General features: G+C 57.8%; 59 protein-coding genes and 1 pseudogene (1 of these 60 running past the window's edge). 16 read left to right on the top strand and 44 right to left on the bottom strand.

Annotated elements, in window-relative coordinates; all coding sequences use genetic code 11:
* Nucleotides 1-770, top strand: partial view of an SDR family NAD(P)-dependent oxidoreductase gene (locus tag ACYSMN_RS10480; protein ID WP_488923825.1) — the 3' portion only. It extends 229 nt beyond the left edge of the window; the window shows 770 of its 999 coding nt (coding positions 230-999); its start codon lies off the left edge, out of view; it ends in the stop codon at nt 768-770.
* Between the two features lie 414 nt (nt 771-1,184).
* Here ACYSMN_RS10480 and ACYSMN_RS10475 read toward each other — a convergent pair whose 3' ends face one another.
* Nucleotides 1,185-2,063, bottom strand: coding sequence for an SDR family oxidoreductase (locus tag ACYSMN_RS10475; RefSeq protein ID WP_488923824.1), 879 nt, complete (start codon nt 2,061-2,063; stop codon nt 1,185-1,187).
* Between the two features lie 194 nt (nt 2,064-2,257).
* Here ACYSMN_RS10475 and ACYSMN_RS10470 point away from each other — a divergent pair, with 194 nt between their 5' ends.
* Nucleotides 2,258-2,620 carry a winged helix-turn-helix transcriptional regulator gene (locus tag ACYSMN_RS10470; protein ID WP_488923823.1) on the top strand — a complete coding sequence of 121 codons (363 nt, stop codon included), beginning with the start codon at nt 2,258-2,260 and terminating at the stop codon, nt 2,618-2,620.
* Between the two features lie 404 nt (nt 2,621-3,024).
* On the opposite strand, the gene ACYSMN_RS10465 is transcribed toward ACYSMN_RS10470, so the two are convergent.
* From ACYSMN_RS10465 to ACYSMN_RS10455, 3 genes are all read right to left on the bottom strand, one after another.
* Nucleotides 3,025-3,228 (bottom strand): DoxX family membrane protein, encoded by a 204-nt coding sequence (locus ACYSMN_RS10465; protein WP_488923822.1) that lies wholly within the window; start codon nt 3,226-3,228, stop codon nt 3,025-3,027.
* A gap of 165 nt (nt 3,229-3,393) precedes the next feature.
* Entirely contained in the window at nt 3,394-3,888 is a 495-nt protein-coding gene (locus ACYSMN_RS10460; RefSeq protein ID WP_488923821.1) for an IS5 family transposase, read from the bottom strand.
* Complete coding sequence (locus ACYSMN_RS10455) at nt 3,804-4,139, bottom strand: transposase (protein ID WP_488923820.1); 336 nt, start codon at nt 4,137-4,139, stop codon at nt 3,804-3,806. The genes ACYSMN_RS10460 and ACYSMN_RS10455 overlap by 85 nt, the downstream gene beginning before the upstream one ends.
* A gap of 411 nt (nt 4,140-4,550) precedes the next feature.
* On the opposite strand from ACYSMN_RS10455, the gene ACYSMN_RS10450 reads away from it, so the two are divergent.
* Both ACYSMN_RS10450 and ACYSMN_RS10445 read left to right on the top strand, forming a co-directional pair.
* Complete coding sequence (locus ACYSMN_RS10450) at nt 4,551-5,555, top strand: serine hydrolase domain-containing protein (protein WP_488923819.1); 1,005 nt, start codon at nt 4,551-4,553, stop codon at nt 5,553-5,555.
* A 57-nt stretch (nt 5,556-5,612) separates the two neighbouring features.
* On the top strand, nt 5,613-5,987 hold the full coding sequence (locus ACYSMN_RS10445) for a hypothetical protein (RefSeq protein WP_488923818.1): 375 nt from the start codon (nt 5,613-5,615) through the stop codon (nt 5,985-5,987).
* Nucleotides 5,988-6,412: 425 nt separating this feature from the next.
* Here the strand turns inward: ACYSMN_RS10445 and ACYSMN_RS10440 are convergent, their stop codons facing one another.
* From ACYSMN_RS10440 to ACYSMN_RS10380, 13 genes are all read right to left on the bottom strand, one after another.
* A complete protein-coding gene (locus tag ACYSMN_RS10440) occupies nt 6,413-7,531 on the bottom strand; it encodes an ABC transporter permease (RefSeq protein ID WP_488923817.1) in 1,119 nt (372 codons plus the stop codon).
* A gap of 99 nt (nt 7,532-7,630) precedes the next feature.
* On the bottom strand, nt 7,631-8,740 hold the full coding sequence (locus ACYSMN_RS10435) for an ABC transporter permease (protein WP_488923816.1): 1,110 nt from the start codon (nt 8,738-8,740) through the stop codon (nt 7,631-7,633).
* 153 nt (nt 8,741-8,893) lie between these two features.
* On the bottom strand, nt 8,894-9,676 hold the full coding sequence (locus ACYSMN_RS10430; protein ID WP_488923815.1) for an ABC transporter ATP-binding protein: 783 nt from the start codon (nt 9,674-9,676) through the stop codon (nt 8,894-8,896).
* Nucleotides 9,657-10,610 (bottom strand): ABC transporter ATP-binding protein, encoded by a 954-nt coding sequence (locus ACYSMN_RS10425; RefSeq protein WP_488923814.1) that lies wholly within the window; start codon nt 10,608-10,610, stop codon nt 9,657-9,659. Before ACYSMN_RS10425 ends, ACYSMN_RS10430 begins: the two co-directional genes overlap by 20 nt.
* A gap of 13 nt (nt 10,611-10,623) precedes the next feature.
* The gene (locus tag ACYSMN_RS10420; protein ID WP_488923813.1) at nt 10,624-11,529 is read right to left on the bottom strand and encodes an HlyD family secretion protein; all 906 of its coding nucleotides are present in this window, start codon (nt 11,527-11,529) and stop codon (nt 10,624-10,626) included.
* A gap of 16 nt (nt 11,530-11,545) precedes the next feature.
* The gene (locus ACYSMN_RS10415) at nt 11,546-12,853 is read right to left on the bottom strand and encodes a TolC family protein (RefSeq protein WP_488923812.1); all 1,308 of its coding nucleotides are present in this window, start codon (nt 12,851-12,853) and stop codon (nt 11,546-11,548) included.
* Between the two features lie 38 nt (nt 12,854-12,891).
* A complete protein-coding gene (locus ACYSMN_RS10410) occupies nt 12,892-13,500 on the bottom strand; it encodes a TetR/AcrR family transcriptional regulator (RefSeq protein WP_488923811.1) in 609 nt (202 codons plus the stop codon).
* A 412-nt stretch (nt 13,501-13,912) separates the two neighbouring features.
* Complete coding sequence (locus ACYSMN_RS10405; protein ID WP_488923810.1) at nt 13,913-14,842, bottom strand: alpha/beta fold hydrolase; 930 nt, start codon at nt 14,840-14,842, stop codon at nt 13,913-13,915.
* Between the two features lie 67 nt (nt 14,843-14,909).
* Nucleotides 14,910-16,394 carry an alpha/beta fold hydrolase gene (locus ACYSMN_RS10400; protein WP_488923809.1) on the bottom strand — a complete coding sequence of 495 codons (1,485 nt, stop codon included), beginning with the start codon at nt 16,392-16,394 and terminating at the stop codon, nt 14,910-14,912.
* An 85-nt stretch (nt 16,395-16,479) separates the two neighbouring features.
* Nucleotides 16,480-17,034 carry a TetR/AcrR family transcriptional regulator gene (locus ACYSMN_RS10395; protein ID WP_488923808.1) on the bottom strand — a complete coding sequence of 185 codons (555 nt, stop codon included), beginning with the start codon at nt 17,032-17,034 and terminating at the stop codon, nt 16,480-16,482.
* Between the two features lie 262 nt (nt 17,035-17,296).
* Nucleotides 17,297-17,893, bottom strand: a complete 597-nt coding sequence (locus ACYSMN_RS10390; protein WP_488923807.1) for an isochorismatase family protein — start codon at nt 17,891-17,893, stop codon at nt 17,297-17,299.
* Nucleotides 17,894-17,979: 86 nt separating this feature from the next.
* On the bottom strand, nt 17,980-18,582 hold the full coding sequence (locus tag ACYSMN_RS10385) for a pirin family protein (RefSeq protein WP_488923806.1): 603 nt from the start codon (nt 18,580-18,582) through the stop codon (nt 17,980-17,982).
* 140 nt (nt 18,583-18,722) lie between these two features.
* Nucleotides 18,723-19,445, bottom strand: coding sequence for a pirin family protein (locus ACYSMN_RS10380; RefSeq protein ID WP_488923805.1), 723 nt, complete (start codon nt 19,443-19,445; stop codon nt 18,723-18,725).
* Nucleotides 19,446-19,545: 100 nt separating this feature from the next.
* Here ACYSMN_RS10380 and ACYSMN_RS10375 point away from each other — a divergent pair, with 100 nt between their 5' ends.
* Together ACYSMN_RS10375 and ACYSMN_RS10370 are read left to right on the top strand one after the other, a co-directional pair.
* Complete coding sequence (locus tag ACYSMN_RS10375) at nt 19,546-19,911, top strand: winged helix-turn-helix transcriptional regulator (protein WP_488923804.1); 366 nt, start codon at nt 19,546-19,548, stop codon at nt 19,909-19,911.
* Nucleotides 19,912-20,070: 159 nt separating this feature from the next.
* Nucleotides 20,071-20,250, top strand: coding sequence for a hypothetical protein (locus ACYSMN_RS10370; RefSeq protein ID WP_488923803.1), 180 nt, complete (start codon nt 20,071-20,073; stop codon nt 20,248-20,250).
* A gap of 16 nt (nt 20,251-20,266) precedes the next feature.
* On the opposite strand, the gene ACYSMN_RS10365 is transcribed toward ACYSMN_RS10370, so the two are convergent.
* The 19 genes and pseudogenes from ACYSMN_RS10365 to ACYSMN_RS10275 form a co-directional block, all read right to left on the bottom strand.
* Nucleotides 20,267-20,539: an acyl carrier protein gene (locus ACYSMN_RS10365; protein ID WP_488923802.1), complete on the bottom strand. Its 273-nt coding sequence runs from the start codon at nt 20,537-20,539 to the stop codon at nt 20,267-20,269.
* 66 nt (nt 20,540-20,605) lie between these two features.
* Entirely contained in the window at nt 20,606-21,895 is a 1,290-nt protein-coding gene (locus ACYSMN_RS10360; protein WP_488923801.1) for a TolC family protein, read from the bottom strand.
* An 80-nt stretch (nt 21,896-21,975) separates the two neighbouring features.
* Entirely contained in the window at nt 21,976-25,119 is a 3,144-nt protein-coding gene (locus ACYSMN_RS10355) for an efflux RND transporter permease subunit (RefSeq protein WP_488923800.1), read from the bottom strand.
* Between the two features lie 21 nt (nt 25,120-25,140).
* The gene (locus tag ACYSMN_RS10350) at nt 25,141-26,199 is read right to left on the bottom strand and encodes an efflux RND transporter periplasmic adaptor subunit (protein ID WP_488923799.1); all 1,059 of its coding nucleotides are present in this window, start codon (nt 26,197-26,199) and stop codon (nt 25,141-25,143) included.
* A 184-nt stretch (nt 26,200-26,383) separates the two neighbouring features.
* The gene (locus tag ACYSMN_RS10345; RefSeq protein ID WP_488923798.1) at nt 26,384-27,022 is read right to left on the bottom strand and encodes a TetR/AcrR family transcriptional regulator; all 639 of its coding nucleotides are present in this window, start codon (nt 27,020-27,022) and stop codon (nt 26,384-26,386) included.
* 83 nt (nt 27,023-27,105) lie between these two features.
* A complete protein-coding gene (locus ACYSMN_RS10340) occupies nt 27,106-28,215 on the bottom strand; it encodes an NAD(P)H-dependent flavin oxidoreductase (protein ID WP_488923797.1) in 1,110 nt (369 codons plus the stop codon).
* A gap of 264 nt (nt 28,216-28,479) precedes the next feature.
* Nucleotides 28,480-28,641 carry a hypothetical protein gene (locus tag ACYSMN_RS10335; protein WP_488923796.1) on the bottom strand — a complete coding sequence of 54 codons (162 nt, stop codon included), beginning with the start codon at nt 28,639-28,641 and terminating at the stop codon, nt 28,480-28,482.
* Nucleotides 28,641-29,699: an epoxide hydrolase family protein gene (locus ACYSMN_RS10330; protein ID WP_488923795.1), complete on the bottom strand. Its 1,059-nt coding sequence runs from the start codon at nt 29,697-29,699 to the stop codon at nt 28,641-28,643. The genes ACYSMN_RS10335 and ACYSMN_RS10330 overlap by 1 nt, the downstream gene beginning before the upstream one ends.
* An 8-nt stretch (nt 29,700-29,707) precedes the next feature.
* On the bottom strand, nt 29,708-29,881 hold the full coding sequence (locus tag ACYSMN_RS10325) for a cupin domain-containing protein (protein WP_488923794.1): 174 nt from the start codon (nt 29,879-29,881) through the stop codon (nt 29,708-29,710).
* 12 nt (nt 29,882-29,893) lie between these two features.
* Nucleotides 29,894-30,115 carry a cupin domain-containing protein gene (locus ACYSMN_RS10320; RefSeq protein ID WP_488923793.1) on the bottom strand — a complete coding sequence of 74 codons (222 nt, stop codon included), beginning with the start codon at nt 30,113-30,115 and terminating at the stop codon, nt 29,894-29,896.
* Between the two features lie 96 nt (nt 30,116-30,211).
* Nucleotides 30,212-30,661, bottom strand: a pseudogene (locus ACYSMN_RS10315) (Tn3 family transposase); the annotation flags it as partial.
* Entirely contained in the window at nt 30,631-31,560 is a 930-nt protein-coding gene (locus tag ACYSMN_RS10310; protein WP_488923792.1) for a helix-turn-helix domain-containing protein, read from the bottom strand. The gene ACYSMN_RS10310 and the pseudogene ACYSMN_RS10315, both read right to left, overlap by 31 nt.
* 376 nt (nt 31,561-31,936) lie before the next feature.
* Nucleotides 31,937-32,824, bottom strand: a complete 888-nt coding sequence (locus ACYSMN_RS10305; protein WP_488923791.1) for an SDR family NAD(P)-dependent oxidoreductase — start codon at nt 32,822-32,824, stop codon at nt 31,937-31,939.
* A gap of 369 nt (nt 32,825-33,193) precedes the next feature.
* Nucleotides 33,194-33,319, bottom strand: a complete 126-nt coding sequence (locus ACYSMN_RS10300; RefSeq protein WP_488923790.1) for a hypothetical protein — start codon at nt 33,317-33,319, stop codon at nt 33,194-33,196.
* On the bottom strand, nt 33,319-33,864 hold the full coding sequence (locus ACYSMN_RS10295; protein ID WP_488923789.1) for a Rossmann-fold NAD(P)-binding domain-containing protein: 546 nt from the start codon (nt 33,862-33,864) through the stop codon (nt 33,319-33,321). The genes ACYSMN_RS10300 and ACYSMN_RS10295 overlap by 1 nt, the downstream gene beginning before the upstream one ends.
* Nucleotides 33,865-34,262: 398 nt before the next feature.
* The gene (locus ACYSMN_RS10290; protein ID WP_488923788.1) at nt 34,263-35,021 is read right to left on the bottom strand and encodes a LytR/AlgR family response regulator transcription factor; all 759 of its coding nucleotides are present in this window, start codon (nt 35,019-35,021) and stop codon (nt 34,263-34,265) included.
* Nucleotides 35,018-35,320 (bottom strand): hypothetical protein, encoded by a 303-nt coding sequence (locus ACYSMN_RS10285; protein WP_488923787.1) that lies wholly within the window; start codon nt 35,318-35,320, stop codon nt 35,018-35,020. Before ACYSMN_RS10285 ends, ACYSMN_RS10290 begins: the two co-directional genes overlap by 4 nt.
* A 45-nt stretch (nt 35,321-35,365) precedes the next feature.
* Nucleotides 35,366-35,614 carry a histidine kinase gene (locus ACYSMN_RS10280; protein ID WP_488923786.1) on the bottom strand — a complete coding sequence of 83 codons (249 nt, stop codon included), beginning with the start codon at nt 35,612-35,614 and terminating at the stop codon, nt 35,366-35,368.
* A 93-nt stretch (nt 35,615-35,707) separates the two neighbouring features.
* Nucleotides 35,708-36,145 (bottom strand): hypothetical protein, encoded by a 438-nt coding sequence (locus tag ACYSMN_RS10275; protein WP_488923785.1) that lies wholly within the window; start codon nt 36,143-36,145, stop codon nt 35,708-35,710.
* 379 nt (nt 36,146-36,524) lie between these two features.
* On the opposite strand from ACYSMN_RS10275, the gene ACYSMN_RS10270 reads away from it, so the two are divergent.
* Together ACYSMN_RS10270 and ACYSMN_RS10265 are read left to right on the top strand one after the other, a co-directional pair.
* Nucleotides 36,525-38,159, top strand: coding sequence for a sensor histidine kinase (locus ACYSMN_RS10270; protein WP_488923784.1), 1,635 nt, complete (start codon nt 36,525-36,527; stop codon nt 38,157-38,159).
* A 44-nt stretch (nt 38,160-38,203) separates the two neighbouring features.
* Nucleotides 38,204-38,611, top strand: coding sequence for a response regulator (locus ACYSMN_RS10265; protein WP_488923783.1), 408 nt, complete (start codon nt 38,204-38,206; stop codon nt 38,609-38,611).
* Nucleotides 38,612-38,690: 79 nt separating this feature from the next.
* Here ACYSMN_RS10265 and ACYSMN_RS10260 read toward each other — a convergent pair whose 3' ends face one another.
* The 4 genes from ACYSMN_RS10260 to ACYSMN_RS10245 form a co-directional block, all read right to left on the bottom strand.
* A complete protein-coding gene (locus ACYSMN_RS10260) occupies nt 38,691-38,993 on the bottom strand; it encodes an ArsR/SmtB family transcription factor (protein ID WP_488923782.1) in 303 nt (100 codons plus the stop codon).
* A gap of 78 nt (nt 38,994-39,071) precedes the next feature.
* A complete protein-coding gene (locus ACYSMN_RS10255; RefSeq protein WP_488923781.1) occupies nt 39,072-40,046 on the bottom strand; it encodes an ornithine cyclodeaminase family protein in 975 nt (324 codons plus the stop codon).
* Between the two features lie 58 nt (nt 40,047-40,104).
* Complete coding sequence (locus ACYSMN_RS10250; RefSeq protein WP_488923780.1) at nt 40,105-40,983, bottom strand: PhzF family phenazine biosynthesis protein; 879 nt, start codon at nt 40,981-40,983, stop codon at nt 40,105-40,107.
* 836 nt (nt 40,984-41,819) lie between these two features.
* Nucleotides 41,820-42,386 (bottom strand): hypothetical protein, encoded by a 567-nt coding sequence (locus ACYSMN_RS10245; protein ID WP_488923779.1) that lies wholly within the window; start codon nt 42,384-42,386, stop codon nt 41,820-41,822.
* Between the two features lie 799 nt (nt 42,387-43,185).
* On the opposite strand from ACYSMN_RS10245, the gene ACYSMN_RS10240 reads away from it, so the two are divergent.
* A complete protein-coding gene (locus ACYSMN_RS10240) occupies nt 43,186-44,505 on the top strand; it encodes a Y-family DNA polymerase (RefSeq protein WP_488923778.1) in 1,320 nt (439 codons plus the stop codon).
* A 115-nt stretch (nt 44,506-44,620) separates the two neighbouring features.
* Here the strand turns inward: ACYSMN_RS10240 and ACYSMN_RS10235 are convergent, their stop codons facing one another.
* Nucleotides 44,621-45,475, bottom strand: coding sequence for a methyltransferase domain-containing protein (locus ACYSMN_RS10235; protein ID WP_488923777.1), 855 nt, complete (start codon nt 45,473-45,475; stop codon nt 44,621-44,623).
* Between the two features lie 260 nt (nt 45,476-45,735).
* Nucleotides 45,736-47,781, bottom strand: a complete 2,046-nt coding sequence (locus tag ACYSMN_RS10230; RefSeq protein WP_488923776.1) for a HelD family protein — start codon at nt 47,779-47,781, stop codon at nt 45,736-45,738.
* A gap of 298 nt (nt 47,782-48,079) precedes the next feature.
* Here ACYSMN_RS10230 and ACYSMN_RS10225 point away from each other — a divergent pair, with 298 nt between their 5' ends.
* The 7 genes from ACYSMN_RS10225 to ACYSMN_RS10195 all read left to right on the top strand — a co-directional run bounded on the left by ACYSMN_RS10225 (nt 48,080) and on the right by ACYSMN_RS10195 (nt 52,463).
* Nucleotides 48,080-48,646 carry a carboxymuconolactone decarboxylase family protein gene (locus ACYSMN_RS10225; RefSeq protein WP_488923775.1) on the top strand — a complete coding sequence of 189 codons (567 nt, stop codon included), beginning with the start codon at nt 48,080-48,082 and terminating at the stop codon, nt 48,644-48,646.
* A gap of 370 nt (nt 48,647-49,016) precedes the next feature.
* Nucleotides 49,017-49,811, top strand: coding sequence for a ParA family protein (locus ACYSMN_RS10220; protein ID WP_488923774.1), 795 nt, complete (start codon nt 49,017-49,019; stop codon nt 49,809-49,811).
* Nucleotides 49,808-50,209, top strand: a complete 402-nt coding sequence (locus tag ACYSMN_RS10215; protein ID WP_488923773.1) for a hypothetical protein — start codon at nt 49,808-49,810, stop codon at nt 50,207-50,209. The genes ACYSMN_RS10220 and ACYSMN_RS10215 overlap by 4 nt, the downstream gene beginning before the upstream one ends.
* A 201-nt stretch (nt 50,210-50,410) precedes the next feature.
* Nucleotides 50,411-51,088 (top strand): DUF6597 domain-containing transcriptional factor, encoded by a 678-nt coding sequence (locus ACYSMN_RS10210; protein ID WP_488923772.1) that lies wholly within the window; start codon nt 50,411-50,413, stop codon nt 51,086-51,088.
* Complete coding sequence (locus tag ACYSMN_RS10205; RefSeq protein ID WP_488923771.1) at nt 51,048-51,221, top strand: helix-turn-helix transcriptional regulator; 174 nt, start codon at nt 51,048-51,050, stop codon at nt 51,219-51,221. The genes ACYSMN_RS10210 and ACYSMN_RS10205 overlap by 41 nt, the downstream gene beginning before the upstream one ends.
* Before the next feature lie 70 nt (nt 51,222-51,291).
* Complete coding sequence (locus ACYSMN_RS10200; protein ID WP_488923770.1) at nt 51,292-51,921, top strand: NAD(P)-dependent oxidoreductase; 630 nt, start codon at nt 51,292-51,294, stop codon at nt 51,919-51,921.
* An 11-nt stretch (nt 51,922-51,932) separates the two neighbouring features.
* On the top strand, nt 51,933-52,463 hold the full coding sequence (locus ACYSMN_RS10195; RefSeq protein WP_488923769.1) for an anthrone oxygenase family protein: 531 nt from the start codon (nt 51,933-51,935) through the stop codon (nt 52,461-52,463).
* A 96-nt stretch (nt 52,464-52,559) separates the two neighbouring features.
* Here the strand turns inward: ACYSMN_RS10195 and ACYSMN_RS10190 are convergent, their stop codons facing one another.
* Both ACYSMN_RS10190 and ACYSMN_RS10185 read right to left on the bottom strand, forming a co-directional pair.
* Nucleotides 52,560-53,789 carry a replication initiation protein gene (locus tag ACYSMN_RS10190; protein ID WP_488923768.1) on the bottom strand — a complete coding sequence of 410 codons (1,230 nt, stop codon included), beginning with the start codon at nt 53,787-53,789 and terminating at the stop codon, nt 52,560-52,562.
* An 881-nt stretch (nt 53,790-54,670) separates the two neighbouring features.
* Nucleotides 54,671-55,276, bottom strand: a complete 606-nt coding sequence (locus ACYSMN_RS10185; protein ID WP_488923767.1) for a DUF4143 domain-containing protein — start codon at nt 55,274-55,276, stop codon at nt 54,671-54,673.
* Between the last annotated feature and the right edge of the window lie 61 nt (nt 55,277-55,337).

The raw sequence follows: 55,337 nt of genomic DNA, 5'->3' as shown, positions 1-55,337 counted from the left end.
GGGGAGTAGCCAATGTAGAACTGGTCGAACTGGACTTGCTAAATCCGAATTCGGTCGACGCCTTCGCGGCCTCGTTCTTGGCTTCGGGCCGCCCCCTGCACCTGCTCATCAATAACGCCGGCATCATGTTCGTGCCGTTGCGCCGTAACAACCGGGGAATTGAATCACAGCTGGCCACCAACTACTTAGCGCCTTTTCAGCTCACGGCCCGGTTGTGGAGCGCGCTCAAGCAAGCGAATGGGGCGCGGGTCATCAACATCTCCTCGCAAGGGCACCAGTTTGGGCCGTTCAACTTTGACGACCCGAACTTCACTCACCGCGAGTACGAGACGCTGCCCGCGTATGGGCAGTCCAAAACCGCGCTCAACTTGTTCACGCTGGAATTGGATGCTCGCGCCCAGGCATTTGGCGTACGGGCGTACGCGGTGCACCCCGGCAATGTCTGGGGAACGGACTTGCTGCGGGAAGCCCCCCTGGAAATGTTGCAGCAGTTCGGCTTCTATGATGCCGAAGGCAAGGAGGTTCCGGCAGTGATTGCCTCCCTTAAAACAGTTCCGCAAGGGGCAGCGACTACGGTTTGGTGCGCGACGAGTCCGTTGCTCGACAACATTGGGGGCGTTTATTGTGAGGATGCAGATATCGCCCCTCTATCCCCTGGGCAGGAAATGTCAGCTGGCGTGAAGCCCTATTCCCTCAATGCCGCCGATGCCAAGCGTTTGTGGCCGCTGACCGAGGAGCTGACCGGCATCCGCTTTAACGTGGCAGGGTAACCCGTTGCTGTAGGATGAAGCATTGGGCGCCTGAGCCGCTACTGCGCGAGTATAAGCCGCGTTGTTTCGGGCCACCTGGGTCACCGAAGCCACCATCCTGTAAAACGTAGCCTGAGGCCCGCTTACTGTGCCCACCACCCCAATGCACCACCCCTACGCGCTTATCAAATGGTATTGGCGTAAGGGTGGTGCATCTGAGGAATTGAGCATTCACTGGTCTTTAATTTACCATCTCATTATTTACTCAAGCACCACGAAGTTGAGCGGCAATTGATGCAATTGCTCACGGAAATGGGCTATGCATCCGACCAGCTAACGCCCTCTGCCCGGTTTGAAGAAGACTTGCACCTGGATTGGCCAGCTATTAGTAGTGGAGCACTTAGGCAGCAACGATGTCCTGCCCGGCCTTGCTGGTTAGCTATACACTTGCTTGATAAACTGCGCCGTGGTGGTTGGGGGCCGGCCCAGGAAATGCGCTAGGGTGGCATCCTCGACCTCCAGCATGCCTTGCGCCACCGCACTCGCCCACATCGTAAACATCCCGATGTAGACTGCTGGCACCTCGGCTTGCTGTAGGAGCGCCTGAAATTCTTCGACCGAAGGAGACTGATAGCGAATATGCTTGCCCAGGCAGTCGGACAGATCTTGGGCGATGTCGTGGAACGACGTAGCCTCGGGGTTGGTCAGCACATACGTCTTGTTGTCGTGCCCCTCCGTGGTTAGTACGTGGGCCGCGGCTTCGGCCAGTTCCGCCCGCAGCACCCAGTTGGCTTTCCCGGCCTGGGCGGGAAAGAGGATACTGCCCGTCTCGGCTACCTGGGCGCCCGCGAAGAGGGGTATCATCTCGAGGTAAATACCATTCTGGAGGATGGTATACGTCAGGCCACTGTCTTTGATCGCCTGTTCGGTTTCGGCATGCGACGTCAGGAAACCCGCGATGGCCGAGTCTTGGAAGGCCGGCTTGGTGACAAAGGACGTATACACCAGCCGCTTCACCTGCGCCACTTTGGCCGCTTTGATGACATTCAGGTGGTGAGCGGTGCGGTTTTCGACGGCCCCTCTATCGTTGCTGGAAACCAACAAGAGCGTATCAACCCCTTGGAAGGCCTGCACCAGCGTGTCAACGTCCGAGTAATCGCCGACACGCAGTTGGATTCCCTGGTCTTGGAGGGGCTGGCCTTTCGCCGCATTTCGCACTAGCGCGGAAAGGTGCTGCGCTTCGATTCCTTTGTTCAAAAGATGTTCAAGGACTTTGGTACCGTAGTGACCGGTTGCGCCTGTGACTAAAATCATGTTACTAGGGTGGTGAGGAAAGTGAAAAACTATCAAAACGGGGGGTCCGCTGTTGGGTAAGCTGATTACTTCAAGCTATCGGCTAGCGGTTTGTTCGGGCCGTCTCCCACCTACAGATTACCAATTGGTAGTCTGGTTACCAAAAAGTAATCACCTGGTACAGCTTCTTTCCACCCTTTTCTGCTTCTTGCCTCATGACTAGTTCCCAAGCCGCGCAATGCGAGCAAACCATGCGCGCCCTGCGCCACGCCTCGATGGTGGTCAACAGCAAATGGAAGCTCCCGCTTATCGTGGCCTTGCTCACGGGCACCCGGCACTTTCGAGGGCTCGAACGCACCGTGAGCGGCATTTCCACCAAGGTGCTGGCCAAGGAACTCAAGGAACTGGAAGCCCAGCACCTCATCGCCCGTACCGTCTACCCTGGCCCCCCCATAGTGGTAGAATACCAAGCGCTGCCGTACGCGCAGTCGCTCCACCCGGTTATTGAGGTGTTGAAAGCGTGGGGAATGCAGCACGAGCAGCAGGTGGAGGCGCTCCGTGCCGCGTCAGTAGTGTAGCCAGTAGTGTTCACGAGGGCACTGCCTCCAGCGTTGCGCGGATAGGGAGAGGCAACATGCATTCCTCTATAAGACAATGACTTAGCGTGTAAATTCGCCTTTTGAAAGAACAATCCCACGTGAGGCCGGCGCCCTTAGCGTCGGGTAGCTCGATGGCCACCGCTCAGCCGTTTGCTGCATGTACTACCAACTCACATCGAGTGGGCTGATGATGGGCGGTGAAGAAATGAAAGGGCTGCACGTGGCGCACGCCGGGTAACTGTAAGGTGTACCTTTCTGGTACCACCGCACAGTGGAGAGCGTGAGCTAGGCCGCGCCCGGTGACCGGCATGCAACGGCTTGTTTAACCTTTGTACCAAACTTTTAACCAAGGCCAACTTTCCATCAGGGCTACTAACGCATAATCATCTACCATCCAAAAACTGGAACAGTGACGCTTTCCACACAAATAAATACGCCACACTGAGGCTGGCCGCGACAAACAACGCGCTGAGCCGGGTCAGGAATCCGGCCATAATCAACCACGGAAACACAGCGTCGGCCACCAAGGCCACTACCAGGGTAGCGGTAGGCCCCAGATGCAGCGGGTCGGGAAACCCTTGCGCCATCTGGGGGAAGCTGCTCACTTCTCGTAGCCGTGCACCACCAACAGGCCTACGCCGAACCAGACCCGCAGTAGCAGCAGCGCCACGTCGACATTGAGTGGCAGGAAAGGCAGCAAAAGGGCTTTTTTCATGGGCAGTATTGGTTTGCGTGCTAGGCTGTGTGGACATCTAGCGCATCCAATCGAGAGCAGCCAGCAGGTGTGCCACGGCTAAAAAGGACGTAGCGGTTTTCTCGTAGCGGGTGGCAAAGCCGCGGGCTTCCTTGAGGCGGCCGAAAAACCGCTCGACTTTGTTGCGGTCCGCATAGAGGTTTTCGTCGTAGGCGCGCTGGTCCAATCGGCTGGCTTTGGGTGGGATGACGGCTTCGGCCTCGTGTTGGGCCAGCGTGTCCAGCACAGTGTCCGTATCGTAGGCTTTGTCGGCTACCACCGCGCCGGGCGGCTCCGGTAAGGCGGCCAGCAAGACGGGCACCTGGGGACTGTCGGCCGCTTCGCCGGGCGTCAGCACCAGGTGCAGGCAGTTGCCCAACGCGTCTACCACGGCGTGCACCTTCGTGCCAAAGCCACCGCGGGAGCGGCCTAAGGCTTCGGCTGCGGGCGTGCTTTTTTTTGCCCAGCGGCGGCTTTGTGCGCCTTGGCCGTGGTGGAGTCGACCAGCACCCAAGCATAATCCGGCTCCTGCACGGCCTGAAACAGCGCTTCCCATACGCCCGCTTGCGCCCGGCGGCGAAAGCGTCGCGCCACCGTGTTCCAGGGGCCAAACCGCTCGGGCAAGTCGCGCCAGGCCACGCCCGTGCGCACCCGGTAGAGCACCGCGTGGACAAACTGCCGGTTGTCACGGCCTGTGCCCAGGCGGCCCATCGTGTGCGGCTCGACCACCTTCCACTCGCGTTCCGTTAATTCATGACGACGCATCTGGCAAAACTACAACCCGTGCTGTCCACACACTCTAGTATAGCGTACTCGACGAACCTTTAATCAACTCTATCTGGCGCAAGCCCAGAGGCGGCTTCGGCATCCTGCAGCGGCAATCCATCGCGCAGAATCCGGGCCTTAGTTAGAAGTTCGGTTAAAAGTTACCTCTCCAAACCGTTCAAGTCTTGGTGCTCGCCAATGGTAGAGGTAACATTTCTTGCTTTGGTTGTAACGTTTAGGTGGGGAGCACAGTACCCGGGCCACATTAGGCGCTGGTTGGAAGGCGGCGCGCACCAGATTGTTGGAGTCGCTGGCTGCGTTTTCAAGCTACCCTACCCAGACCTAGTCGAGTATTGAGGGAAGTAAGACGCCGTACTATCATTTGCCCCACCCTTCTAACCAAGTCCACTTATGATCCTATCTGTATTTCGTTGGGGGCTTTTTTGGCTGCTGCTCCTACCAACTGCCGCTTTCGCCCAGGTGAATGTTCGCCGGGTCGACGGCTCGGCGATTGCTGCGGCTCGCCTGGATACCATTATTCCCCGCGTGATGAAGCAAGCCGGAGTTATCGGACTCAACATCGCTGTCATCAACGGCGCCAAGCCTGTCTACGATCGGGTATTTGGGCTGCGGGACCGGGAACAGCGCTTGCCCGTTACGCCCGAAACTGTCTTCGAAGCGGCTTCCTTAACCAAACCGGTTTTTGCCTATCTGGTCATGAGCCTTGTCAAAGACGGCTTGCTCACGTTGGATACTCCTCTCTACCAGTACCTAGAGTATAAGGACATTGCCCACGACCCTCGGCAGCGGTTGATAACTGCCCGCATGGTGCTTTCCCATTCCAGTGGCTTGCCCAGTGCTCTGGGTAACTGCCAGACAGAGTTCCTGTACCCCCCCGGACAATACTTCAACTACTCCGCCGCCGGCATTCTCTACCTGCAGTTGGTCGTGGAGCACTTGTTAAAACAAAATCTGGAGGTCACCATGAACGAACGCGTGTTTGGGCCGTTAGGCATGAGCCGAAGCAGCTTGGTGTGGACACCTACGATTGAAAAGAATTATGCCACAGGCTACGATTACTTCGAAAAACGAGTAGAAAAATGGAAGCCCGACAAGGGAAGTGCTACCGCGACACTGCATACCACAGCCGCGGACTACGGCCGTTTCCTGCAGGAAATGATGACGGGCCGGTTGTTGGGCCAGGGGCCGCTGCGGCAGATGCTGCGCCCGCAAAGTCAGGTCATCACGGGGGACAGCACGTTGCTCTGGAGCCTGGGCTTTGGGGTGGACCGCACGTCAAACCAACCAGCGTACTACCAGTGGGGCAGCAATTTGGGCGTGCAAAACTTCGTACTCTTCTACCCGCAGCAGCAGCTGGGTCTGGTGTACTTCACTAATGGCGAACATGGCCTATAGATAAAAGACGAGCTGCTAGCTCTAACCGTCGGCGGCGGCTATTCGACCGATAAATTTTTGACCTATGACCAATACAATTCAGTGGTCCGCCAATTCACGAAGACCTACGACCAACGAGGCGTGCAGGCGGCCTTGCAGCAGTACGCCCAGCTGCGTCAAAAACAACCGAATAAATTTTCCAACCGCCAATTAGACGAATTAGCAGCCCACAGCTCGGCAGTGGGGCACTTCCAGGATGCCGCTCAGGTTTTGGTGCTAAACGCAGCGACTTATCCGCAATCCTGGAAAACGCATGTGGCATTGGCGGAGGCTTATTTGAAGTTGGGCAATCGGCAAGCGTATACGGCTAGTCTGATAGAGGCCGTACGCTACTGCCCCAACCCCGAACTACTCATCGCCCCTTTGCAACAGATTGGGACAAAGTGGCGATAGGCAAGAGACGCCAGCGAGAAGTGCAAACTCAACAGGTATTGATGTTCTGTTAAAATACTAGTCACCAGTTCCTGATACGAGATGAACACCATCGTTTCATCAACTTCCATATTCAGGGGTCACTGGCAGCACGGGCTGCGGCCTAGTCCAACAAGCCCTCGACTAGGGCCACACCGTGACGGCCTTTGTCCGCACCTCCGTCAATGGGCGTGGAACACGCCCGCCTGGCACAGGGCATATTGCTTCCTCTTACAACGAGCAGCATAGGTGCCAGCCGGGCTATCTGCCTGGATAGCTCTGCTAGCCACCCGGGTGGCTAGCAGAGCTATTAAATGCGGTGGTGAATCAAGATGAAACGGTGAGCTTCATGATCAAAAACAGGAAGTATCAAGAAAGACGGCTTGCCGAAGGCGGCGAGAACCGTGTTAGCCGCTGGTTTTGCGGTAGCGCCACACGGCCAGCGTGTTCACGGCCACGGCCATGCCCAGCAGAATGAGCACGGGGCGTAGCACGTCGCGAAGGGTACTGCCCTTGAGCAGAATGCGCCGCACGATGTCGATCATGTAGAGCAGCGGATTGATTACGTCGAGGGCCTGCGCCCAGGCCGGCATGTACTCGGTGGGCGTGAACAGGCCGCAAAGCAGGATGAAAATGATGAGGAAGAAAAAGGCCACGAACAGGGCCTGCTGTTGCGTATCACTCACCGAGGAAATGAGCAGGCCTAGCCCCAGCGGTACCACTAAGTACACGCTCATGATGCCGTAGAGCAGCGGCACGCTCCCTACCATAGGCACGTGAAACAGGAAGCGCGCCAGCAGCAGCCCAATGGTGAACTGGTACAAGCCCGCTACCCAAAATGGCACCAGCTTGCCCAGAATGAACTGCCACTTGCGAATGGGCGTCACATTGAGCTGCTCAATGGTGCCGATTTCCTTTTCGCGCACAATGTTGAGCGTGGCCACCATCATCACAATTAAGCTGATGATTTCGACCAGAATGCCGGGCACCATAAAGGTTTTGTAATTCAGTAGCGGGTTGTACCAGTAAGTGGGCACCACCTCCAGCCCGCCCCGGGTAGCCACCGCCGCCTGCACCGTGGCGGGGCGCACTTCCTCCTGGTAGGCCTGCACCACCCCGGCCGCATAAGAGCTAGCCAGACCGGCTTTCACGTTGTCGAGGCCATTGACGAGTAGCTGCACCCGGGCCGCACTGCTACGCACCAGGTCCCGCTCGAAGCGCGGCGGAATCACCAGCACCAAGTCGGCGTGGTCGGCCAGCAAGTCCTGCTCGGCGGCCGCGCTGGACGGACGCACCTGCGCCAGTTGAAAGTAAGGGGTGTACTGAAACTTGTCGATGAGCCGCCGGGCCGCTGGGCTGTGGTCCTGGTCCACGATGGTCAGGGACAAGTTCTCAATTTCGTAGTTGGCCGCAAACGACAGCAAGACCAACTGAATAACAGGGGCCACCAGCAGCAAGGCCAGCAGGGTGCGGTTGCGCCGTAGCTGCCGCACCTCCTTCTCCATCAGAAACCAAACAATACGCATGGGATAATCAATTAGCAGTGAGCAAGCAACGGCGAGTAGTTATTCAGTTTGAGTCAGCGGAGCAACTGTTCATGCTCACTGATAACTGCTGATTGACTGCTAGGCCAGTCGGTTTTTCAGTGAGGCCAAAGCCAGCAGCAGCAAGGCCGTCCCCATGCCGGTCAGGATGAGCGTTTCGCGCCAGAGGTCCCGCAGGCCGAGCCCTTTTATCATGATGCCCTTCAGCACCACAATGTAGTGACGGGCCGGAATGATGTTGGATATAGTCTGGAGAGGAACGGGCATACTCTGAATAGGAAACAGGAAGCCGCTGAGAATGAGCGTGGGCAAGAGCAGGCTCAGGATGGAAGTAAGCATGGCCGTTTGCTGCGAGGCCGCCCGGGTCGAAATCAGCACCCCCAGCGCGAGGGCCACGAAGATGTAAAGCAGCGTTTCGCCGATGAGCAGGGCCAAGCTGCCGCGCTGCGGAATATGCAGGGCCCACACGCCCAGGCCCAGAATAATTAGCCCGTTGAGAAAGGAAAGCAGAAAATAGGGCAGGATTTTGCCGAGCAGAATGGGCAGCTGCCGCATAGGCGAAACGAGCAGCACTTCCATGGTGCCCGTTTCCTTTTCGCGCGCAATGGTGATGCTGGTGAGCATGGCCGAGACCAGCAGCAGAATCAGGGCCATGGTGCCCGGCACGAAGGTGTAGGCCGCCTTCATTTCGGGGTTGAAGTACAGGCGCGACACGGCCTCTACCCGCGGACCGCCGGAGTCGGTGGGCCGGACTTTCTCCTGCTCGTAGCTGCGGATGATGGTGGTGGCGTAGTTCACCAGGCTAATGGCCGTGTTCTGGTCCGAGGCGTCGGCCACGAGTTGCACCTGCGCGTGGCCCAGGTGGTCGAGGTCGGCGGAAAAGCCCACCGGGAATACCACGGCCAGCTTCACGTGCCCTCGTCGAAAAGCACTGGCCACGTCGGGGTAGCTGCGGGCGTAGTCGCGCAACCCGAAGTAGCCCGACGAAAACAGCCGGTTTTGCACCTGGCGGGCGTGCACGCCCTTGTCGAAATCGAGCACGGCCACGTTGGCGTTCTTGATTTCGTTCGTCAGCGCAAAGCCGAACAAGGTGACCAGCACCACGGGCATGCCGAAAAGAATGAGCAGGGTGCGCGGGTCGCGGAAGATGTGGTAAAACTCTTTGCGCACAAACATCAGGAAGGCTTTCATGGCTTTTTAGTTGTCAGCTGCTTGTTGTTAGTTGCTCGTTGTCAGTTGTTAGTTTTTTCGCTCATGTATTCTGGTTGATTTGCATTGGTTTCAAGCACTTTATAATTTTCTAAACAGCCTGACAACTGACAACCAGCAACTGACAACTAACCATTACTCCACGTTCTTCGCACCGCGGGCCAGGTGTAGAAACACCTCGTCCATGGAGCCCACGCCGAACTGCTGCTTGAGCCCGGCAGGGGTGTCAAGGGCTTCTATTTTGCCATCGACCATGATGCTGACCCGGCCGCAGTACTCGGCCTCGTCCATGTAGTGGGTCGTAATGAAGATGGTCGTGCCCTGGGCGGCCGCTTCGTAGATGAGGTCCCAGAACTGGCGGCGGGTGATGGGGTCGACGCCGCCGGTAGGTTCGTCCAGAAAGATGACGGCCGGCTCATGCAGCAAGGCCACTGAGAAGGCTAGCTTCTGCTTCCAGCCCAGCGGCAGGCTGCCCACCAGCGTGTCGCGCTCGGCCTCCAGGCCCAGGCGTTGGAGCAAAGCATTGGTTTTTCCCCGGATGACGGCGCTCTTCAATCCGTACACGCCACCGTAGAAGCGGATGTTTTCGCGCACGGTAAGGTCTTCGTAGAGCGAAAACTTCTGGCTCATGTAGCCGATGTGCTGCTTGATCAGCTCGGGCTGCCGCTGCACATCGAAGCCCGCCACCGTAGCTACGCCTTCCGTCGGGCCCAGCAAGCCACTGAGCATGCGCATAGCCGTAGTCTTACCCGCCCCGTTGGCCCCCAAAAAACCGAATATCTCGCCGGCCGCCACCTCAAAGCTGATGGCGTTTACGGCCACGAAGTCGCCAAAGCGCTTGGTGAGCTGCTGGCAGGTGATGACCGGGGCGGGGAGCGACTCACGGCCTACTTCTACATTAGTGGGCTGGCTGTTCATGGGCGGAGTCGGTGGAGGGTTGCTGCTGGGCGAGTAAGTCCATGAATGTGTCTTCGATAGTGGCCTCGACAGGCTCGACCACTACCTCGCTGTGGCCGTGGCTTGTGAGGTAGGCCGTGAGCCTGGCGGCCGCATCGGGGGTGGGGTGAGCAAGGCTGAGGTGGGCCGTTTCGCCGAAAGCGTAGCAGCTGTGCGCGTCGGGGTAGGTGCGCAGGTCTTGCAGCAGCGGGTGCATGCGGGCGGCTCGCACCGCGTACAGCGGCCAGGGGTAGGCAGCGCGCAGCGTGGCCGGCGTGGCCACGCGCAGCACCTGGCCTGCTTGCAGTAGCGCTACTCGCTCGCACAGGGCCGCCTCGTCCATGTAGGGCGTAGAAACGACGATGGTAATGCCCCGGGCCTTGAGTGTGCCTAGCATGTGCCAGAACTCCTGCCGCGACACGGCGTCGACACCAGTGGTGGGCTCGTCAAGCAGCAGCACCTCGGGTTTGTGAATGAGGGCGCAGCACAGGGCCAGCTTTTGTTTCATGCCCCCGGACAAGGCCCCGGCCCGCCGGTTTTTAAACGGGGCCAGCTGCTCGTAGATATCCTTTACCAGGTCGTAATTCTCGGCTACGGTGGTGCGAAACACGGCCGCGAAGAATTCCAGGTTTTCCTGCACTGTTAGGTCCTGGTAGAGCGAGAATTTGCCCGGCATGTACCCCACCACGTTGCGGATGGCCCGAAAGTCGCGCACCACATCGTGCCCGGCCACCGTGGCCACGCCCGCATCAGCCAATAGTAGCGTGGTCAGGATGCGGAAGAGCGTGGTCTTGCCGGCCCCGTCGGGTCCGATAAGGCCGAACAGCTCGCCCGCTTCTACGGTCAGACTTACGTCGCGCACGGCCGGGGTAGCGCCGTAGGATTTACTGATGTTGCGGAGTTCAACGGCAGGCATGGCGCAAAAGGCGTTAGAACAACACGTCGGCGGGCATGCCGATTTTCAGACTGCCGTCGTTGGGTACGGCTATCTTCAAAGCATACACCAGGTTCACCCGGTCCTCCTTGGTTTGGATGACTTTGGGCGTGAACTCAGACTTGCTGGAAATCCACGTCACCCGGCCGGGGTACTCCCGGCGTTGGTCGCCGGGTGCGTCCACTAGCACCTTCACCGGTTGGCGCAGCTTCACGCGGGTCAGCTGGTCGCCGGCCACGTAGGCCCGCAAAATCAACGTTTTCGTATCGCCAATCTTGTAGAGCGGCTGGCTGTAGTTTACCACCTCGCTGGGCTCCACGTACACCGTAAGCACCGTGCCAGCCACGGGGTTGACCACCCGGCTGTTGCGCAGCTGGTCGTTGACCTGCTGCACCTGCACCTGCAGCGGCGCTACTTGGGCGCTGGTGCCGCTGGCCTGGGTGCTCAGGGCCGAGCGTTGAGCGGCTACCTGCTGGCGGGCTGTGGCAAGCTGGTAGTCAAGGTCGTCGAGCTGCTTGGCCGGCACGGCGTCGGCCTTCACCAGATTAACGACCCGCCGGCGCTCGCGCTGCAGGTTGGCCACTTGCTGCTCCAGCGCCCCTAGCTGCGAGGCCACGTTGGGCGTTTGGCGGCGCACGGCTTGCTGGCTGGCTTGCAGCTGGCGCTTGCGCAGGTAGAGCTGCACCGTATCGATGACACCAACCGGGCGGCCGGCGGCCAGCTCGTCGCCTTCGGTCACGGCCAACTGCAGCAGCTGGCCCTGGGCTTTGGCGGCCACCACGTACTCGGTGGTTTCAAAATTGCCGGAGGCATCGAAGCGCGGTTCTTCGGCCTGGCAGCCACCGAGCAACAACCCGGCGACCAAGCCACCAGCCAGCTGAAAAAAGGAGGTACGTTTCATGAGATAAACGAAGCGGTTAGCGGGTCGGGGAAACGGGCGGAGCGTCGGTGCCGCGGGTATTTTGCTGGTCGGCCTGGGCTTGCAGCAGCTGCAGACGGTGAAGCTGCTCGTTGAGGCGGGCCTGGGTCAGATTGTTGGCCTCGGTGAAGTAGTCGCTGAAGCCGATGATGCCATTGTCGAGCTGTACGGTGGCCGTGGCCTGAATCTTTTCGCGCAGCGGAATCAGCTGCCGGTCGGTATCAAGCAAGGCCTGGTAGCGGTCAATAGCGGTTTGCTGACCGGCCAGCGTCACGCGTTGGCTTTGCTCGAACACGGCCTGCTGCACGGCCACGGCTTCGGTGCTCAGGCGCAGGGCTTCGCGGTCTTGCCGGCGGGTGTAGTACCCCCCTAAGTTCCAACTCAGACGCAGTCCCCCTTGGCCGTAGCCGTGAAAATCGTTGCGCAGAAAATCCAACGTCGGCCGGCCGTAGCCAACTTGCCCAAACAAGCTCAGGCGAGGGGCCAGCCGGGCATCGTTGAGCAATTGTTGGCCGACCAGCTGCGCGCGCTGACGCTCGTACAAGCCTAGCTCCGGCCGAACGGGCGCAGGCGGCAGTAATACGGGTACTTCGAGGCGGGTTTCAGCCGCGAGCGGCTGGCCCAGCAGCTCACTGAGCTGGTGTAGCAGCCCCGCCCGGCTCAGGGTTAGCTCACGCAACTGCTGGTCGAGGTTCACCACTTCAGCGTCAAGCCGGGCGAGGTCCTGGCCGGTGGCGGTGCCGTAGGCTTGGCGGGCAACCAGCGCTTTGCGGCGTTGCAGTAAATCGGTGCGTAGTGCCTGCCGCAGGCGTGTGTTTTCCTCCGTGAGCAAGACCCCGAAATACAAGCTGCTTACTTGCTCACGTATCCGATATAGACTCACTTCTACCTGCTGGTTGCTGACGGCGGCGCCTAATGCTTCTAATTGCTGCTGCTGGCGCGTCAGGCCTCCGTCGTACAGCGTTTGGGCTGCGTCCAGCGTCAGCCGGTACTGGTCTTTGGCGACAGTAGGAATTGTCGAGCCGGGCACCTCAATGGGCACCCTGGTTACCTCGCTTTGGTAGGAAGCCTGCCCATTGACCGCCAACTGCGGCACACGGCGCTGAGTGGCCAAGCTGGCCTGGTTGTTGGCCGTTTGGGCGCTGGTGAGGGCCAGCTGCCGGCGCAAGGGAGCCTGCGCCTGGGCTAGCTCGTAGCACTGGCCCAGCGTGAGCGAAGCCGAAGCTGACTGCGCCATCAAGTAAGCGGGCCACCCGCCGGCCACTGCCATCAGTAAGCCGACCAGAAGGATGCGAAAGTTGGGCATTGGGTTTAACTAGTTGGTTAAGACAGCGGCAAAAAAAATCAGACCGCAATTGCCCGGATAACAAAATCGGCCACCTCGGTACGGCGCTTGGCTATTTCGTGGGCAAACTCCTCTTCTGATAAGCCGAGGGCTACCTGAAATACTGGCTGGCCTAGAAATGGGAAGATGAGCATGGACATTAGATTCATCAGCAGCTGCGCGGAGCTAATCGGCCGGATGCGCCCGGCGGCCACGGCCTCGTCTACCTGTCGGCGGAAGCCATCGAGCGGAGCTTTCTGCTGCTGAATCGCATTCTTAAAAAAGTAATGCGGATTGCGATGCACCTCATTGAGAATGAAGAGGGGGAGAAAACTGTGCTGGCTCACGAACGTGACGTACTCGCTGGCGAGCTGCCGGATTTTCTCCAGCAGGTCCACGTCCGCTTCCAACACCGCCACAAGCCGGGGCATCATGGTACCCACAGCCCGGTTGATAACCAGTTCCGCGAGCTTGTCTTTGCTGCGGAAGTAATAGTGCAGCAACGCCTTGTTGATGCCAGCCCGGTCGGCAATTTCCTGCATACGCGCCCCCGCTAGGCCTTTCTCCAGAAACACCGCTTGGGCGGCATCCAGGATAAGAGCTTCAGTGGTAGGCTTGGAAACGTCCATTGTCTTTGTGGTTTAACCTTTTGGTTAAGACTACGCAAAACTAGCAGAAAAAGGTTGAATGTGTCTACCTTTTTGCTTAAGAAAGATTTACCACCACCTTATAGTCGACATCAAGATCGTCCTTCACTATTGACAGATGAATTGAGAAGCAACGAAATATATGGTACATAAAAACTTCTGGCAGCCCTTGATATCACATGGATTTTATCAGACTTCCCGCGCGATTTCATCTTAGGCGTGCCGTAATGCCCAGCCTAGAATTCATAATTGAGTCGATAGTAACTAATTCATATTATCTCCGCAGAGCGGCAAATGCCGAACTGGCTACAAGAATTTATGGAAGAAACTAGGCAAGTAGTCCAGAAGCAGCTTTTCTGAATCTAACCCGGCGCGTAGGATGCTAGCCAATTACCTACCGGATACGGTGGGCCACGAGAAACTGCCGCAGCCGGCACACCGCTTCTCCAGATGCTTCGTCGAGGGCGAAGTGCCCACCTTCCAACCAGTGCACTTCGGCGCGGGGTAAGTCGCGTTGGAGGGCGGCTACTTCGGCCACGTCAAATGAGGGGTCGTACCGGCCCCACAGCACCAAGGTGGGTGGCTGATAACGGCGCAGGTAAGCTTGCCAGGCAGGGTAAGCCGCCAAATTGGTACGGTAGTCAAAAAATAAGTCGGCTTGAATCTCCGCTTGGCCTGGCCGCGCCAGAAAGGCGGCTTCGTCGGTCCAGCAGTCCGGGTTGTAGCGCTCGGGGTGGGGCGAGGTGCCTACGTGGCGCAGACGGGCGGCTGCAGCAGAGAGTAGGTTGCGGCGCAAGGCGTCTTCGTGGGCTGGCCGATCGGTCCAAAACGCCCGACGCGGGGCCCACAAAGCCGCATTGAGCCCCTCTTCGTGCGCCACCGCGTTCTGAATCACCAAAGCTGCCACCCGTTCCGGATGCCACAACGCTAAGCGAAAGCCCACTGGGCCTCCGTAATCCTGGAGGTAGAGCGTGTAGCGGCGCAGGCCTAGAACCTGGATGAATTGATCCACCACCTCGGCCAGGTGGTCAAACGTGTAGGCGAACTGCGAGGGAGGCGGCGCGTCGGAATGCCCAAAGCCCGGGTAGTCGGGGGCGATGACGTGGTACCGGTCTCCGAGCTGCCGCAGCAAGCCCTCGTACATGCGCGAGGAGGAAGGAAACCCGTGCAACAGCAACAGCACCGGCGCGTCCGCCGGACCCGACTCGCGGTAGAAGAGCGTTAGGCCGGCTATGGGCAACGTGCGGTACCGCACCCGCACTGTGTCGTCGTGTCGTAGCGCAGAAAGCCGCACGGCCCCCCGCGTAGCGGTCGGTTGGCTCAAAATCCCGGTTATCAGGAAGACCAGTAGCAGAAGCAACCGCATTCGTGGGTGGCACGGCATGATCAAACTAATTAGTTGGCGCAGTTGCTGGCAAAACAGGGTCGGCTTCCCGAAAACCGGCGTCGAGAGCGGGTCTGGTTAAATGGGCGATGGTGTTGGCAAACGTTTTAAGCGACACCGCATAGGCCACTGCAATCAAGGCTGGCTGATCAAATCCGGCGGCCAGGAATTCTGCAACTGCGGCATCGGGCACCTGTCCTCGCTGCCGGGTGAGGCGTTCTACCAGTTGCTGCAAGGCGGCTAGCCGGGCATCGGGAATGGGAGTTCCCTCGCTAGCGGCCATCAGTACCGCGGCCGAAGCGCCCAACTGGCGGGCGAGGGTGCGGTGCACCGCCACGCCGTACTCGGCTTCGTTGGCGCGGCTGGCTACTAGCATGGTTACTTGCTGCTCCACCGGGGTCAGGCTGGTGCCTCCTAGTGCTTGCAACCCGTGCACGTACCCTGCCAAAGCCGCCGGTTCCTGGGCCATCGCCGTGGCCAGGGCCGGCACGAAACCAAACACGCTTCGTAGCACCGCCAACGGTTCGGCCGTTCCGTCGGTAGGCGCCAAAGCGGAGTCGTGCTCCTCCGAGACCGGACTGGGATTCATTTTGGCGGCCACCGTGAATGGGGAACTACCGGCCGGGTATAAGACGCGCCCCAAAAAGCCGCGGATTAAGTCCGCCACAGGGTGCACGTGGGTTTCTAGGGCAAAGTGGCCGCTCTCTACGAAGTGCACCTGGGCATCGGGGTTGTCACGGCGGAAGGCCTCGGCCCCGGCCGGGAGGAAAAACGGGTCGTTTTTGCCCCACACGGCCAGCGTAGGCGGGCGCTGCGTGCGGAAGTATTCCTGAAAACGCGGGTAAAGCGCCACGTTGGACTGATAATCCCCGAAAAGATCTAGCTGAATCTCGTCCATCCCCGGGCGCTCCAGTAGTGCCTGGTCGAGGGCCGCGGCCTCGGGCGCCACTTGCGTAGGGTCGGGCACTCCGTGGGTGTACTGAAACTGGGTGGTACCCGCCTGCAGTAAGCTGCGCAGAGCGGCGCGGTTCTCAGCCGTGGGTTCCCGCCAATAAGCTTGAATCGGATTCCACCCCTCGCTTAGTCCTTCTTCGTAGGCGTTGCCGTTCTGGCTGATAAGGGCAGTGACCCGCTCCGGATGGGCCACCGCAAGACGAAAGCCCACGGGCGCGCCGTAGTCGAACACGTACAGGGCATACTGAGTCAGGCCGAGAACTTCGGTGAACCCGCTCATTACAGCGGCTAAGTGGTCGAAGGTATAGGCAAACGTAGCCCTGTCCGGCACCGACGAAAAGCCAAAGCCCGGCAAGTCAGGGGCCACCACGTGGTAGCGGTCGGCCAGCAGCGGAATCAACTGGCGAAACATGTGCGACGAGGTAGGAAAGCCGTGCAACAACAGCACGGTGGGAGCCTGTGGATGGCCCGCCTCGCGGTAAAAAATGTCTAGGCCATTCACTTGAACAGACCGAAAGGCTACGGTTGAAACTTTCATGAGTCAGGACAAAACTTGTGTAAAAAATCTGTTTGAGCATTCTATCAATAAACAGACAAGTCTGTTTACAACAAGGCAAAAAAAGTTATAGTAGAGAAGCCGCCAGTTTTTGGGCATCGGCGATGGGTTGATTGGAAGCCTGAGTTTGACTGGTAATCAGGGCGCCTTCAAAGAGTAGAATCAGCATGTCCGCTACCGTGCCTGGAGTATCAGGGTCTAGCAGCTGCGCAAAGAAGTGTCGCATTTGGTCTTTGTGCTTCTTGACCACCTGCTTCACCCGCGTGTGGTCGGCTGGTACCTCTGACAAAACATTCTGAAAATTACAGCCCCGATACTGCACCCGCTCGGCAAATTCCTGGAGGAAATCGAAAACTGCCAAGATTTTAGTGCGGGCCGTGCGCTTGTCGGCCACGTAAGCAGTGAGCTGCTCAAACCAGGTGCGGCTAGTAAGGGCGAGATACTCGACGAGCAAATCCTCTTTTGAGGAAAAATGCTGATACAAGCTTGCCTTGGCAATGTCAGCCTCGGCGATAATCTGGTTGATGCCCGTCAGGTTGTAGCCCTGCTCGTAGAACAGGCGTGAGGCAGTGGCAACTAGACGGTCTCGCGTGTCGGATGTTTTGTCTTTAGCAGCGGGCATGCAGTAAAGGTAGTAAAAGAGTGCAGTAAACAGACAAGTCTGTACGTTTATTTTTTCTTCCGCTAATTCAGAAGCAAAGCATCAGGAACTTGCCGCCCTTACTATACACGGTGTCATTGGCCTGGTACTGTGCAGCTCAGTATGACCCTGGCGCCAAAATGGCCTTGAATTTGGCTTCGATAACAGAACACCAGGATTCTCTACGCAGGGCTCCGACATGCTCGGAAGAAAGCCCTACGTAGAGAGTCCTGGTGTTCTGCTTTTACGCTTCGATGAGCCGCTGAAGCACCTCTTGGTACATGATCTGCTGAATGGCGGCCCCTTGCGCACTCGCCCAGTCGGTGGCCAACTCGGCGAGCAGCTGATTGGTCGACGTCAGCGTTACGCCCACCTTTTCCATTCGTCTCAGCGCGGTCTCGTCGGCTAAGGTAGTCGGTGAGCCGGCCGCATCCACCACTACTTGCACCCGGTAGCCATCCTCAAGCGCGCTAATGGCCGGGAAGACAATGCACACGTCGTTGGTCAGTCCTGCCATAATCAGGTTGCGCCGGCCGGTAGCCTCGACAGCGGTTTTGAATGCCTCGTAGGTCCAGGCATCCACCACGCCGGGCCGCTTCACCCGTTGTTGGTACGCCTCGGGCGCAATCTGCTGCAAGTCACTGAGCAGCAGTCCTTGAAAATGTTCTTCTTGACTGGATGTTAGCACCAAGGGCATGGCCGTTTCAACCGCCGTGCGCGCTAATGCCCGCGTATTGCGAATCACCTCCTCGTGGGAGATATTGTGCACCAGCTTCAAGGTGCCTACCTGATGGTCGATGAGCAGCATGGCCGCGTTTTGCGGCGTGAATAAATTTTGCATGGGGGATTCAGTTAATGACTGACGAGTCTTCTGTGAAAGAAGAAAGGGTATTTGAAAAGATTGGTGTTAGGTCAAAACGGCCCACCTTACTTGTCCGGTACTTCTATGATTAGCAAGTCCGTGGACTGCTCCACTTGCCACGACAGTGCCTGCTCCGGGCCGCTGACTCGCAAGGCATCCCGCGCCGCAAGCTGGTATTCCCCCGCCTGAATGCTGCCGGAAAGCACAAACAGGTAAAGCTCCGATTTCGGGTTGTGCTTTGCGTAAGACACGGCTTTTCCCGCCTCGAATACGCCGCGGGAAAACCAGGCATCTTGTTGAATGATCAACGACTCTTCCACACCGTCCGGCGACACGAGCACCTGCCACCGGTTCTGGCGGTTTTCGGGCGCAAAGTGCTTGATGGCCGATGCCGGCGCCAACCCACGGGCCCGCGGGGCTATCCATATTTGCAGCTGCTGAGCCGCTTCGGTAGCGACGTTGGTGTCTTCGTGCCAAACGCCAGTGCCAGCCGTGATGGCTTGCACGTCGTTGGCTCGGATGTGGCGCTTGGCCGTGGAATCCGTGTGTTCCAGATCACCGGTGAACTGGACCGTGACAATTTCCATGTTGTCGTGCGGATGGCGGGGAAAGCCGGTACCAGGCTGAATGATGCTGTCGTTTAAGACCCGGAGCGCCCCAACTCCCATGCGCGGGGTTGTGATAGTTGCCGAAGCTGAACGAGTAGGCGGCTTGAAACCAGCCCATGTTAACGTTGCCGCGCTCCGTAGCGCGGTGAATTGCAATGGCCATCGTCGGGATGTTATTGAGTGGAGGTGCAAGGAAAGGCTCAGTTCAGGCTCCACATGGGCACGTCGATGATCAGCACATCGGTTGGCTCTGAAGGCTGGATTTCGACGGACGCGGCCGTAGGCAACCCCAAGGCGTCGCGGGAGGCGAGCGTTTCGCCGGCAACCTGCGCCTTGCCACTGATGAGGTAAACGTAGAGGCCGTTGCCCGGTAGCTTCCGCGCATACGTTACCGGTTGCCCCGCTGCAAAGTGGCCACGGTACATCCACACGTCTTGGTTGATTGGCAAGGAGTTTTCCTCTCCGTTGGGAGAGACTAACAGGGCCAACTTGCCTTCCCGTTGTTGCGGCTCCATTACCCGTTGGTGGTAGGCCGGCGGAAGGTTTTGCTGACGGGGCAGAAACCAGATTTGGAGGTTGTCGATGGGTTCGGTGGGAGAATAATTGTATTCCGAGTGCTCAATGCCCGTACCCGCTGAAATCAGTTGAATCGAGTCTTTTAGCGCGATGCCGTTGTGCCCCGCCGTATCGGAGTGCACCATGGTGCCGCTGACCACCACACTTACAATCTCCATGTTCTGGTGCGGGTGCATGCCAAAGCCCTTGCCTCCCGGGGCAATGTGCCCGTTGTCTAAAATCACCATGGCCCCAAAGTGCCGTCGGTTGGGAGCGGGTGGGTGGCTGGGGCTGAAGGACTGGTATAATTGAATCCATCCCATGTTGCGAAAGCCTCGCGTGGCGTTCGGATGCAAGATTTTTTCCATAAGTACATTTACCGTTGTGGGCTTACCGGCTCTTCCGGTTGGTGGGTTAACCACGAAGTCCTCAATAACCTTCACCCCGAGTAGTTACCCAAAGGAAACCATGAGCCGATTTAAACGCTCCGAGGAGACGCGCTGCAACGTCGTAGAGGTAATCAACCTGATTGGCGGCAAATGGAAACCGCACATCCTCTGGATCACTAAGGAGGCCGGGAGCATTCGGTTCAGCGAGTTGCAACGGGAAATAGCCGACATCACCCGCAAGGTGCTGGCCAAAAACCTGGACGAACTGGAGCGGGATGGGCTGCTAACCCGCACAGTTTACCCGCAGTCGACCCGACGCGTAGAGTACCGCCTGACGGTGCTGGGCGAAGCTGTGCAACCAGTGCTACAAACCCTTTCTGACTGGAGCGAAGAGTATATGGCCGTTAGCAGGCCCACCCCATCCATTGCCCCTAAAAGCGCCTAGCTCCGCTAATGAGAGGGCAAATACGGGGGTATCGTCTGGGCCTTCTGGGTTACTCGACAATGGATAAGCGTTATGAGTGGAGCACCATAGACGCGCTCAATGCCAACATGATGAGCTACCGCGGCCGGGCGGGCCAACGACGCCAGCCCGCAGATTTCGATGACGGGCACCCTCACTGACCAAGGCCTGCTCGGCAACGAGTCCGTTGGCAAGGCGGTGGGCATACGGACCGTCATTCAGCCGACCTCCCCTAGCCAACACACGGTGCTGCTGTATATGACTCCGCCTGGCAAAGCGGAATTTCTAGCCGACAAGTCCGTCTATATTCGCCGGCCATGAGGTGTCCAGACCATCACTAAGCCTTCGGTCGTAGCTGCTCGTACAGGAAGCAGACAAAATCCCCCGGAGTGTGCAGTGGCACTTCATCGGGAATGGTGAGGTGGAAGCAGCTTTCCACTTCCAGAATGATATCAACCACGTCCAGAATCTCAAATCCGAATTCGGCGAGCAAATCCGTCGTGGGGCGCACGTGACGCAGTCGGATGCCTTTGCGCCGACTGATGAGGTGCCGCACTTGCTGCATTAGCGCCGTGACGGAAGCGGAAGAAGAATAGCGACGCGTAAGCATGAGGAAATGAAAAGGAATGAAAATAAGCCCGGCCAGCAGCCCGAAGAGGCCACTGGCGGGCTTCGACTAGGGTTGCTCGCCAGTGGCTTTGGCCAATATGGCCTCCGCAATGCGGTATTCGGCCTTGGCGTCCACCAACGCGGCAGCGGCTTGCTGCGTAATGGTCTGGGCTTCGAGCAAATCAGTGAGCGGCAGCAGGCCCGCGCGGAAACGGTTTTCGTTGAGGCGCTGGTTTTCTTGAGCTTGCGCTACCGTCAGACGTTGCAGCTCCACGCGGCGGGCAGCTTGGTTGAGGCGCAGCAGGTCGCGGCTGATTTCCAGCTGCACCTGCTGGCGGGCTTCCGTCAGATCGGCTTGGCTGGCCTGGGCCAGGTAGCGGCGCTGGGCTTCGAGCAGCCTATTCTCTTTCCAGTGCACCAGCGGCAGATTCACGCTCACCACGGCGTAAGTGGGGATGTAGTTTTTCTCGGGCAGCAAAAAGCTAGGTTTTTGCTGCAAGTAGAGCGCGTTGAGGCTGCCCCCGATTTGGGGCCGGCGTGCACTACGGGCAATCACAATTTGCAGCGAGTCGGCGCGGTTGGCCAGGGCGAGCTGGCGTAGTTCGGGCCGCTGGGCGAGGGCACGCTGCTCATAATCAGCAGGCCTGACGGGCGAGAAGTCGCCCTCAATCGATTCGGCTAAACGCAGCGAATCGCCGGCTGGCCGGCCGATGAGCTGGCTTAGCACCATCCGGCTGATGCGCTGTTCGTCGCGGGTGCGCAGCAGGCGTACTTCCGCGTCGCGCAGCTGTACCTGGGCGCGCAGCAGATCGGCTTTGTAGCCCAGGCCAGCCTGGAGCTTGTTGTCGAGGTCGCGCACTAGGGCTTGCAGCTGAACGCGGTTGCCTTCGGCTAGAGCTACCTGGTCGCGCAAAGCCACGGTTTGCCAGTACGTCTGGTCAATGTCGGCCACCAGCTGCTGGCGGGTGTTGCGTACGTCTTCGGCCGATACCTGGGCGCTGAGGCCCGACAATGCAATCTGGGCGCGTACCTGGCCGCCGGCGTAGATGGGCTGGTTCAGGGCCAGTCCGCCGGTCACGCCCTGCGCTTCGAGGGGCGTACTGCGCAAGCCGCGCACGAAGTAGCCAGTGCTGCTGAAATCCAGCTTGGGCAAGCGGTTGGTTTGGGCGGCGCGGTAGGCGGCGTCGGCGGCCTGCTGCTTGCGGCCGGCCGAGGTCAGGCGTTGGTTCTGGCTCAGGGCCAGCGCCCGGCACTTGGCCAGGGTCAGCGGCGCGCTGGAGGTGGTAGGCGCGGGCATAGTTTGGGCGTAGAGGCCCGGGGCAAGTAGCCCCAGGCCCACGCAGAGAAGCATCTTCATTCCGAAAAAATTAAGCGGAGGCTTGGTCGTGCCCTCACGCATCGACTCACTTTGCATGAGGGCAAAAAGGCGTTTTGCTACTAGTGAGCCAATGCTAACGTGGGCTGCTCATCGTCGCGGGTTTCGGCCGGGGCCGGATTCTTCTGTCCCTTCAAGGACAAGTAGTACAGCACGGGCACCACAAACAGTGTCATCACCATGGCCACCATGATGCCGAAGGCAATGACGCTGCTCAGTGGCGACCACAGCGGCGACTTGCTCAGAATCATGGGAATTACGCCCACCGCGGCAGCCGATGAGGTCAGGAAGATGGGCCGCATCCGGCGGTGGGCCGAGGCAATAGCTGCGTCCTTGACCTTGTAACCATGCTCGCGTACCAGTTCGTCGGCATAGTCCACCAGAATGATGCCGTTGCGGACCACAATGCCCAGCAGGCTGTTGATGCCTAAAAAAGCGGTCATGCCCAGTGGGTTGTCGGTTAACCAAAGGCCAAACATGGCTCCCGGCAAGCTCAAGAAGAACGTGGAAAGCACGATCAAGGCGCGGCCCAGGTGGCGGAACTGCAGCAGCAGGGTCACAAAAATCAGCAGAAAGCTCAAGGCCAGGGCCAGATTAGACTGCGGTGCCGCGTCCCGGCCCGACTCGTCGTCGCCGCCGTATTCCACATGCACGCCGGCGGGCAACTGGAGCGCATCGAGTTGGGGCCGCACTTCGCTCAGAATCTGGCTGGCCACCCGGCCGAAATCCGTGTCGCTGCTCACCGTGAGCGTGCGCAAGCCGTTGCGGCGCACGATGTTGCTCAGGTGCCAAGTTGGCACCACATCGGCCACCTGGCGCAGCGGCACCTTGGTGTTGTAGGCCGTTGTTACGTACACTTGATTGACGTCGCTGAGTTGCTGCCGATCCCGCTCGTCCAGGCGCAGCACGATGTCGAGAGGCTTGTCGCCCTCCCATAGCGTCGATACGGGCCAGCCTTTAAGGCTGCCGCCTAGGGTTTGGGCCACAGTCTGTTTGCTCACGCCCAGACGGTCGGCCTGATCGGGCTTTACCTGCACGTCTAGCCCCAGGTAGGAGTTGCGCCAGTCGTCGCGCACGAAGTGGGTGTTGGCGGTTTGGGTGAAAATCTGTTGCACCTGCTGGCCCACTGCGCGTAGAGCCGTGGCGTCGCCGCCCACCACGCGCACTTCGAGCGGCGCCTTGGTTTCCTTCCAGCTCAGGCGGCGCACCCGCACGGAACCCTCCGGCACCAGCTTTTGCAGAGAATGGGCATACTCCCTGGCCAATTCTACGGTGGCTTCGCCGCTGGTAGTGTTGATAAAAACCTGCGCGTAGTTTTCAGCCGGGGCTTCGGGGGCGTAGCTGGAGTAGAAGCGCGGCGAGCCAGTGCCCACAAAGCTCACCACCTGTTGAATGCGCTTATCGCCCTGGATAGCGGCCGTTACGCGGTTCACGGCCTGTTCGGTCTGGGCCACGGGCGTACCCTCAGGCAGCCACAGCTCCAAGTTGAACTGGTCGCGCTCCGAATACGGCAGGTACTCAAACTTGACTTGGGAGCCAAACACCCCGGCGAATGCCAGCGACGAGAAGCCCAACGTGAGCACCAGCTTGGGGTGCGCGAAGCTCCAGTCCACGGCCCGGTTGAAGCGCGCCTGCACCCAATCAATCACCGAAGGCTTCGGTGCCGGGGCATCGGCCGCCCGCGGTGTGTGCAGGCCCTTGCGAATAGCGAAGTAGCACAAGGAAGGAGTCAGCAGCATCGACACCAGAAACGAGGCGACTAACGCCACTGCCACCGTGGCCGGAATGTGCATGGAAAACTCCCGCACGAGGCCCGTGTACACGATGGCCGAGGGCAGAAAGGCGAAGATGATGGTGGCCGTGGCCGCCAGCACCGGTACAAACAGATCGGTGGCCGAGCGCCAGGCCGCTGTCCAGCGGTCCATGCCCTCGTCGAGTTTCTCCACGTAATTGTCGACCACCACAATGGCATCGTCCACCACCATACCCAGCACAATCACCAGCGCCGCCAACGACACCTGGTGAATCTCCATGCCTAGCATATTGAGAATGGCAAACGTAATCAGAATGGACAGCGGGCAGGCAATGGCCGAAATCAGGGCAATGCGCAAGGGCAGCAGCAGCAGCACTACCGCAATAACTGAGGCCACGGCAATGGACAGCTCCACGAAAAAGTCGCGCAGCTTGTGGTCTACCACCCGCGGCTGGCTCACGATTTCCTGCACCTTCACACCCGCCGGAAACTTGGCTTCCACTTCCTTGATTTTCGCGGCGAGCTGCTCCCCGAACCACACCATGTTGTTGCCCGGCTGCATTTCCACGGTCAGCATTACTGCCGATTGCCCATCAATTTTGATGCGCGAGGTCAGCTCTTCGTCGCGGCGCTGCAAGTGGGCCACGTCGCGCAACCGCACCTGGTTACCGGTCGTTGGGTCTGCATAGACGAGCTGATTGGCCAAGTCCTGCTGCGAGCGGTAGAGCCCTTCGGTGAACACCGGCACCCGGGCGTCGGGCAACGTCAGCTCACCCGAGTAGGTGACGTTGTTTTGGCCTTGCAGCACCTGCCCGATGTGGGCGAAGTCCAGCCCGTACTGCCGCAGGCGGTCGGCTGAAGCCGTTACGTACACTTGCTCCCGTTGCTCGCCGTAGCGCCGGATCTTCGACACCTGCGGCAGGGTCTTAATCGCGTCTTCCAACTGGTCGAGGTACTGCTTGAGGTCGGCGTAGCTCCGGTCGCGGGCCGTAACGGCCAGCATCAGGGCCGCTACATCACCAAACTCCCCGTTGACGAACGGGCCCTGCACGGCGGCCGGAAACAGTTGCCGGTTGGCATTAAGACCATCTTGGAGCTTGGCCCAGAACTTATCGGTGTCCGTTACCCAATCCTGCAACTGCACGTTCACCACCACGGCGCCGGCCTTGGTCGTGGAGTAGGTTTTTTCTTTGCGCACTTCCTTGTAGCTGAAGAGCTGCTGTTCCAGCTTCTTGGTGAGCTGGTTTTCCACTTCCAACTCGTTGGCCCCCGGATACACCGCCAGCACCAGTCCCTGGCGAATGGTGATGCGCGGGTCCTCCATACGCGGCATGCTGTAAATGGCCCAGATGCCTGCCAAGGCCAGCAGCACCGTTAAGCCGTAGGTGACCTGCCGGTACTTCATGGCCGCCTCAATTAAGTTGAGGCGACGCGTTGGTTTGTTGTTTTCCATAAAAAACGGGAGGGTAGAACCTTACAAAATACGGATGGCTTGGCCGTCGCTTAGGCGCTGCTGCCCAGCCACGATGACTTTCTCGCCTGCGCGCAGGCCCTGCGTAACGACTACCTGCTGTCCTTGCACCGGCCCGAGCACCACGCGGCGGCGGCGGGCGGTTTTGCCAGCAGCATCGGCCACGTACACCACGCTGGCTCCGTCGGCTTCCTGTACCACCAGTTGCGGGGCCAGCGCTACCACTGCCCTCCCCTGCCCTGCTGGCAGCGGAATCCGCAGGCTGGCCAACATGCCCGGCAATAGGCGCAGGCCGGGGTTGGGTAGCAGCACCTTCACGTAGAAGCTGCGCGAGGTTGGGTCTGCCACCGGATTGATTACTTGCACCGTGCCGCGCACTTCGCGGCTGAGTGCGGGCACAAGCACTTGCACCGCCGTGCCCTTCGCCAGACGGCCTATCTCCGCTTCCGGCACGACGGCGCGGGCAAATACCTGCTCGGTTTTGATTAGGCTAAAGGCAGGACTACCCGGTGAGGCCGCCACGCCGGGCTCCACCATCTTCGCGGCAATGAGGCCAGCGAAGGGTGCTGTCAAGCGCGTGTCGGCTACATGCTTGCGGGCCACCTGGGCGCTGGCCTCGGCGCGCTGCAAAGCGGCGGTAGCCTGCACCAGTTCGCGCTCGGTTAAGCTCTCGGCTTGGCGGAGTTGCTGCGCGCGGCGGGCCGCGTCGCGGGCTTCGAGCAGCGAGGCTTCGGCCCCGGCCTGTAAGCTGGTATACTCCTGCTGGTCGAGCACGCCCAGCAACTGACCGGCACGCACCTGGTCGCCCTCACGTACCAGAACTCGCCGCACCGTACCCGCCACGCCAAAGCCTAGGCTGGCCGTGTTTTCGGCTTCAATGGTGCCGCTGTAGGTTTGTTCTTGCGCACCAGTCAGCGTGCGCACGGGCTGCACTCGCACAGCCACCGGAACGAGCCCCGTAGGTTTCTGAGTGGATTCTTCAGCGGCCGACGGCGAGCAAGCTACCGCACTCGGCAGTAAACCAAGAATCAGCCAGCGACTAAATCTTCGATAATGAGGCATGGGTGAAAGAGAAAAGTTGAAGTGCACAAGTTGTATGTTCACAAAGTGACCGTTAGTCACTTCCGGAGAAAAAGTAACCATCAGCTAGGGCTGACGGCGTTGCAAAGGTCAACAAAAATAAGATATTCTGTTTACTTGTTCATAAAATGACTATCAGTATAAAATGTTTAAATTTTTTTATTGCTTACTTAAGCTTGACGGCAGACGCCCGCAATCCGCTTTCCAACGTGGCCAGGTACGTTTCGAACAATTCGCTTGAATCTACTTGTCGCTGCTCAGCCATATGGCCACCCTTGCTGACAATAAACTGCATCATGCCGTAGGAAGAGGCCCACAAGTTGATAGACATCAACTGGGCGCTGAGGTCGGTGCGGATGGAGCCATCGGTGGTACCTAAGCGCCACACGTCTTGGAACAGTTCGTAGATGGCGTTGGCAGTTTCGTACACAACCCCGGCGTTGGTGCTGGTAAAAGGCGATTCGAAGAAGGCAATAAAACCGAAGTACACCGGATTTGCCATTACGAAAGCATAATATGCGCGCATCATGCGCAACACTTTTTCCAGCCCGGTGTCGTCGCCTGCCGCGGCCTTCTTAAACTCCAAGTGCAGTTCGTGCAAGGCCTGCTCGTTGATGGCTAGTAGGATTTCTTCCTTGCTACGATAGTAGCGGTACAACGTGCCCTTAGCCAGTTCGGCCTCGGCTGCAATGTCGTCGATGGTGGCGACAACCAAGCCTTTGGCCAGGAAAACCTTCTTGGCTGCCGCCAGAATGGCTCCCTCCCGACTGGCTTTTTCCCGCTGCTTACGTTCTGCAACACCCATCTATCCGGATAGGTCAGTTAGTGACCGATGGTTCAAAGTTACAGATTAGCGCGAGCCGAAATGGATTTACTCAAGCAAAATCATTACTCGGCAAGATATACTCTCTGCTTCGCGCTGCTAAGCGGCATGATTTCAGTTGCTTCCTCGATCAACGATTGCATCAACGCCGCTGCTTTCCGGTGTTTGAGAATCGGGGCAATCTGACCACCCCAAAAGAGGATCATCTCGTGCTGTTGCTGTTCGACAGCCGCTTTGCGCAGCGTGGACATAAATGTGGTCTGGAGCGGAAATGGGAGAATGCCGCTTTCTTTTCCGACCATGTCTTTGGCGATTGGCGTGGTTAGACCCCGGCCCAAACGCCCCGTAAACGCGCGCGACAGCATGGTGTATTTAGCTGCCTCCGAGAAAAGGGCTGCTTTGTGCACGGGCAGAGCGCCGGATTCATCACAAGCCAGAAACGCCGTGCCGATCTGGACCGCATCGGCCCCGAGAGTAAGGGCTGCGGCTATGCCCCGCCCGGTTGCAATGCCCCCGGCCGCAATGACTGGCAGCTTCACTTTCTCTTTAATAAGCTGAAGGAGCACGAAAGAACCGGTCATTGATTGCTCCGCCGGAGCCAGGAAAGACGGCCGGTGGCCACCCGACTCGAAGCCCGAAGAAATGATCATATCGACCCCTGCGTTTTCAAGCGCGAGGGCCTCATCGAGCGTGGTAGCCGCCCCCACCAGCTTGATTCCGCGCCGACGGCATTGGTCCAGGATGTCGGCAGACGGTATGCCGAACATGAAGCTGAACACGCTAGGACGCACGTCGAGCACTACTTGGATTTGGTCTTCGAACCGTGATTTGAACGTTGGTGGCTTCGGCGGCAGTGCAATTCCAGCCTTGTCGAAGTACGGTTTGAACTGCGCCTTTACCTGCTCGTATTGCTCGTCGCTGACCGTGCCGTCTACCGCGTCCGTGTCCGACACCCACAGGTTGAGGTTATAGGGTTTGTTGGTCGCGGCTCTGATTTGTTTGTCAAGCTCATAAATCTCCGGCGGGCTCAGGGTGTAGGCCCCGTAACCGCCCAAACCACCCCCATTCGAAACGGTAGACACTAGCTCCACCGACGACAAGCCGCCGCCAAACGGCCCCTGCAAGATGGGATATTGTACGCCGAGCATCGCGGCGGCTTTGGTTTTGTACCACATGGCTTTACTGCTTTGACGAGAGTAAGCACCGGCGCTTACAAGCAAGCACTTACTCCTAGCTTGGTGCAACAAGTGAGAGTATTATGGCTGAACCTGAATATAGAGACGCTGCGTCTTCTTTACTAGCAGAATTGTATGGCCAGCTCAGACTTATGTTCAGATCAGAAAAGTAGCCGGCAACGCGGCATTCAAGTAGATAGCGCGGCGTCCTCAGCAGAGCGGGCGAAAAGCCGCACGAAGCTCTTCCGCGAAAACCTGCGGCTGTTACCACGCCGCGAAGTGGCCGCCTTTGTCAGCCTCGTGGAAGTAAATCAGGTTCGGGTAGGCGCGGCGCACCCACGACTCTGGGGCTCGGTAGATTTCATCGGGGAATACGGTAACGGCTACGGGCAGCGCAATCTCGGTGGTCCGCTGCGCGGCGGCCACTACAATGCCCTGGCCTTTGTTTTCCCACAGTACAAGCGCGCTGAGGAGGCCGCCGTGTTCATCAGCCAGTACAGCGTGATGTCGTCCAGCATCTCGTCGCGCGTGAGCGAGCGTTCTGGTTCGCCCTCGTTGTAGTCGTACATCCAGGCCGCAAGCCCCACCGGCGAATCCGTCAGAGAATAGCCGATCATTTGGGGCCGCGTGGCCATCAGCACGGAATAAGCGCGGTTCTTATTGTAGAATCGGTCGAGCGACTCAGTTGCCGCGCGCTCTTTCTCGGAAAAGCCGGCCGTTCCGGAGCCGTCGTTGCGCATGGTGGTTACCTCGGCAGGAACCGCAGCTGGCAAGTTGACGTGGATGCCCAGCAGGCCTTTTGGCGCCTGGCGCGCCAACGCGTGGGAAACTGGCGCGCCCCAGTCGCCGCCTTGAGCTACGTAGCGCGGGTAGCCGAGGCGCTGCATCAACACTGCCCAGGCGCGCCCAATGTGGTCCGGATCCCAACCGGGGCCCGTCGGCTTACCGGAGAAGCCGTAGCCGGGCATCGAGGGGATGATGACGTCGAAGGCATCCTCCGGGCGGCCGCCGTAAGCGGTCGGGTCGGTCAGCGGCCCGATGACTTTGAGCATTTCGAGTACCGAGCCGGGCCAGCCGTGCGTGATGAGCAGCGGCATGGCGTTCAGGTGGCGTGAGCGAACGTGCAGGAAATGAATGTCAAGCCCGTCAATAGTGGTCGTGAATTGCGGCAGCGCGTTCAGTTTCGCCTCCGCTTTGCGCCAGTCGTAGTCGGTACCCCAATAGTGCACCAGGGCTTGCAGATTCTTCCGCTGTATCCCCTGCGACCGATCATTGACTGTTTCCTGCTCCGGCCAGCGCGTCGCCCGAAGGCGTTTCCGGAGGTCGGTGAGGGCGGCCTTGGGCACGTGCACTTTGTAGGGGCGGATGGCTTCGCCGGTAACGCCGGTGGCGGCAGAAGTTGTCTGGGCAGTGCTGAATGTGCTCGGCACACTAAGGCCCACTATCAGCACGAGGCTGGCGAGAATGATTTCAAGCTTTTTCACGACTAATTTCACTTGACAGTCACCACGAGCGGCTTTCCTTTTTCCACGATGTAGGTAGCGAGCTCCGCCCCATTGCCGCTGCCGACATTCTTCGCCGCGTGAATTGTTGCGGCCGGGATGAATAGCACATCGCCGGTCCTGAGCGTCACGGGTGGCTTGCCTTCGACTTCGTATTCCAGCACGCCTTCGAGGACCTAAATGACTTCTTCGCCTGGGTGTTTGTGCTTGCCAAACGCCGTGCCGGGGGCGAGGTCGATGCGCACCTGAACGGCCTCTTGCCCGCGAGCACTCAACTCATGCCGCTGGAACTCTGTGCGCTTGATTCCCGCCTGCTGCGCCTGCGCGGCATTTGAGTCGAATAATAGGGCCAGCCCAATAATGGCAATGGTACTGGCAAAAAGGGTTGGCGTTTTCACTGTCGTAAAGTCTGTTGATTAGGCCGGAACTGTGCTCCGCGTAAATTCAGCGGCGTGCAGTTTGGGGGCCTCTCAGAAAGCGGAATAAATAGCACGTTAAGGCTTAGAAAGGGGCCGTAGGGGCTGAAACTCGCCGGTCGCCCGTTTCGTGCGCCACGAATAGTCGCCTGTCAGGTTGGTAGGCTGCCCGCCCAACGGCGATAAACAGGGCAAAAGCGCTTCGTTCACGGTCTGGCCGTGGGCCCACAGCGCCTGCACGGCGCGCTGTAGATACGCCGTATTCCGCAGCACAATGGCGGCCGTGAGCAGGTTTAGCCCGCTGGCCCGGTCGCGCTGTTGCTCAAAGCCCCGGCCTCGAATTTCCCCGAGCCGGTGAAAGAAGACAGCCCGGGCCAGCGCGTGGCGGGCTTCACCCTTGTGGAGCCCGACTTGCACGCGGCAGCGCTTGTCGACGCTTTGCCGCTAGTTCAGAACAGAGAGGCTGCGCGAGATGCGGTATAAAAAGATAGCCCAATTCAGTTGAGTTGGAAAGTCTGCCGAAAGGCGAGCGGCGAAAGGGCCGTCTTGGTTTTGAAGAACCGGCTAAAGGACTGCGAATGCTCGAAGCCCAGCGCGTAAGCAACCTCACTTACCGACAGGCCCGTGGTGGCAAGCTTTTCCTTCGCTTGCGCGATAAGCTGGTCGTGGATGTGCTGCTGCGCGCTTTGGCCGGTGAGCGTGCGCAGCATGTCGCTTAAATAGCTGGGCGACACGTGCAGGCACTGCGCCAGGTACTGGACCGTGGGGATGCCCCGGTGCAGCAGGTTCTGGTCCCGGAAACAGTCCGCCAGCGTTTCTTCCAGCCGTTGCAGCAAGTCGCTGTGCACCGCTTTGCGCGTGAGAAACTGGCGCTTGTAAAAACGGTTCGCGTAGGTGAACAGCAATTCGAGCTGGGCAATCACGACCTCATAGCTGAACTCATCCAAGCGGCTGGCCAACTCCGCTTCGATGGTGTTGAACAGCGCCAGCAAGAGGTCTTTCTCCTGTTGCGAAACGTGCAGCGCCTCGTTGGCCGAGTAGGTGAAGAAGCCGTAGTGCCCCATCTTTTTGGCGAGGGGGTAACCGGCCAAAAAATCTGGGTGAATCAGCAGGGTGAAGTGGGCGCAGGCCTGCCCCGTGGGCTCCTCGCTTCCCCCAATGAGCTGGTTGGGGGCCGCGAAGAGCAAGCCCCCTTCCTCAAAGTCGTAATAGCCCTGCCCGTACGGCAGCTTGCTGCTCAGGCGGGGCCGGTACGAGATTTTGTAAAAGCTCAGCACGTGCGGCTGGTGGACGCCCGCCCCCGTTGCGGGCGCGTGGGCACCGTGCACGAGGCTAATGAGCGGGTGTAGGGGCGGCGGCGCGCCCAGGGCCCGGTGGGCCTCGGACAAGGACGTAAACCGGAGCGGCGTGTTAGCGGGCTTTTTCATTTTCCGAATGTACTACGCTTAGCGCCTATCCAAATAGGCTTAAAAAAAGAACGGTCATGCTGAGCTTGTCGAAGCATCTCTACCGCGCAGGTAATCTCTGTCAATTGAGGTAATTGCGCGGTAGAGATGCTTCGACAAGCTCAGCATGACGCCCTATTTGGATAGGCTCTTGGTACCGGGTAACCGATAGTCAGGTAGACCACCTGTTGCCCGGGGTGGGTTTGAGTGAAGGAATCGCCATCGTCACGAACGGTTTGGGAGGGACGCTCGAATTTCAGCCACCGCCCGGCTGCCGGGGAAGTACCAGGGCATCCAAGCCGCGTTGCAACGAGGGGCCCGTGGGTTTCAAGCACCCACGGGCCCCTCGTTGCGTTCGTTAGCGCGGTGAAGCTCCCTGAGCGGCGTCCGCCACGGTTTCCCAGGCTTCCCAGGTGGCCAGCCGCTCGGCATACACCCCGCGCACCCAGGGCAGGTTATCGCGGCCGAGGAAGAGCCGCAGGGGGGGCTGCTCGGCATCGACCACGGCAAAGAGGGCGGCGGGCGTCGCGGCCGGGTCGCCGCGCTCCATCTGGCCCAGGGCCGCGAACACGTGGTTTTTGAGGTCGGCGTACACTTCCATGCCGGGGGCGAAGCGAATCGACTCCGGGCTGCCGAACTCGGTGGCGTACGCGCCGGGCTCGACGAGGGTGACGTTGATGCCAAACGGCGCGACCTCGGCGGCCAAACTCTCGTGAATTGCCTCAACGGCGAACTTGGTGGAGCAGTAGTAGCCAATAACCGGCGTGCTGACGAGGCCCACGCCGCTGGATACGCCCAGAATGTGGCCGCTGCCCTGCGCCCGCAGGAAGGGCAAGGCGGCCTGAATCACGGACACCGTCCCGTACACGTTCGTGTCGTACATGGCCCGGATTTCGTCCAGGCCGGCTTCCTCGATGGTGCCCACCAGCGAATAGCCGGCGTTGTTGAGCACCACGTCGAGCCGCCCGAAGTGCGCGTGGGCCTGCGCCACGGCCGTTTTTACTTGTTCGGGGTGGGTGACGTCCAGTTCCAGCGTCAGCACGTTGGTCCCGTATTTCTCGGTCAAATCGGCGATGCTGGCCAGTTGACGCGCCGTCGCGGCTACTTTATCGCCCCGTTGCAAAACGGCCTCGGTCCACACGCGGCCAAAGCCGCGCGAGGTGCCCGTGATGAACCAGATTTTGGGGGTATTGCCCGTGGCGGGCGCGGTGCCGGTTGTGCCGGCGGGGTGCGGTTGAGGGGTCATGAGGTGAAGTGCGTTTAAGTACCCCCCAAAGGTCCGGCCCGGCGGCTGGCGCTTTGTAGCTGGATTGCGGAATGTTGTAGCCTAACTGAAGCACCCGTCGGGCAGCGGGTACGCCATTCTTTTCAACGCCGCACCAATCGATTTCAACAGGTACGCCAGCCTGTGCAACCGTTGGCTAAAAAGATGACTCGAAGAAGTTTGCACTTCCTACACGTTGAGGAAATATGGCAGAAAAGTCCGTCACGTCACGCTCTATGAATACCTGCGCCAGCAGGGTGTCGCCACTCACCGCCATCAAAAAGCCCTAGCAGCGAAGTTGACCGATTGAATGTTGTGCCGCCTTTTCGGCCAAATTCCTTAACGTGCTATTTATTCCGTTTTCTGAGAGGACCCCAGTTTCACGAAGTCGTGCATGCTCGTTGGCGCCTGGCCAGTGAGCTTGAACAGGTCATTGGTCAGGCGGTCGTACCGGCCCTGCGCGTGCAGCTCGGCCATCACCGCGAGGTGGTTGATGAGGTGGGCTGGCACGCCAAGCTCCCACAGCTTCTCCGTCCAGGCCGAGAGCGGCCCGTTGCGGTAGCGGATGGGCCGGCCGAGGGCCTCGGAAAAGGCTTGCGCGTAGTGCCCAAGGTGGCCGACTCGAATCCTGTCAGATTGTACACCTGCCCGATGTGCAGAGCGGGCTCGTGCAAGATCACCGCGACGGCGCGGGCCACATCAACGGCCGAGATAGGCGAGGTTTTGCTGTTGTCCAGCGGCAGCAGCAATTCGTCGTTGTCCCGGACGCTAGCCGCGACTAAGCGCAAGAAAAAGCCTTCGAGGAAAACCGTCGGCCGCACCGTAACAACCGGCAACCCCGACCACGCCAGAGCCTGTTCCGCCAGCCAGTGCAGCCTGTGCTGCGGACTGCCAGTGGTTTCGGTGATGCTCATCTGCGTCACCATCATCTGCGACATGTTCACGAAGGCCTCCACGCCGTGGTGCCGCGCCACCGCCGCCACGTTGACCGTGGCTTCGAGGTAAGCCGCCGAAACCGACATGCCGAAATAAATGCGTGCGCACCCAAGTGGATGAACACCCGATCCAGGTGATGAAGACCAGCTTTCGGCTGATGAATTATCGCAACAACTACATGATTATATACTCGCAGATTCCTCTACGAATAAGCCGGCATGAGCGTATTCTTGCCAGCGGCAAAGCCCACTAGGGCGCGTATACTGCTCCTGCATCGTGGGCTTCAGTGGCTCCCCTACCCTATTGGCGGCGTCTCTCACTAAAGAGGCTGTTGGCAACCCGATAAGCAGGCCGCAGAGCACGCAAAAGCCGTCGGCGCTCCGTACCAAAGTAGCGGAGGGCCGACGGCTTCTCACTGGTTCAAAGTATCGATATTGCTTCAACTGCTAACACCAGGTAGCGCATGCAGCTTGCTGTTCGGAAGCTATTTCCCGAGCCAGTGCTTGAAATCCGTTACTCGCACTAGGCTCACGAATACCTCGTGGCGGGCAGCGGGGCGCAGTTCCAACCGGTACTTGCCCGCCGAGTAGATGTGCACGGTCTCGATGGCCGGCAGCCCTACCGAATACTGCCGGTTGACCCGAAAAAGGTCGCGCGGGTTAAGCATTTCGGCGAGCTTGTCTAGGGTGTAGTCGACGGGTAGCAGCTGGCCTTTTTGCGTCATCAGAAACGAGACCTTTTCTTCGGAAAAGAAGTAAGCCACCTCGGCAACGTCTATGCTGCGCAGCTTGGAGCCAGTAGTAATCATAAACCGCTCCTTGTAAGCCGGGGCGGCGGTTGGCGTGAACATGCGCAGCAGCGTGGCTAGCTCCGGGGGCGCAAAATGCTGCTGCAACTGCTTGTACTTGCCCAGGGCGGCGGCCAATTCGTCGTCGTCAATGGGTTTGAGCAGGTAGGCGATGCTGTTGACCCGGAAAGCTTCCACCATGTAGGCGTCGTAGGCCGTGGTGAAAATGATGGGAGTGCGTAGCGGCACTTGCTCCAAAATCCGAAAGCCCAGGTCGTCTTCCAAGTGAATATCGAGGAAGAGCAAATCCGGCGCGGGATTGGCTTGCAGCCACGCCACGGTTTTGGCTACGGAAGGCAGTTGTGCCACTACGATGATGTGCGGGTCGTAGGCGCGCAGCCGACTGGCGAGTCGGTCCGCCGAAAGCGGCTCGTCTTCCACGATAAGTACGTTCATAGCAAGGGAATGCGAACTACAAAGTCCTGACTGGTTTCTTCCACGAGCACCGGGCGGGCCGTGAGGTAGCCGTAGCGGTTACGGATGTTCGACAGGCCCACCTGAGTGGAAGGGGCCGCCACGGGGCGGAGCTGCATGTTGTTGCGCACGCACAATTCGTCGGCCACCGCTGTAATACTCACCTGCAACGGCTGCTCAATCGACATCTGGTTATGCTTGACGACGTTTTCCAGCAGCAGTTGCAGCGTGAGCGGGGCAATCCGGTACTGCGCGGCCACCGCTGCCGGCACCTCCACCACGTTGAACTTGTCGTGAAACCGAATTTGCAGCAGGAAGATATACGACTAAATGAAGTCCAGCTCGGTTTGCAAAGGCACCAGCTGGTTGGCTTGGTGTTCCAGCGTGTAGCGGTACACTCGGGCCAGCTGACCAATAAACCGAACTGATAGCTTGGTATCGGTTTCTACCAGCGAGGCAAGAATGCTCAGGCTGTTAAACAGAAAGTGCGGATTGACCTGGCTTCTCAGCGCCGCCAATTGTGCTTGCACTTGCTCGTTTTGCAGCTGCTGGTTTTCCAGGTGATACTGCTGCACTTGCCCCGATGCCCGCCGATTAGCCAGCAGGTTTAGCCAGCAGGTAAAACACGGAAAGCATGAGCATGACGAAGAACCCGTTGATACCGCGCCTCAAAACGTCACGGGCTGCCGTATTGCCGGGTGAAGCATTTGGCTAGGAAAGCCCAACGCCATGAGGCCCTGATTCACCACGCGCAGCAGCTGCAAGTGAATTACGGCCAGTAACACAGCCAGCACCACCGAAACCAGAAAAGTAAGCAGTTGCGCGGGCCAGGCCATTTCCAGCACCGAATCTTCCCCAAACCACCGGAACAGGTGATGCGGGACGCGCTCCGCTACGCGCTGCCACACGTAAAACAGGGGCAGCATCACCACGCAAGCTTCCACGGCAAAGGGCAACACCTGCACAAACCCCGTCACGCTCCGGTCCCAGTTCGGAAACCCGAGATAAAGCAGAATTGGATAATAAACGATCAGCAAGCCCAGTGCGAGCCGCCAGTGCTGCTTGCTCGTTAGTTGCTGCGGGGAAATAGGCACGGCCTGCTTCATGCGGAAACGTATTCACGGGGCCATTCATCGTTTAGCCCAGCGCGGAAGGTATTCACTGTCGCTGACCCACCGAAAAAATAGTGGCTGAACACGTCGAATCGTTGACTGAGCGCCCAGTTTCCTTCCCTGAGGGAAGTGCAAGCGCCAACAACTAGCACTAGTACAGCTAATCATTGGCACCTATGAATATAAACTAAATCAAATGCATTCGTCCTCCCTGACAAGCAACGAGGTGTTTATCTTGCAATGAAGCTGACGAGAAGAAGTGACTGAAATTGGAAGCAACCTCCGCAAGCTAAACCGTACGTCGCTTCTTCCGCAAAACCCACTGAACAGCTTGTATCTTGGCTGACCATACCGATCCGCTTGCCCGTTACTTATGCCTTCCTTACCCGATACGTTAGCGCTTTTCCGGGCCCTGCCTAGTGCTTACCTACTGCTCTCGCCAACGTTACGGATTGAAGCCGTGAGTGATATGTACCTGGCAGCAACCCTCACCACGCGGGAGCAGCTGATTGGGCAGTACATGTTCGATGCCTTCCCGGATAATCCGGCGACCCCCGAGGCCCAAGCCGTAGCCAATCTGAACGCTTCTTTGCAGCAGGTATTGGCGACGAGAAAACCTCACCAAATGGCCTTGCAGCACTACGATGTGCTCGATCCCACCACACCCGGCGCCTTCGTGGAGCGCTACTGGGAGCCCGTCAACACGCCGGTACTCGACGAGCAAGGAGTCGTTACGGGCATCATTCACCACGTGGTGAACGTCACCGAGCGTGTATGGGCCGAAGCTCAACTGCAGGAAAGCCACCGCCGGGAGCAGGCGGCCGTGGCGAGTGCCGAAGCGGAGCGTATGACCTTGCGCCGCATCTTCGAGCAGGCGCCCGTAGCCATTGCCATTTTCGAAGGAGCCGAGCACCGAGTGACCTTCGCCAACGCGGAAATGGGCGTGCTGTGGGGGCGGCCGGTGGAAACCGTACTGGGTCTTCCCCACTTTGAGGCGCTGCCGGATGTGGCCGGCCAGGGCCTGGAGCCGCTGTTCGCCGACGTATACGGCACTGGACAGCGCTACCAACTTCGCGAAAGACGAATCCACCTCGACCGCGGCAGCACGGGCCATGTTCGGCCTTACTACTTTCACATTGCTTATCAAGCTCTACGCGATGGGCAGGACCGTATCACGGGTCTAATTGCTTCCGCCATTGACGTCACCGAGCAGGTCGAGGCTCGCCAACAGGTGCAACTGCTCAACGAGCAGTTGGAAGCCCGCGTCGCAGAGCGCACGCAGGCCCTACAAGACACAAACCAGCAACTGGTGCGTACCAACGCGGACTTGGATAACTTTATCTACACGGCCTCGCACGACCTGAGAGCGCCCATCAGCAACATCGAGGGCCTGCTGCACCTACTCCGCGACGACTTGCTGACCACCGCCCGCTCGGACGATGAAGTGGTTTCGGCCGTATTGACACGTATGCAGGAGGCGATAGAACGCTTCAAACGCACCATCGGTCACCTCACGGACATAAGCAAGCTGCAACTCGAATTCACTCGCCCCACCGCCGCCGTACCATTGGCTCCCGTGCTCGAGGATGTGCGGCAAGACCTGTTGCCCATGCTCACCGAAACCGGCGGGCAGCTCATAGTGGATGTGGCGAGTTGCCCAGCCCTACTATTTTCGGAGAAAAATCTGCGTTCTGTGCTCTACAACTTGGTGAGTAACGCGCTCAAGTACCGCCACCCCGACCGTTCCCCACACGTTCGTGTCCGCTGCTACTACCAAGCCACCCAACCGGTGCTAGAGGTACAGGACAATGGGCTAGGCCTCGCGGCGCGGCAACAGGACAAGCTCTTTGGCTTGTTCCAGCGCATGCACACGCACGTGGAAGGCACGGGTGTGGGCTTGTATATGGTCAAGAAGATGGTGGAGAATGCTGGCGGCACGCTCGCGGTGGAGAGCCAGGAGGGCGTAGGCACCACTTTCATGATCACCTTACCGTCGTCCGTCGTATAGAGGGTACCTTGGCCTTTGTGGCCGAGGGCAGCAACGCGTTTCGTATGCCTCAGCTTTCCAGCATTCTCTTGGTGGACGACGATGCCACCACCAATTTTTTAAATCAGACCTTGCTCCAACGCATAGACGTGGCGCAGCACCTGCTGGTGGCCGAAAACGGCGCGGAGGCGTTGCGCACTCTGCACCAGACCTGTGCGCCAGCAACCACCAGTTGCCCGAACCTGATTTTGCTGGATATGAAAATGCCCGTCATGAATGGCCTGGAGTTTCTGGAAGCGTATGCGCAATTGCCCCTAGCGCAGCAGCAAGCTATCGTCGTAGTAATGCTCACTACCTCCCTGTTGCCCCGAGACCTACAACTAGTGCAGCAATTACCCGTTGCGGGCATTCTCAACAAGCCCCTGACGAAAGAGAAGGTCCAGCACTTACTGGAGCAACACTTCACTGAGTAGCTGTGAGTTAGGGCGCGCAACACAAACCAGTAGAAGAGCAGAACGGAAAGCTTTGCCCCACGACGAATGCCTTCTAGTTCTAAAGACGCGCCATCACCGCTTGTTTTGCCTCTTCGATTTGCGCTTCGTTTCGTTTATAAAAAGTCCACTGTTTGAGGCGCTTGGCTACTAGCAGGCCGGACTGAGTCAATAATTTCAAATGTACCGTTGCCGTAGGCGGGCTCACGCCCAACTTTTCCGCGATGTAGTAGGAACACACCCCGTCGTGGACCAGATCACCGTCTACTTGGGGCGGGAAATGTGCGACGGGGTCTTTGAGCCAATCGAGCACCTGCCGGCGTTTTTCATTGTCCAGAGCTTTGAAAAAGGCATTGACATCCATGGCAAAGAATAAGGAGCCGGCTGAAGGCACACAACAGATGCTGCCCACCCCGCTTTCGGCTGGTAAATAGCAGGGAAGTTAACGAGGAATTTTTGCCAGCGCCACCTCGGCTGCCACTAAGTCTTGCACTCCCAGTCCCACAAATTTAGCGATGGTAATTTCCTGGTCGGTACGCCGGCCGGGTAGCGCGCCAGACAGCACATGGCCCAATTCGCCGTGCACTTGTTCCGGCGAGAGTTCGCCGCGCGTCAGCCAGCGATGAACTTCACCTTGTTGCTGAGCAGCAGCTACGCTATCCACGATCAGCCGATCGGCTCGGCGTAAGCATTCGGCGTCCAGTTCGCTTTTATTTACATCATCGGCCCCAATAGCCGTAATGTGCTGCCCGGGCCGCAACCATGCTCCCTGCACAATGGGCTCCCTGGCTAGCGTTGTAGTCAGCAGCACGTCACTGGCCCGCACCACGGCTTCGGCACTGGCGCCTAGCCGGATTTCCACGTGCCCAAGCTGGATGTGGAGCCGCTGTTGCAGGGCGGCCGCTTTCTGCTCGTCGCGAGCCCACACCCACAAGGTTTGAAACGGACGCTCGTGGTAGAGAGCCAGCACCTGCCAATAGGCCTGGACGCCCGCCCCGAGCACCCCCGCCACGGTCACGGTCCTGGGCGCCAGCACCCGGGCCGCCAACGCCCCGGCGGCGGCCGTGCGAATGTCGGACAAGTAGTGCTCCTCGTTGAGGATGGCCAGCGTATGCCCCGTAGCGGCATCGAAGACGGCGACGAAACCGCCTTGCGCGTGCCCCTGCTCCACATTGAGGGCAAACCACGGCGACACCTTCACGATGTAGACCGCGTGCCCGCGCATGGACCCGGTTTTGACCAACACATCGCCGAGTTCTGGCCGTGCGGCCGGGAAAAGCGAGAGCACGCCACTCTCAGCGAGGCCCGCACTGAACTCTTGAAAAGCGTGTGATACTGGCTCAATCAAGTCTTCGAAAGATACGCTCTGCCGCAAAGTGGCAGCGTTGATGATGGGCGGGTTTTGCAGTGCATGCATGAGCGAAAATCACGTTAAACGAACGGGTGCCGTCTGTTGTATTGCATTAGGCGTTTGCTCAAGCAACTGGTAGCACTTCCAGTACCCCGCGTCCGACGCTGGCGACGTCGCCGCTTACGTGCACGTTGGTCACATCGTGGGCGTGGCCCTCGCCGCAAACGGTGATGCGGCTAGGCCGGCCCACAAAGCGGCCTTGCTGCAATTCGAATTCTTGGCCGGCCGCCACCCGCCCGTGCTTCACCAAGTAGGCACCAACGGTGCCGGCCGCGCTGCCCGTGGCCACGTCTTCGGTCAAGCCGTCGTTGTTCCAATGCCGGCCCTCCAAATCGACAATGTGGAGCAGGTAGGCAAACTGCGCGTCAACCGTTGCTAGCAACGCCCCGAAGTCGCGGTGAGCGATGTGCGCGCGCTCCAGCCCAGACTCGACCGGAAACACCAAGTACCGCAGGCCAGTCGACACCACTTCCGGAACGTAACGAGCACTCATATCGGCTGGGTTTAAGCCCAAAGCAGCCGCGAACTCGGCCCACCGAGCGCGCGGCAGTTCACCCAAGAAGGTAGGTCGCCCCTGGTGTAGCAGGGCCCGGTAGCCGTTCGCCGTTCGTTGCGTCGTGACGGTAACTGTTGTGTGCTTGAGCACGAACGACCACCGTTGGGGTTCGGGCGCGCCTAGGCAGTCGTGCAGCACACTGGCCGCTCCCAAAATCGGGTGGCCCGCGAAGTCCAGCTCCTCTACCAAGTCGAAGATGCGGGCGCGTACGGTCCAGGCATCGTTGGTCGGTTCGAGGAAGATGCTTTCGAAGTGCCGCAGTTCCTGCGTGATGGTCAGCATTTGAGCCGACGTCAGCTCTCGGCTATCTGGAAATACAGTCAGGCTGTTGCCGGTGAAGGGCCGTGCCGCGAAGACGTCGACATGATGATAAGGTATGTGGGGCATGGGGTTTATTTGGTGGAAGTGCTTGCTTCAGAAATTCGGGGCAAAGCCAGTCGTAAGCCATAGAAAACCAGCCAGTCTACTGGGGGTGCAACCAACCATTGGTGCCAGCTCCACTGCTATCGGTGGTAAAACTTGAGATAGGTATGTGAGCGGGAGCTGTGCATGACGACATCGGCAGCAACAAAGCGACAGTCAGTGTGTGCCATGATGGTAAAGCAATAAGCCTGTGGGGCATATGCTGCTAACAATCAGTCGTTGACCATCAGGGCTAAACGATTAGGCTGGACGGTAGGACCAGCAGAAATCCGTACAAACGCTTTGTTATGCTACAGCCTAGGTATCATCGAGTGCTTCCATTCAGCTGATTCAGACAATGAGACAAATGTAATTACTTAATTAGCTAATTAACTAATTTATGAAGCCGGTTTGAGAATTGCCGTGAGGTGGCCGTGCTATGAATAGCGTAGCGCTGAAAGCATGTGTACGTCGTATGTCTGTTGCCGCGCTCTTTAGGCAGCGCCTAGTATTAGGCATAAGTGCGGGCAAATCATCCCTTTGCCTTCAGGAATAGACGATTGTCGCACCCCGTTTGCACCCAGACGGCTCGGTCATAATAGTACCCACTGCGCGGCGGGTAGCGTCTGACTCATGCGGCGACGCTCCCGCTTTGGCATTTCTCAGTTTCTGAACAATCTGCTCTTTTTTTAGGTGGTCAGAGTGTCGTATTCAAGACAGTAGCCCGACGTCTTTACCTGATAGGCTCCGCAGTTCAGGCAAATAGCAGCGGGCTTCGAGGAAGACGCCAAGAAGCGAGGCTAGGTGTTGGTTTGCAGCCGCTAACGATTATTCTCCAGTAGATCGGGTGGCAGATGGGCGAAGCGCAAGGTGTCACCGGCGCTGTTCGTTACCTGTTGCGGAATGGCGCGGCTGACCCGCCGATAGGTTTCGTCCGGCGTCATATTGCCCCCGAAGTAGCAGTCTTCCTGGAAGCCGGGCACACTGCGTACGGTGGCGGCATCGGAGGCGAAGGCGATTTTCAGCTTACAGCCATGCTCTTCGTCGGGCGCCTTGCTGAAATAGTACGCAGTAGCGCCGCGCAGGCGGGCCCGGCCGAAAGCACTAGCTAAATGGTATCCCGGAGCGCCGTCGTTGGCATCGACCTGAAACAGAATGGTGGAGTCTGACTCGGGATACACTGTTAGGACGCCGCCGGCCTCGTCGGCGGCGGGTTTACCCCAGCGGTACTCGCCGGCGTAGCGGATAGTTTGTGGGACGGCATAAGGGGCAGCCTCCGTAGTGGCCGGCGTAGTAGTGGGTAGCGCGGCAGTAGTGTTGTCGGGATGACTGGTACAGGCGGCCAGGCCAGTAACGGCGAGCAGCAACCAGGGAGTGGACGGAGCCATATACGGTTTACAGGAGAATGGTTTAGGTTACGGCGGCCGGAAGTGGTAATTGACTACAACAAGCAGCAATTCATTGGTACACCTTCATGCACGCCCCAAGTACTCATGAGTGCCCAAGAAATCAAAGCACTCCTCACCCAATCTGCTGCAAAACTTAAGGCGGGGGGACTTCCGGCCTACCCACGCGCCCACTGAAAGTTGACTGACTAGAGCGCGTGTACCCGCACCGTGCCGGCGCCCCTCCTCCCGACGAGCCGCCCCATGTGGCCGTTACTGCGACTGTACACGTTTGGTCTTCTCAAGGAGCAATGAGAAGGCTTATTAAAAGCTAACGATGAGTTTTCTTGTTCAGGTGTTTCTCAAGGACCATGAACAATACAAAGGTCAAACACCTCAATCCTGTGCGGTTGGCACAGGAGAAGGAATGCATGCTATAAATCCAGCATATACCATTTATTTTAGTTGATTTCATTGGAGCAATAGTTCGCACGAAACATTACTTATTCGCTACAAAAAAAGGGCTTATGACTGCACACAGGTATTTGAATAGGACGACGTCTACCAAGTCCCGCAACTTATTTGTCTTTAGCAGCCTACTGTTTTTGTAAACATTATGCTAATTATTTTAGTATAATTACTACTCCATACCTCCACCAGGATCCATGAATTACTCCGAACTGCTTGAAGTCGATAGCCCACTGGGCATGCCTTGGATAGTTTCTTATGTTTCCATGATGCAGCAAGTCGTGCACAGCAAGGGCGCAGCACTGCCGTGTAGCTGCAATAAAAGCCGCGCCTCATGTTTGGCTTAGTCGACGGCAACAACTTTTACGTGAGCTGCGAGCGGGTTTTTCAGCCGCGCTTAGAAGGCCGGCCAGTGGTAGTGCTCAGCAACAACGACGGCAACGTGGTTAGTCGCTCCGCCGAGGCCAAGCAGCTCGGCATTGCCATGGGTGCCCCGTTTTTCAAGGTACGCGAGTTGCTGCGCCACCACCAGGGCCACGCCCTCAGCTCCAACTATGCGCTCTACGGCGATATGAGCCGCCGCGTCATGGCCCGCCTGGCCGATCAGGTGCCAGCCGTAGAAGTGTATTCCATTGATGAGGCCTTCCTCGACCTGCACGGCCTTACCACCTGGTGCGGCACGCTCGATGCGCGCGCCCAGGCCATTCGCCGCGACGTGCTGGCCTGCACCGGGATTCCGACCTGCGTGGGCATGGGGCCCACCAAGACCCTAGCCAAAGTGGCAAACCGCCTCACTAAGAAATACCCGGAGTTGCACGGCATTCTCCGACTGGATACGGAAAGCCGCCGCGAGCGAGCATTACGGGCCGTGCCGGCCGCCGACGTGTGGGGCATTGGGCGCCGATACGCGCCCCTGCTCTCAGCCCACGGCATTGAAACAGCCTGGGAACTGGCGGGGGCTTCGGAGGCCTGGGCCCGTCAGCACCTGGGCGGAGTTGTGGGCTGGCGGCTCATTCAGGAGCTACGGGGCAAGTCCTGCCACGGCCTGCAACCCGTCGAAGAGGATACCCTGGCCCGACACAGCATCCGTTGCTCCCGCAGTTTCGGCCAGCGCCTCATTGCCTTCCATGACTTATGGGGGGCGCTGAGCACCTATCTGAGCCGCGCCGCCGAAAAGCTGCGCGCCCAGGGCGAGCAGGCGCATCTGCTCACTGTCTACATCAGCCAGGACCGCTACGACACCCGCCTGCCGCCGCCCCACACCCGCTCCGCTACCTGTACGCTCCCAGCTGGCCCCACCAGTGATACGCTACAGCTGTTGGCGCACGGCCGGCGGCTGCTGGAAAGACTCTATGAGCCCGGCCGCGTGTACGTGAAAGCCGGAGTGGTACTCGATGGTCTAGAGCCACCCGGCCAGGGCCAGCAACTGAGCTTGTTCGCGTCGGCCGCCGAAACCAACGCAGCCGCTACTAACAGCCGCGCCGCCCAGCTTATGCAGCGTCTCGACGCTCTGAATCGGCAGTTTGGCCGTGGCACCGTCCAGCCGGCGGCGGCCATCGTAGCAGGCGGCCTGCCCGCTCCTTGGCAGGGCAACGCTCGCTACCGCAGCCAGGCCTACACTACCCGTCTTGATGAAATACTTTCGGTGAAGTAAACGCACTGCAACAGCCCGACAAAGCTCAACTGCACTCATACATCGAAGTTGAGTGACAAGCCGCGTAGTCGCTAGCGGAGCCGGCAACCTCAGCATGCAAAAGCACGCTTCGCAATCAACAGCTCCGAAACTCGGCCAGCTGGTAGAGGTATCTATCGGGCGCATCCAGCCGCCGCAGCCACGTCCGCTGGGCTAGTGCCTGCGTACTTGGCCCGTAGGAAAAGAGCCGGAGCGGCTTGCGTTGCGCCAGCTGCCGCAGCGTATCGAGCACCTGCTGCAAAATGCGGCCCGTGAAGGGCGTGAACAAATAAAACACAGTACCGTCGGCGTAATCGAGGGTCCGAGCATCGGCGGTGATGAACTCTACCTGCGTGAGTCCTAGTGCGGCAGCGCAGGCTTGGGCATATTGGCAATATTCTGGCTCAATTTCAACGCCCTTGGTGGTGGCGCCGCTCAGCAGCCGCACCAGCAAAGGCACCTGGCCGAGACCGGAACCAAGGTCATAAAACGTATCCTGGGGCGTGAGTTGGGCAGCTAGCTCCAGGATGATGCGAGCAGGTGTCTTTTGGTAATACACCATTTCTGGCTCTCTTTCCTCGGGTTGCAGCGGCTGTTGAGGCTCAGCAAACAGCCCATTAGTGAGCACGTCAAGGTTGTCGTAGCTGGTTGCCGCAGCCGAGCTACTAGTTTCGGCTGGAGGTGCGTAGGCGAGCAGCAACGCGCGGAGGCTGTCACTCGTGTGTTGCCCAGTCTGGATGGCCTCCCGAAGTTGCCTGAACAGCTCCTGGTCTACGGCTTCGAGCTGCCTTTGCAGCACTACCGCTTGATGTCGTAACTGAGTTAATTCTGCCGATTGCCCCGCGGCCAGCAAGCTATCCAGTCGATCAAGAATTTGGCTCTCAAGTTCATCCAAAGTCTCGGCGCGGCTGGCGAAATTGGTTGCCGTGAAAAGGGCCGGTTGTGTAGTCAAATCTCCGAGAAGAACGGAGAGTTCTGCTTGGCTCATGGGCTTACAAATTGAGCGGTAGTACGCTCGTTGAGTGATGTCATGGGTACCGCGCAGTTGGCCATCACACACGTGCGACACCGCGGCGACTGAGGGGCCAATATTCAAGGCGAGCTACTCCCCTACTCCCACTTGCGCGCAGTCGGTCGGGCTAAGCAGTAGGAAGTACAGCGCCGCATTAATGGCTAGTTACAGCCATCATTATCTGCGTGAAAAAGCTGATTTTAGACGGATAAAAAGGTGGTAACATCACCGGAATACGTCAGGGTGAGTTGGTGCATGGCCCGCGTGCAGGCGACGTAAAGCATGCTCTTATCAACGTCCGTTTTGTAAGTACGGGCGGAAGCAAATGGCACGATGACCTCATCGAATTCCAGTCCCTTTGCCAAATGGGCCGTGGTAATGACGACTCCTTCCTTGAAAGAAGTGGAATCCGCCGTGAGCAGATGAACGTCTGGTGCTTGCAGTGCTTGATATGCCTGCGTGGCTTGCCGGAGGGTTTTGCAAATAATGCCCAGCGAGTTGCTTGCTGAACGATTGAAGGTTGTGAGTAGCTGTTTAATAGCCTCCAACTCCTCTTCGGGGGTGTTGTAGCGCACTACTGCGGGCTCCTGGCCATGCCTTTCCATCGGGATGATGCTGGGATTAGGCATGATACGCTGCGCAAAGGCCGTGATTTCCAAAGTAGAGCGGTAGCTGCGGTAAAGCCTGACCACATCGGCCTGCGGAAACACCCGTTCGATGGTCTCGGCGGAGGAAGCGCTGTACGGATTAACCGTCTGGTTTACGTCGCCTAGGATGGTTTTCCGGCACTGAAACAACCGGGACAAGACGGCATATTGAACCGGGGTGTAGTCCTGCATTTCATCTACCAGCAAGTGCTTTACCTGATCGTAGGCGCTGATGCCTTCCAGACGTATGCGCAGGTAAATGAGGGCAAAGACATCCGCGTATTCTAAGTGCAGGCGGTGGTCGAGCTTGAGCAGTTCCGGTGCGCCAATCCAGCGATAAAAATCTCGGTAGAGGTCCAACACATTGTTGAACTTGAACATGCGCGGAATAGCTTCTCCGATTGTAGATTTCTCCGGCCCGGTTAGCTTGCGACCCGTAGCATCCCGCACGTAGGTTCGAACATCCGTTGCTACCAGCGCAAATCTTTTCAAGATTGGTACGCGGTGGTAGGCCTTGAATTTCTCCTGAATCAAAGCTCTGGGAATGATGGTTTTGCCGACTCGTAGCTCGGTAATAGCGAAGTAATTATTCTCGACGTGAATAAGGTACTGATTCAGTTTGCTGAGGAATTCAAAGGACGACTTGAAGCGGATACGTTCGATAAAAGCCGGGTCGTGCTTATCCAGCAACGCCGACACCTGATCGAAGAAGGTCTGAAACTGGTACCGGTTTTCGAGCAAATCGGCCGCCAGCTCTTCCATGCCCATCTCGGGGATGTGCTCTTCTCCTAGCTCGGGCAAGACGTTCGAGATATAATCGGCGAAGACCTTGTTCGGAGAGATGATGAGAATGTCTTTAGCCGCGATAGTTTCGCGGTAGCGGTAGAGCAGGAAAGCAATCCGGTGTAAAGCGATAGAGGTTTTGCCCGAGCCAGCCACCCCCTGAATGACCATCACCGGGGCAGTCTCGTTGCGGATTACGGCGTTCTGGTCGCGCTGAATGGTGGCGACAATGTTCTTCATCTTGTCGTCCGAAGACTTAGCCAGCTCCCGCTGCAACACGTCGTCGTGGATGTTCACGTCGTTTTCGAGCATGAATTCCATGCGGCCGTCACGGATTTTGTATTGCCGTTTCAGGTCGATGGTGCCCTGGATTGTGCCGGACGGGGTGGTGTAGGAGGCTTGCCCTAGCTCGAAGTCGTAGAACATGGACGAGATGGGAGCCCGCCAATCGTAAATCAGGTTCTGGCGCTGCCGCTCATCCAGGAAGGAATGTACGCCGATGTAGATCGGCGTTTTCACCTTGTTGTGAGTGACAAAATCAAGGCGGCCAAAGTAGGGAGATTGACCAAGCTTGATGAGTTTCCGCTTACGGGCAACGGCGGCCTCGCCCGTGAAAGCCATGCGGTTGATGGACTGACCGGCGGCTACCATATCAGCATCGTCCAAGCCAGACTGATGCTCATAGATGTATTCCTTTTTCTGCCGCAGCTCATCGGAAAACTGTCTTACGGCGTCATCAATACGCCTAACCGCCAACGCCAGTCGTTCCTTGATTTCTTCCAGGTATTCTCTCTCTTCTTGTTCGGTTGCGTTCATTGCTGGCAGCGCTTGCATAATGGACATCAAAGGTGACACCAATTTCTGGGCTGTTGAAAAACCCTGGTTGGTTTACTTGAGCACTTGGCCTACCGAAACCAACCAGAAAATCACCCCTGACGAGTAGCTCAACTCCTTTACGCAATCCCCTTCCCTACTAAATGCGAAAAGACTAACCGTCTTTGTTACGGAAATACGGGATGCCAGCCAGTTTGCGCAGCTCATTAAATGTGATGGCCCGCATGGATGGACATGCACTATGCGTAATCGCCGAGCGATTTGAGTTCTAGCTCCTGCTGTGAAAAATAAAAAGTGGCGTGCTTGTCCCATTCGGCAGACCTTAGTCATTCCTAGGGTGAACTTTAAACCCTTGAATTCCTATGTCTCCTTTCCTGGCCCCGGTCGAGCAACCCAACGGCTTCGTGATGAAGCTGGTTTATTTTTCGTCAAGCGGCAGTTCGGCAAAGTGCTGATGCCTATTAAGGTGCATTCGGCCCGTCTGCCGTCGGCCTTCGGTACTTTTTACGGCAAGATGTCGGCGCTCGATAAAAAGTTACTGCTATCGGCCGAAACGGCGTTGCTCGTGCGCGAACGAGTGGCTCGCCTGAACATTTGCCTGTTTTGCACCGACGCCGTGCGGTCGGCCGTCATCGAGGCCAAGTTAAGCGAAGCTAAGTTTGAGGCTTTGAATGAGTACCACACCAGCCCGCTCTTCACAGCGGTTATGTTCCGACTTCTTCAACGTCGTCACTCCAATTATCCAGGGGATAACAGCAATTTATGGGCGCGGCGCGGGAAGGTGGTGCCGCGGGATAAGTTAACCACCCCGGAAAGCCAAGTGCAGTGTAACCTGCTACAGGTGTAGGCTGGAGCAGATGTTCTACCTCAACCGCGATGATAGGCCTCGCGCCATTGCTTTACCTACCTGCCTCACGCCATCGTTGGCGAGCCAACTGCTGTAGTGGTCTTTAACGTGAGCCTAGTTGCTGTATCTGTTTCAAGCAACAACTTGGGTCTTGCAACAGCTATATGATGACAATTATGTCTATTACAATCATTTTCATAACTGTCATAACTGTCATAATTATAACAACTACTGTGTTTATAAACACACAGACTTATGCCACAAAGTCTTCATTTACATGATTTTGCAATTAATTATAATCATGAACATCATCATAATTATGATAATTATATACATTATCCACACTCATACTATGATAATAATTATGAAAATGATTACCATTGCAAACATTCTAATCATGATGATCATGCTCGTCATTACGTTTGCTAACCACAAAGGAGGAGTAGGGAAGACCACTTCCAACCTCAACGTCGGCCAGACATTGGCCCGCATGGGAAAAAGGGTTTTACTCATTGACTGCGACGCACAGTGCAACCTAACCATGTCGTTCCCTCGGACCAGTGAGACGCACTTGGGTCAGGTATTGCAGAATGAAAGGACTCTCAGCGAAGTCATGCACGAGGTAGAGCCGAATTTATGGCTAGTTAACGCGACACCGCATTTGCACTACTTGGAAAAAGTCATTGCGGCGCAACTGGGCTATGAGATGCTGCTGCGGGAGGCTTTAGAGCCGCTCACTACCCGGTTTGATTTCTGCCTGCTCGATACGCCCCCAAGCCTCTCAGCTCTGACTTACGCGGCACTCGTAGCTAGTCAGGCCGTCTTCATCCCGAGTCAGCCGGAATACTACGGTTTCGAAGGGCTGACTACCCTACTCGACGCCTGCGCCCGAGTACGCAAGCATTTCAATCCGGGCCTGAAAGTAGGAGGGGTGTTTTTCACCAAATATTCGCCCACCTACCGCCGCAAGCTGCACCACGACATTGTGCGGCTCATGAAGGAAGATCCTACACTAGGTCAGCTAGTAATGCAGACCACCATTCGCGAGAACGTAGCGTTGGCCGAAGCCCAAATTCAGAAGGAAAGTATTCATTCCTGGGCGCCCGAGAGCAATGGCGCCACCGACTACGAAAACCTGACCGCTGAAATTCTGACCCGGCTATGAAAAAGCAAAAGCCTGACTTCGGCCGCAGTTTGCAGCCACCAGCCGTGCCCATCCAGCAAACCGACGCGCTGCTCTACGGACTTCCGCTACCAGGACCAGCGCCAGCCCCACTAGCTGCTGTAGCAACTCCGCCGCCGGCCCCCAATCCAGTTCAACCGATACCCAACGCGGAGGAGGCAGAAGACGATGAATTGGTGGAAGTATCGTTCACCACACTGATTCGCAAAAGCACTTTCTTGCGCTTAAAACAAGCTGAATTTTGGAAGCCGGGCTTCATGATCAAGAAGGCAACCGATAAGGCTCTGAGTGATTACTTAGATGAACTGCCGGAGGCGAATCGTTCGCTGCCAGAGGAGGAGAAGCACCGCCTCAATCTGAAGAAACTCCGTCGCTCTTGAAGCCAGGTAGGCGTAAGATTGCCCTCTAAAACTTTCCTGGCCGCAACGCTATATTCTGCTTGGTGTGGGCACTCCACTTCCAATGCAGACTTGTGCTTCCGGTGGGTGATTGGAACCAGCAGGGTTTGCTACATCAGTGGTAAATAGCGGGGGTCGCCCTTCACTCCACAAGGCGTACCTTGTTTGCCCGATCCAGCCTGTATGCGTTTTCAACGATTTGCCCCGCCCATCCCGCTTCGGCCTTACGTGCAGTACTTCTGGGCGCTGACCGGGGACGCGGCAACCAGCGGACAACGACTGTTCCGTACAATTGCCGATGGCTGTCCGGGGCTGATTTTTCAGCAATCTGACCTAGGGCGCATCTACGACCAAGATGCCAAGCCCTGGCCGACCTCATTGCTTTACGGACAATCCACCAAGCCGGGGGCCGTGTATGCCCACGGCCCCTTGCAGCTAGTAGGGGCTTGCCTACAACCTAGTGCTTTGCTGCCCGTGTTCGGAATTCGTGCCGATGAGCTGACCGATTCTTGCGTGGAGTTGGATGCATTGGCTACCAACCGCCCGCTTACGGAACCATTGCTGACGAAAGCACCCGTGACTGCGCAAGTAGAAGAATTGGCCGCCCTATTGCTTGCTCACCTACAAGCAAACCACGAGTGGGCGGACCCCGGCCTGCACTATGCTCTGACGCAGCTTCTCAACTCGGGCGGTCAGGTGCCTCTGCCTCAACTCCAACGAGAGCTGGGTGTGTCAGAGCGCAGCTTTCAGCGCCGGTTCAAGCACTACGTGGGGGGTATCGCCGAAACTGTTTGCCCGCATTTGCCGCTTCCAAGCATCGTTGCGCCAACTACGGGCGGCCGAGTATACCAACCTCTCTGACTTAGCTTTCGAGCACGAATACGCCGACCAGTCGCACCACATCCGGGCGTTTCAGGAGTTTGCGGGCATGTCGCCCCGCCAGTTCCGGCGGGGGTTGCGCGAAGTCGTTGATAATTTTGCGGAGTTGCTGTAAGCCTGCGTGGCGGGTTTGTTCTATTTTTCTGATTGCGAGTGGGCGTGCTTTGTGTTAAAAAACAAGCACTATGAACCTTCTCGTCTTCGGGGCCACCGGCGGCACGGGCCATCAGCTGGTCCAGCAAGCCCTCGACCAAGGCCACTTCGTAACGGCCTTCGCCCGCACGCCCACCAACCTTGGCCTGGAGCACGCCCAGCTGCGCATCGTTCAAGGCGACGTGCTGGACTATAAGGCCGTGCAGCAAGCAATGCCCGGTCACGATGCCGTGCTCTCAGCCTTGGGCGCGCCAAGTACTCAAAAAGACGCCTTGCGCTCCGACGGTACCGCCCACATTCTACGCGCGATGGAAACAGCCGGGGTGCGGCGCTTTATTTGCCTAACCACCCTGGGCATGGGCGACAGTGCACCGCTGCTACCAGCGCTCTACAAATACCTGCTCGTACCGCTGCTACTGCGTCACGCCTTTGCCGACTCGGAGCGCCAGGAGCAACGTATTCGCCAAAGCGCAGTCGACTGGACCATTGCTCGCCCGGCTACGCTTACCAACGGGCCGCGCACCGGCCGCTACCGACACGGCTTTCCAGCCACGGAAAAGGGCCTGAAAATTAAGATTTCGCGGGCCGACGTAGCCGACTTCATGCTCCAGCAGCTGCATACAACAGCGTATCTGCACCAGGCCGTGGGCTTGTCCTACTAATGTTCAGCACTATGTTGACCTTCCCCCTTAAGTCTTCGCTGCTCGCGCTGGCTACAACCACCACGGGCTTGATTGCCGGCACGTTCTACGGTTTTTCCGTGGCAGTGAATCCCGCTTTTCAACGCTTGCCCGATAGTGCGTACGTGGCAGCTATGCAGGCCATTAACGAAGCCATTGTGAACCCAGTGTTTGCCTTCAGCTTTTTCGGAGCGCCGCTCTTACTGCCTGTTGCCACAGCGCTCTACCGCCAAACTTCTCCGCTGCGGTTTCGGCTCTTGGCCACCGCTTCTGTTGTTTATTTGGTAGGTAGCTTCGGCATAACCGTAGGAGCAAATATTCCTCTGAATGAAACCTTGGCCACTTTCCCACTAGCAACGGCCACTACATCCCAGACCGTCGCCGCTCGGGCCCGCTTTGAACAGCCCTGGACCAGGTGGCATGCGGTGCGGACGGTAGCCAGCACGGTCGCGTTAGCACTGGCCATCGCCGCTTGTATGGTACGCGCCCGGGAGCCAGCTTCAGGCAAGCGGGTAGGGGCCTGAGTGAATGGTTTAAAAATTATTGCTATCCCAAACGGCGTAGGGACGATGCCTTACCACATGAGCCGCATCCGTGCTTAAAGCGCCCTGGACTTGATATCACACGTCTTTGACTAACCATTCCACCCCACTAGCGTCCGTTTCCTGCCGAAACCCTTGGGAGAGATACACTATCTCCAGGTTCTCTTCAAATGTGGCGCCCTTAGCCGTTTTTTTGCGCAACATAATCTCGAATGCCTCCCGGGCCTCCTGCACCCGGTAACGGATAACCGGTGATACCACACTGCTAGCAGACGACTTACGGGTGGTTGTTTTCTGCCGTTGCAGCAGCAACTTACGGTATTCTTCTGCCAAATGCCCCTTCGTGATACTAGTAAAAACAGCCCCGGCCAAGCTTTTAATTTTGCCCTGGCTGCTCTTACTGCGCTGTTGCTGTACCACGTACTGCACGTAGCCAGCCTCTACTTCGCCCTTGTCAATTAGGTCGCCGATGGCGGCAATGCTGCTGGCGGATACTCCCACTTCCAAGAGTGCCTTTTGCCATTCGGCGGTGGCGGGCAGCGAGGGAAGCAGCACCTCACTGGTGACGGGCGCAAAGCTGAAGCGAATTTCTTCCACGCTGTTGCTTTTGCCACGAATCAAATCATACTCAAATGCCAGGTTGGTCTGCGACAATTCGTGCTGCGCTCGGTCGAGTACTCGCAGCTTGAAGAGCGGGAACTGCTTGTACTGTCCTTCCAAATCGAGCACCCGCTTTAGCTCGTCTACGCGAATCGTGCGCGTGCCGAAGCTACCGTACTGTTTCAGCAACCAGTAGATGCGGTAGGAGTGAGCACTCTTGAGCTTCAGCAGCTGCATGAGCTGGGCCTGCGTGAAATTACCATCGTTGAGTTGCAGCAGATGCTCGCGTACCCGGTCGTTGAAGCGTACAATCAGGGCTCGCTCTTCGCTGCTGTAATCGGCGTACGCCATGAGGGGCGTGTTGGAGAAACTCGGTGCCTCCTCAATTCCTTGGGCTGCTCGCTTCGACTTTTTCTTGCTAGGTCGCTCGATGTAGATAACCCGGGAAGCCAGCAGAGCGCACATGTCCTTCAGTTGCTGGTAGTCGTTGCTGCTAGGTCGCCGGCCCGACAGAGCCACTACTTCCGTAACTGGAATGCGCAACTCGTGAAACTCAGTGTCCTCCCGGTTGACGCGAGCGAGCATGGCCATGAAGAGTCGCATCTCCAACGTCGTCAGCGCGAAGCGGGCATTAACCAGATCATTTCGTTGCACCACCAGTTTACTGACTGGCTCAGGCTTGTCGTTGGCGAACAGTTCTACTTGCATCAGCAGGAAGGAAAAACACGCTTAGTACGGCAATAGTATTACAAAAAATATTTCTGTAATAGGGTTTCGTGCTTCTTGTAATAGGGTTTCGAGCTGATGTCGTGCTTCTTGTAATAGCCCTTTCGTGCTTTCTGTAATAACCCTTCGTGCTTCTTGTAATAGCTCCTTCGTGCTTCTTGTAATAGAGTTTGTCTATATAAACCTAACAATCAGTAGGTTATAGCCCCTGTAATAAAGGTAATACTTATAAATAAAGGAAAACTACCGTTTAATGTGGTGGCTTTTTTTAAGTATTTGAGAAATAAAATGTTGCGCGTTCCCTGTCCTTTTGGTCAAGAGAGAGTCGTCTAAGGGCGCCGCGGCCGCGCAATTCGTGCTTTCTGTAATAGGTAATTTGTGCTTTGATGTATATAATAAGCTGACTTTAAATTAGTTAATAGTGTTGTTAGTTAAAGTGAAGGGTTGCTTCTAAAGAAGTGCCTATTACAAAAAGCACGAATTGCATGGCTATAGCCCTAATTGCCCGCCGCCCTATTACAAAAAGCACGAAGAATAAGCTGAACAGTAAGCGAATCTACTCCACAAGCCATTTACGTCTTCGTGCTTTTTGTAATAGGCACCTCTCAAACTGTGGCAGCACGGACGGTAAATAAGGAAGTTCCTTCAACAAAGCCACAACTCACGGTTGTATCAGATACTGGCGAAACTTCGCATGAGACCACCAACTGAAATAGAGCAAGAAGACAGAGTTATTAGCACTGTGCTCTGACAATGACAAATAGGTAAAAATCGGAATCGGCGCAGGCTTTAATGATATGCAACTTTGCCGTTATAATGCTTATAATTATCATAATTATAAGCATTATAACGGATAAAACTTGTTACAACGCACCAGTAGTAAGCAGGGCATTAAGCTCTCCTAACCGCATGAATGTCCCTTGTTTGGTGGGCATCAGTATGGGGCCAGCGTACAGCACGTAAGCCCGTTCGGCTGGCTGGCCGCTTAAACTGTTCCAATATTTGAGTTGCTTGAAGTACTCCTGGTTCAGGGTCATACCGGCTTTGATTTCCAGGGACAACAAGCCGGTAGTATGCTCGATGAGCAGGTCGACTTCACGGCCCGTTTTATCTTGCCAGAAATAGATAGGCGCGGGTTGGCCCTGGTTGTAGTAGTGTTTGAGCACTTCCGTTATCACTAGATTCTCGAACAATCCTCCCCGTAAGTAATGACTCTCCAACTGATCGGCTTGCTGAATACCAAGCAAGGAGCAAGCCAAGCCCGTGTCATAGAAATACAGCTTTGGCGACTTGATTAGTCGCTTACTGAAATTCTGGTAGTGAGGCGGCAACAAATACAACACGTAGCTAGCCTCCAGCACCGAAACCCAAGCCTTAGCGGTATTGACGGCTATTCCGCAATCGGAAGCCAGGGAAGTGAGGTTTAGGGTGCTGCCTATGCGCCCAGCGCAAAGCTTAAGGAAACGCACGAAGGCACTTCAACGCTTGGTGTGAGTTCGGTTAGAGGATGTTGCGGGAGAAAAAACGAAA

Source organism: Hymenobacter sp. M1-2 (genome assembly GCF_057808495.1).
The sequence above is the reverse complement of the archived record's forward strand: the minus strand, read 5'-3'. Positions and strand labels throughout refer to the sequence as shown.

Excerpts from the sequence above, each read along its gene's own strand:
- ACYSMN_RS10475 (WP_488923824.1), bottom strand. The coding sequence starts at position 2,063 with ATGATTTTAGTCACAGGCGCAACCGGTCACTACGGTACCAAAGTCCTT.
- ACYSMN_RS10470 (WP_488923823.1), top strand. The coding sequence starts at position 2,258 with ATGACTAGTTCCCAAGCCGCGCAATGCGAGCAAACCATGCGCGCCCTG.
- ACYSMN_RS10465 (WP_488923822.1), bottom strand. The coding sequence starts at position 3,228 with ATGGCGCAAGGGTTTCCCGACCCGCTGCATCTGGGGCCTACCGCTACC.
- ACYSMN_RS10455 (WP_488923820.1), bottom strand. The coding sequence starts at position 4,139 with ATGCGTCGTCATGAATTAACGGAACGCGAGTGGAAGGTGGTCGAGCCG.
- ACYSMN_RS10450 (WP_488923819.1), top strand. The coding sequence starts at position 4,551 with ATGATCCTATCTGTATTTCGTTGGGGGCTTTTTTGGCTGCTGCTCCTA.
- ACYSMN_RS10440 (WP_488923817.1), bottom strand. The coding sequence starts at position 7,531 with ATGCGTATTGTTTGGTTTCTGATGGAGAAGGAGGTGCGGCAGCTACGG.
- ACYSMN_RS10435 (WP_488923816.1), bottom strand. The coding sequence starts at position 8,740 with ATGAAAGCCTTCCTGATGTTTGTGCGCAAAGAGTTTTACCACATCTTC.
- ACYSMN_RS10430 (WP_488923815.1), bottom strand. The coding sequence starts at position 9,676 with ATGAACAGCCAGCCCACTAATGTAGAAGTAGGCCGTGAGTCGCTCCCC.
- ACYSMN_RS10425 (WP_488923814.1), bottom strand. The coding sequence starts at position 10,610 with ATGCCTGCCGTTGAACTCCGCAACATCAGTAAATCCTACGGCGCTACC.
- ACYSMN_RS10420 (WP_488923813.1), bottom strand. The coding sequence starts at position 11,529 with ATGAAACGTACCTCCTTTTTTCAGCTGGCTGGTGGCTTGGTCGCCGGG.
- ACYSMN_RS10415 (WP_488923812.1), bottom strand. The coding sequence starts at position 12,853 with ATGCCCAACTTTCGCATCCTTCTGGTCGGCTTACTGATGGCAGTGGCC.
- ACYSMN_RS10410 (WP_488923811.1), bottom strand. The coding sequence starts at position 13,500 with ATGGACGTTTCCAAGCCTACCACTGAAGCTCTTATCCTGGATGCCGCC.
- ACYSMN_RS10400 (WP_488923809.1), bottom strand. The coding sequence starts at position 16,394 with ATGAAAGTTTCAACCGTAGCCTTTCGGTCTGTTCAAGTGAATGGCCTA.
- ACYSMN_RS10395 (WP_488923808.1), bottom strand. The coding sequence starts at position 17,034 with ATGCCCGCTGCTAAAGACAAAACATCCGACACGCGAGACCGTCTAGTT.
- ACYSMN_RS10390 (WP_488923807.1), bottom strand. The coding sequence starts at position 17,893 with ATGCAAAATTTATTCACGCCGCAAAACGCGGCCATGCTGCTCATCGAC.
- ACYSMN_RS10385 (WP_488923806.1), bottom strand. The coding sequence starts at position 18,582 with ATGGGAGTTGGGGCGCTCCGGGTCTTAAACGACAGCATCATTCAGCCT.
- ACYSMN_RS10380 (WP_488923805.1), bottom strand. The coding sequence starts at position 19,445 with ATGGAAAAAATCTTGCATCCGAACGCCACGCGAGGCTTTCGCAACATG.
- ACYSMN_RS10375 (WP_488923804.1), top strand. The coding sequence starts at position 19,546 with ATGAGCCGATTTAAACGCTCCGAGGAGACGCGCTGCAACGTCGTAGAG.
- ACYSMN_RS10370 (WP_488923803.1), top strand. The coding sequence starts at position 20,071 with ATGACGGGCACCCTCACTGACCAAGGCCTGCTCGGCAACGAGTCCGTT.
- ACYSMN_RS10365 (WP_488923802.1), bottom strand. The coding sequence starts at position 20,539 with ATGCTTACGCGTCGCTATTCTTCTTCCGCTTCCGTCACGGCGCTAATG.
- ACYSMN_RS10360 (WP_488923801.1), bottom strand. The coding sequence starts at position 21,895 with ATGAAGATGCTTCTCTGCGTGGGCCTGGGGCTACTTGCCCCGGGCCTC.
- ACYSMN_RS10355 (WP_488923800.1), bottom strand. The coding sequence starts at position 25,119 with ATGGAAAACAACAAACCAACGCGTCGCCTCAACTTAATTGAGGCGGCC.
- ACYSMN_RS10350 (WP_488923799.1), bottom strand. The coding sequence starts at position 26,199 with ATGCCTCATTATCGAAGATTTAGTCGCTGGCTGATTCTTGGTTTACTG.
- ACYSMN_RS10345 (WP_488923798.1), bottom strand. The coding sequence starts at position 27,022 with ATGGGTGTTGCAGAACGTAAGCAGCGGGAAAAAGCCAGTCGGGAGGGA.
- ACYSMN_RS10340 (WP_488923797.1), bottom strand. The coding sequence starts at position 28,215 with ATGTGGTACAAAACCAAAGCCGCCGCGATGCTCGGCGTACAATATCCC.
- ACYSMN_RS10310 (WP_488923792.1), bottom strand. The coding sequence starts at position 31,560 with ATGAAAAAGCCCGCTAACACGCCGCTCCGGTTTACGTCCTTGTCCGAG.
- ACYSMN_RS10305 (WP_488923791.1), bottom strand. The coding sequence starts at position 32,824 with ATGACCCCTCAACCGCACCCCGCCGGCACAACCGGCACCGCGCCCGCC.
- ACYSMN_RS10300 (WP_488923790.1), bottom strand. The coding sequence starts at position 33,319 with ATGGCCGAGCTGCACGCGCAGGGCCGGTACGACCGCCTGACCAATGAC.
- ACYSMN_RS10295 (WP_488923789.1), bottom strand. The coding sequence starts at position 33,864 with ATGTCGGTTTCGGCGGCTTACCTCGAAGCCACGGTCAACGTGGCGGCG.
- ACYSMN_RS10290 (WP_488923788.1), bottom strand. The coding sequence starts at position 35,021 with ATGAACGTACTTATCGTGGAAGACGAGCCGCTTTCGGCGGACCGACTC.
- ACYSMN_RS10275 (WP_488923785.1), bottom strand. The coding sequence starts at position 36,145 with ATGAAGCAGGCCGTGCCTATTTCCCCGCAGCAACTAACGAGCAAGCAG.
- ACYSMN_RS10270 (WP_488923784.1), top strand. The coding sequence starts at position 36,525 with ATGCCTTCCTTACCCGATACGTTAGCGCTTTTCCGGGCCCTGCCTAGT.
- ACYSMN_RS10265 (WP_488923783.1), top strand. The coding sequence starts at position 38,204 with ATGCCTCAGCTTTCCAGCATTCTCTTGGTGGACGACGATGCCACCACC.
- ACYSMN_RS10260 (WP_488923782.1), bottom strand. The coding sequence starts at position 38,993 with ATGGATGTCAATGCCTTTTTCAAAGCTCTGGACAATGAAAAACGCCGG.
- ACYSMN_RS10255 (WP_488923781.1), bottom strand. The coding sequence starts at position 40,046 with ATGCATGCACTGCAAAACCCGCCCATCATCAACGCTGCCACTTTGCGG.
- ACYSMN_RS10250 (WP_488923780.1), bottom strand. The coding sequence starts at position 40,983 with ATGCCCCACATACCTTATCATCATGTCGACGTCTTCGCGGCACGGCCC.
- ACYSMN_RS10245 (WP_488923779.1), bottom strand. The coding sequence starts at position 42,386 with ATGGCTCCGTCCACTCCCTGGTTGCTGCTCGCCGTTACTGGCCTGGCC.
- ACYSMN_RS10240 (WP_488923778.1), top strand. The coding sequence starts at position 43,186 with ATGTTTGGCTTAGTCGACGGCAACAACTTTTACGTGAGCTGCGAGCGG.
- ACYSMN_RS10230 (WP_488923776.1), bottom strand. The coding sequence starts at position 47,781 with ATGAACGCAACCGAACAAGAAGAGAGAGAATACCTGGAAGAAATCAAG.
- ACYSMN_RS10220 (WP_488923774.1), top strand. The coding sequence starts at position 49,017 with ATGATTACCATTGCAAACATTCTAATCATGATGATCATGCTCGTCATT.
- ACYSMN_RS10215 (WP_488923773.1), top strand. The coding sequence starts at position 49,808 with ATGAAAAAGCAAAAGCCTGACTTCGGCCGCAGTTTGCAGCCACCAGCC.
- ACYSMN_RS10210 (WP_488923772.1), top strand. The coding sequence starts at position 50,411 with ATGCGTTTTCAACGATTTGCCCCGCCCATCCCGCTTCGGCCTTACGTG.
- ACYSMN_RS10200 (WP_488923770.1), top strand. The coding sequence starts at position 51,292 with ATGAACCTTCTCGTCTTCGGGGCCACCGGCGGCACGGGCCATCAGCTG.
- ACYSMN_RS10195 (WP_488923769.1), top strand. The coding sequence starts at position 51,933 with ATGTTGACCTTCCCCCTTAAGTCTTCGCTGCTCGCGCTGGCTACAACC.
- ACYSMN_RS10190 (WP_488923768.1), bottom strand. The coding sequence starts at position 53,789 with ATGCAAGTAGAACTGTTCGCCAACGACAAGCCTGAGCCAGTCAGTAAA.